The organism is Geodermatophilus sp. SYSU D01119 (assembly GCF_054049975.1).
The window spans coordinates 1-42,321 of sequence record NZ_JBJGYL010000035.1 but is presented as its reverse complement, the minus strand read 5'-3'; the positions used below and the strand labels follow the sequence as shown (position 1 = coordinate 42,321).

42 protein-coding genes and 1 tRNA gene are annotated in these 42,321 nt (G+C 76.7%); 26 read left to right on the top strand and 17 right to left on the bottom strand.

Going from position 1 to position 42,321, the window contains the following annotated elements; translation table 11 throughout:
* Positions 1–44: 44 nt before the first annotated feature.
* The 7 genes from pknB to ACI79X_RS20930 form a co-directional block, all read right to left on the bottom strand.
* Positions 45–1,976, bottom strand: a complete 1,932-nt coding sequence (gene pknB / locus ACI79X_RS20960) for a Stk1 family PASTA domain-containing Ser/Thr kinase (protein WP_457027351.1) — start codon at positions 1,974–1,976, stop codon at positions 45–47.
* Between the two features lie 136 nt (positions 1,977–2,112).
* Complete coding sequence (locus ACI79X_RS20955; RefSeq protein ID WP_457027350.1) at positions 2,113–4,026, bottom strand: protein kinase domain-containing protein; 1,914 nt, start codon at positions 4,024–4,026, stop codon at positions 2,113–2,115.
* Positions 4,026–5,474, bottom strand: a complete 1,449-nt coding sequence (locus ACI79X_RS20950) for a peptidoglycan D,D-transpeptidase FtsI family protein (RefSeq protein ID WP_457027349.1) — start codon at positions 5,472–5,474, stop codon at positions 4,026–4,028. Before ACI79X_RS20950 ends, ACI79X_RS20955 begins: the two co-directional genes overlap by 1 nt.
* Positions 5,471–6,883: an FtsW/RodA/SpoVE family cell cycle protein gene (locus tag ACI79X_RS20945; protein WP_457027348.1), complete on the bottom strand. Its 1,413-nt coding sequence runs from the start codon at positions 6,881–6,883 to the stop codon at positions 5,471–5,473. Before ACI79X_RS20945 ends, ACI79X_RS20950 begins: the two co-directional genes overlap by 4 nt.
* Positions 6,883–8,331 (bottom strand): PP2C family protein-serine/threonine phosphatase, encoded by a 1,449-nt coding sequence (locus tag ACI79X_RS20940; protein ID WP_457027347.1) that lies wholly within the window; start codon positions 8,329–8,331, stop codon positions 6,883–6,885. The genes ACI79X_RS20945 and ACI79X_RS20940 overlap by 1 nt, the downstream gene beginning before the upstream one ends.
* A gap of 85 nt (positions 8,332–8,416) precedes the next feature.
* Positions 8,417–8,875, bottom strand: a complete 459-nt coding sequence (locus ACI79X_RS20935; protein ID WP_073422095.1) for an FHA domain-containing protein FhaB/FipA — start codon at positions 8,873–8,875, stop codon at positions 8,417–8,419.
* Positions 8,876–8,918: 43 nt separating this feature from the next.
* A complete protein-coding gene (locus ACI79X_RS20930) occupies positions 8,919–9,731 on the bottom strand; it encodes an FhaA domain-containing protein (protein WP_457027346.1) in 813 nt (270 codons plus the stop codon).
* A gap of 187 nt (positions 9,732–9,918) precedes the next feature.
* Here ACI79X_RS20930 and ACI79X_RS20925 point away from each other — a divergent pair.
* From ACI79X_RS20925 to ACI79X_RS20915, 3 genes are all read left to right on the top strand, one after another.
* Positions 9,919–10,004 (top strand) — tRNA-Leu (locus ACI79X_RS20925).
* A 183-nt stretch (positions 10,005–10,187) separates the two neighbouring features.
* Positions 10,188–10,718 (top strand): SigE family RNA polymerase sigma factor, encoded by a 531-nt coding sequence (locus ACI79X_RS20920; protein WP_457027345.1) that lies wholly within the window; start codon positions 10,188–10,190, stop codon positions 10,716–10,718.
* Entirely contained in the window at positions 10,715–11,764 is a 1,050-nt protein-coding gene (locus ACI79X_RS20915) for a hypothetical protein (protein ID WP_457027344.1), read from the top strand. Before ACI79X_RS20920 ends, ACI79X_RS20915 begins: the two co-directional genes overlap by 4 nt.
* 17 nt (positions 11,765–11,781) lie before the next feature.
* Here the strand turns inward: ACI79X_RS20915 and ACI79X_RS20910 are convergent, their stop codons facing one another.
* Together ACI79X_RS20910 and ACI79X_RS20905 are read right to left on the bottom strand one after the other, a co-directional pair.
* Positions 11,782–12,177 (bottom strand): nuclear transport factor 2 family protein, encoded by a 396-nt coding sequence (locus ACI79X_RS20910; protein WP_457027343.1) that lies wholly within the window; start codon positions 12,175–12,177, stop codon positions 11,782–11,784.
* A gap of 73 nt (positions 12,178–12,250) precedes the next feature.
* The gene (locus ACI79X_RS20905; RefSeq protein ID WP_457027342.1) at positions 12,251–12,715 is read right to left on the bottom strand and encodes a DUF1707 SHOCT-like domain-containing protein; all 465 of its coding nucleotides are present in this window, start codon (positions 12,713–12,715) and stop codon (positions 12,251–12,253) included.
* Positions 12,716–12,844: 129 nt separating this feature from the next.
* On the opposite strand from ACI79X_RS20905, the gene ACI79X_RS20900 reads away from it, so the two are divergent.
* Positions 12,845–13,330, top strand: a complete 486-nt coding sequence (locus tag ACI79X_RS20900) for a GNAT family N-acetyltransferase (RefSeq protein ID WP_457027341.1) — start codon at positions 12,845–12,847, stop codon at positions 13,328–13,330.
* A gap of 13 nt (positions 13,331–13,343) precedes the next feature.
* Here the strand turns inward: ACI79X_RS20900 and ACI79X_RS20895 are convergent, their stop codons facing one another.
* Positions 13,344–13,865, bottom strand: coding sequence for a hypothetical protein (locus ACI79X_RS20895; RefSeq protein WP_457027340.1), 522 nt, complete (start codon positions 13,863–13,865; stop codon positions 13,344–13,346).
* Complete coding sequence (locus ACI79X_RS20890; RefSeq protein ID WP_457027339.1) at positions 13,862–14,128, bottom strand: helix-turn-helix transcriptional regulator; 267 nt, start codon at positions 14,126–14,128, stop codon at positions 13,862–13,864. Before ACI79X_RS20890 ends, ACI79X_RS20895 begins: the two co-directional genes overlap by 4 nt.
* 128 nt (positions 14,129–14,256) lie before the next feature.
* Between ACI79X_RS20890 and ACI79X_RS20885 the strand changes: the two genes are divergently transcribed.
* Positions 14,257–14,826: an RNA polymerase sigma factor gene (locus ACI79X_RS20885; RefSeq protein ID WP_457027353.1), complete on the top strand. Its 570-nt coding sequence runs from the start codon at positions 14,257–14,259 to the stop codon at positions 14,824–14,826.
* Positions 14,816–15,973: a hypothetical protein gene (locus tag ACI79X_RS20880; protein ID WP_457027338.1), complete on the top strand. Its 1,158-nt coding sequence runs from the start codon at positions 14,816–14,818 to the stop codon at positions 15,971–15,973. The genes ACI79X_RS20885 and ACI79X_RS20880 overlap by 11 nt, the downstream gene beginning before the upstream one ends.
* Before the next feature lie 26 nt (positions 15,974–15,999).
* Here ACI79X_RS20880 and ACI79X_RS20875 read toward each other — a convergent pair whose 3' ends face one another.
* Positions 16,000–17,289 (bottom strand): DUF222 domain-containing protein, encoded by a 1,290-nt coding sequence (locus ACI79X_RS20875; RefSeq protein WP_457027337.1) that lies wholly within the window; start codon positions 17,287–17,289, stop codon positions 16,000–16,002.
* 282 nt (positions 17,290–17,571) lie between these two features.
* Between ACI79X_RS20875 and ACI79X_RS20870 the strand changes: the two genes are divergently transcribed.
* The 6 genes from ACI79X_RS20870 to ACI79X_RS20845 are packed head-to-tail and all read left to right on the top strand — an operon-like array spanning position 17,572 to position 22,838.
* Positions 17,572–18,492: an aldose 1-epimerase family protein gene (locus ACI79X_RS20870; RefSeq protein ID WP_457027336.1), complete on the top strand. Its 921-nt coding sequence runs from the start codon at positions 17,572–17,574 to the stop codon at positions 18,490–18,492.
* A 1-nt stretch (position 18,493) separates the two neighbouring features.
* Complete coding sequence (locus ACI79X_RS20865; RefSeq protein WP_457027335.1) at positions 18,494–19,198, top strand: MOSC domain-containing protein; 705 nt, start codon at positions 18,494–18,496, stop codon at positions 19,196–19,198.
* 2 nt (positions 19,199–19,200) lie between these two features.
* Positions 19,201–19,425 (top strand): RNA-binding S4 domain-containing protein, encoded by a 225-nt coding sequence (locus ACI79X_RS20860; protein WP_457027352.1) that lies wholly within the window; start codon positions 19,201–19,203, stop codon positions 19,423–19,425.
* A complete protein-coding gene (locus ACI79X_RS20855) occupies positions 19,422–20,864 on the top strand; it encodes an RNB domain-containing ribonuclease (protein WP_457027334.1) in 1,443 nt (480 codons plus the stop codon). The genes ACI79X_RS20860 and ACI79X_RS20855 overlap by 4 nt, the downstream gene beginning before the upstream one ends.
* Positions 20,861–22,054 carry a pyridoxal phosphate-dependent aminotransferase gene (locus ACI79X_RS20850; RefSeq protein WP_457027333.1) on the top strand — a complete coding sequence of 398 codons (1,194 nt, stop codon included), beginning with the start codon at positions 20,861–20,863 and terminating at the stop codon, positions 22,052–22,054. The genes ACI79X_RS20855 and ACI79X_RS20850 overlap by 4 nt, the downstream gene beginning before the upstream one ends.
* A gap of 22 nt (positions 22,055–22,076) precedes the next feature.
* Positions 22,077–22,838: a nitrilase-related carbon-nitrogen hydrolase gene (locus ACI79X_RS20845; RefSeq protein ID WP_457027332.1), complete on the top strand. Its 762-nt coding sequence runs from the start codon at positions 22,077–22,079 to the stop codon at positions 22,836–22,838.
* On the opposite strand, the gene ACI79X_RS20840 is transcribed toward ACI79X_RS20845, so the two are convergent.
* Positions 22,835–24,070 (bottom strand): DUF2382 domain-containing protein, encoded by a 1,236-nt coding sequence (locus tag ACI79X_RS20840; protein WP_457027331.1) that lies wholly within the window; start codon positions 24,068–24,070, stop codon positions 22,835–22,837. The genes ACI79X_RS20845 and ACI79X_RS20840 overlap by 4 nt on opposite strands.
* 125 nt (positions 24,071–24,195) lie before the next feature.
* On the opposite strand from ACI79X_RS20840, the gene ACI79X_RS20835 reads away from it, so the two are divergent.
* The 3 genes from ACI79X_RS20835 (at position 24,196) to ACI79X_RS20825 (ending at position 27,998) form a co-directional block, all read left to right on the top strand.
* Positions 24,196–25,821, top strand: a complete 1,626-nt coding sequence (locus ACI79X_RS20835) for a CYTH and CHAD domain-containing protein (protein WP_457027330.1) — start codon at positions 24,196–24,198, stop codon at positions 25,819–25,821.
* Positions 25,822–26,092: 271 nt separating this feature from the next.
* On the top strand, positions 26,093–27,175 hold the full coding sequence (locus tag ACI79X_RS20830) for a metallophosphoesterase (RefSeq protein WP_457027329.1): 1,083 nt from the start codon (positions 26,093–26,095) through the stop codon (positions 27,173–27,175).
* A gap of 82 nt (positions 27,176–27,257) precedes the next feature.
* Positions 27,258–27,998 (top strand): GntR family transcriptional regulator, encoded by a 741-nt coding sequence (locus ACI79X_RS20825; protein WP_457027328.1) that lies wholly within the window; start codon positions 27,258–27,260, stop codon positions 27,996–27,998.
* On the opposite strand, the gene ACI79X_RS20820 is transcribed toward ACI79X_RS20825, so the two are convergent.
* Positions 27,985–29,118 (bottom strand): phosphotransferase, encoded by a 1,134-nt coding sequence (locus ACI79X_RS20820; protein WP_457027327.1) that lies wholly within the window; start codon positions 29,116–29,118, stop codon positions 27,985–27,987. The two genes, ACI79X_RS20825 and ACI79X_RS20820, sit on opposite strands and share 14 nt — an antisense overlap.
* A 130-nt stretch (positions 29,119–29,248) precedes the next feature.
* On the opposite strand from ACI79X_RS20820, the gene ACI79X_RS20815 reads away from it, so the two are divergent.
* The 3 genes from ACI79X_RS20815 (at position 29,249) to ACI79X_RS20805 (ending at position 30,572) form a co-directional block, all read left to right on the top strand.
* Entirely contained in the window at positions 29,249–29,689 is a 441-nt protein-coding gene (locus ACI79X_RS20815; protein WP_457027326.1) for a MarR family winged helix-turn-helix transcriptional regulator, read from the top strand.
* Between the two features lie 19 nt (positions 29,690–29,708).
* Entirely contained in the window at positions 29,709–30,206 is a 498-nt protein-coding gene (locus tag ACI79X_RS20810) for an SRPBCC family protein (RefSeq protein WP_457027325.1), read from the top strand.
* 96 nt (positions 30,207–30,302) lie between these two features.
* Positions 30,303–30,572 carry a GlsB/YeaQ/YmgE family stress response membrane protein gene (locus ACI79X_RS20805; protein ID WP_457027324.1) on the top strand — a complete coding sequence of 90 codons (270 nt, stop codon included), beginning with the start codon at positions 30,303–30,305 and terminating at the stop codon, positions 30,570–30,572.
* A 26-nt stretch (positions 30,573–30,598) separates the two neighbouring features.
* Here the strand turns inward: ACI79X_RS20805 and ACI79X_RS20800 are convergent, their stop codons facing one another.
* The gene (locus tag ACI79X_RS20800) at positions 30,599–31,237 is read right to left on the bottom strand and encodes an MBL fold metallo-hydrolase (protein WP_457027323.1); all 639 of its coding nucleotides are present in this window, start codon (positions 31,235–31,237) and stop codon (positions 30,599–30,601) included.
* A gap of 84 nt (positions 31,238–31,321) precedes the next feature.
* On the opposite strand from ACI79X_RS20800, the gene ACI79X_RS20795 reads away from it, so the two are divergent.
* On the top strand, positions 31,322–31,582 hold the full coding sequence (locus tag ACI79X_RS20795) for a hypothetical protein (protein ID WP_457027322.1): 261 nt from the start codon (positions 31,322–31,324) through the stop codon (positions 31,580–31,582).
* 6 nt (positions 31,583–31,588) lie between these two features.
* On the opposite strand, the gene ACI79X_RS20790 is transcribed toward ACI79X_RS20795, so the two are convergent.
* Positions 31,589–32,380, bottom strand: a complete 792-nt coding sequence (locus ACI79X_RS20790; RefSeq protein WP_457027321.1) for an enoyl-CoA hydratase/isomerase family protein — start codon at positions 32,378–32,380, stop codon at positions 31,589–31,591.
* Positions 32,381–32,521: 141 nt separating this feature from the next.
* Here ACI79X_RS20790 and efeU point away from each other — a divergent pair, with 141 nt between their 5' ends.
* The 5 genes from efeU (at position 32,522) to ACI79X_RS20765 (ending at position 39,536) form a co-directional block, all read left to right on the top strand.
* Positions 32,522–33,439 carry an iron uptake transporter permease EfeU gene (efeU, locus tag ACI79X_RS20785; protein ID WP_457027320.1) on the top strand — a complete coding sequence of 306 codons (918 nt, stop codon included), beginning with the start codon at positions 32,522–32,524 and terminating at the stop codon, positions 33,437–33,439.
* Positions 33,426–34,580 carry an iron uptake system protein EfeO gene (gene efeO, locus ACI79X_RS20780; RefSeq protein ID WP_457027319.1) on the top strand — a complete coding sequence of 385 codons (1,155 nt, stop codon included), beginning with the start codon at positions 33,426–33,428 and terminating at the stop codon, positions 34,578–34,580. Before efeU ends, efeO begins: the two co-directional genes overlap by 14 nt.
* 82 nt (positions 34,581–34,662) lie before the next feature.
* Positions 34,663–35,985 (top strand): iron uptake transporter deferrochelatase/peroxidase subunit, encoded by a 1,323-nt coding sequence (gene efeB / locus ACI79X_RS20775; protein WP_457027318.1) that lies wholly within the window; start codon positions 34,663–34,665, stop codon positions 35,983–35,985.
* A gap of 221 nt (positions 35,986–36,206) precedes the next feature.
* Positions 36,207–37,940 carry a serine/threonine protein kinase gene (locus ACI79X_RS20770; protein WP_457027317.1) on the top strand — a complete coding sequence of 578 codons (1,734 nt, stop codon included), beginning with the start codon at positions 36,207–36,209 and terminating at the stop codon, positions 37,938–37,940.
* Positions 37,941–37,955: 15 nt separating this feature from the next.
* The gene (locus ACI79X_RS20765) at positions 37,956–39,536 is read left to right on the top strand and encodes a serine/threonine-protein kinase (RefSeq protein WP_457027316.1); all 1,581 of its coding nucleotides are present in this window, start codon (positions 37,956–37,958) and stop codon (positions 39,534–39,536) included.
* 33 nt (positions 39,537–39,569) lie between these two features.
* Here the strand turns inward: ACI79X_RS20765 and ACI79X_RS20760 are convergent, their stop codons facing one another.
* Positions 39,570–40,343, bottom strand: a complete 774-nt coding sequence (locus ACI79X_RS20760; RefSeq protein WP_457027315.1) for a hypothetical protein — start codon at positions 40,341–40,343, stop codon at positions 39,570–39,572.
* A 152-nt stretch (positions 40,344–40,495) separates the two neighbouring features.
* On the opposite strand from ACI79X_RS20760, the gene ACI79X_RS20755 reads away from it, so the two are divergent.
* Together ACI79X_RS20755 and ACI79X_RS20750 are read left to right on the top strand one after the other, a co-directional pair.
* The gene (locus ACI79X_RS20755) at positions 40,496–41,779 is read left to right on the top strand and encodes a competence/damage-inducible protein A (RefSeq protein ID WP_457027314.1); all 1,284 of its coding nucleotides are present in this window, start codon (positions 40,496–40,498) and stop codon (positions 41,777–41,779) included.
* 17 nt (positions 41,780–41,796) lie between these two features.
* Positions 41,797–42,192: an SRPBCC family protein gene (locus ACI79X_RS20750; protein ID WP_457027313.1), complete on the top strand. Its 396-nt coding sequence runs from the start codon at positions 41,797–41,799 to the stop codon at positions 42,190–42,192.
* Positions 42,193–42,321 lie beyond the last annotated feature (129 nt).

Here is a 42,321-nt window from a genome sequence, read left to right as displayed (position 1 = left end):
GGCCCCTCCCGGATCGGGAGGGGCCCTTCTGTGTTCGCGGCGGGTCAGCCGCCCGGCGGCGTACCGGACGGCGTGGCGGTCGTCTGCTGGACGACCAGCAGCGTGATGTCGCCGTCGGCCTCCACCGTCTGGCCCGGCTGCGGGTCGCTGCCGACCACCGTGCCGGCCGCCTGGCCGGGGTCGCCCTCGGTCGGGAGGACGGCGATGCTGCCGGTGAAGCCGGCGGCAGCCAGCGCCTGGCGGGCGGCGGCCTCCGTCTGGCCGATGATCGACTGCGGGACGGTGATCTCCGCCGGTCCCCCGCTGGAGACCTGCAGGGTGATCTGCGTGTCCGCGCGCGCCTGCTGACCGGCGGCCGGGCTCGTGGCGACCACGGTGCCGGCCGGCTGGTCGGACTCGACCTCCTCGGTGGCGAGGTTGGTGAAGCCCTCGCCGGTGAGCGTCTGCCGCGCCGCGTCCTGCGTCTGGCCCGCCACCGCGGGGATCTCCGCGTCGCCGTCGGAGAGCGACAGCGTCACCGTGGTGTCGGGCGCGACCGAGGTGCCCTCCGCCGGGTCGACGGCGACGACGGTGCCCTCCTCCGCGAGGGAGTCGGTCTGCTCGGTGTCCACGTTGCCGGTGAAGCCGGCGCCCTCGAGCGCGGTGCGGGCGCGGTCCTCGTCGAGGTCGACGACCTGCGGCACGGTGACGGTGTCGGGGGCCACGCCGACGGTCAGGGCGACCTCGCTGCCCTCCTCGACCTGCGCGCCGCTGGCGGGGTCGGTGTCGAGCACCGTGCCCACCTGGGCGTCGTCCGCGACCTCCTGCGGCGTCACGTCGGCGGCGACGGTCAGGCCCGCCGCCTCGATCGCGGCCCGGGCGTCGGCCTCCGGCTGCCCGACCAGCCCGGCGGGCACGGTGACCTGGGTGGCCGCCGGCGGCGCCTCCTCGTCCCCGGAGTTGACCAGCAGGGCGATGCCGACGACGGCGCCCACGAGCACCAGCGCGCCGACGACGGCGGCGATGACCCGGTTGCGCTTGCGCCGGCGGGCGGCCTCGTCGTCGTCCCAGCCGTCGTCTCCGCCGTAGGAGCCGGGGGTCGCGCCGAGGATGGTGGTGCGCTCGTCGTCGCCCATGACCGGCGTCGCCTCGACCCGCTGCCCGGCCAGGGCCCGGAGCAGGTCGTTGCGCATCTCGGCGGCCGACTGGTACCGGTTGGCCGGGTTCTTGCTCAGCGACTTGAGCACGATCGCGTCGAGCTCCGGCGGCACGGCCGGGTTCACCGACGACGGCAGCTTCGGGTCCTCGCGGACGTGCTGGTAGGCCACCGACACCGGCGAGTCACCCGTGAACGGCGGCGCCCCGGTGACCAGCTCGTAGAGCAGGCAGCCGACCGAGTAGACGTCGGAGCGGGCGTCGACGGCCTCGCCGCGGGCCTGCTCGGGGGAGAGGTACTGCGCGGTGCCGATGACCGCGGCGGTGGAGGTCATCGTGGCCGCGGAGTCCGAGACCGCGCGGGCGATGCCGAAGTCCATGACCTTGACCGAGCCGTCGGGCGTGAGCATCACGTTCCCGGGCTTCACGTCGCGGTGCACGATGCCGTTGCGGTGGCTGAAGTCCAGGGCGGCGCAGATGTCGGCCGACAGGCTCATCGCGCGGTCCGGGGACAGGACGCCCTCACGGCGGAGCACGTCGCGCAGGGTCTCGCCCTCGACGTACTCCATGACGATGTAGGGCGTGGCACCCGTGCTGGTGCGGTCCTCGCCGGTGTCGTAGACGGCGACGATCGCCGGGTGGTTCAGCGACGCGGCGGCCTGCGCCTCGCGGCGGAACCGGACCTGGAAGGACGGGTCGCGCGCGAGGTCGCTGCGCAGCACCTTGACGGCGACCTCGCGGCCGAGCCGCAGGTCACGGCCGCGGTGGACCTCCGCCATGCCGCCGCGTCCCAGCACCCCGCCGATCTCGTAGCGCTCGCCGAGAACCTGGGGCGTGGTCATCGGAGGTCCTCTCGGGCGGTGCGGGAACGCGGCGCGGGCGGGCCCGGCGGCAGCGGGACCCGGACGGCGGACCCGGTCCCGGCGGGGAGCCTAACGGGCCGCAGGCGACGAACCGGGACGGTGAGTGAGCGCGCCGTCACGCCGACGCACCGTCGGCCACGGCAGCCCCCGCAGCCGCAGGGGCGGACGGGCCGGCGCCCTCCGCAGTCCCGGTTCCACCGCCACCGGCGCCGGTCCCGCCGGTGTCCGACCCGTCCGCCGGGGGGTCGGTGACCGGCGGTGGAGCGGAGGAACCGGGCGCCTGCGTGGTCGTCGGGGCGCTGGTCGTGGTGCCCGTGTTCGACGGGGAGGAGCTGGTGGTCGTCGGAGCGGAGGTCGTCGTCGGGGGACTGGTCGTCGTGGTGCCGCCCTGACCGCCCCCGCCGCCGTTGCCGCCGGTGGGCTCGGCGTCGTCGCCGCCGGGCTCCTCGGTCTCCTCCGCCGGCGGGCTGTAGTCGGACTCGGCGACCGACAGCGTCACGGTGGTGCCGCGCGGCACCGGGATGCCGGACGGGTCGACGCCGGCCACCTCGCCGGCGTTGAGCTCGATCCCGGCGGCGGCCAGCACCTCGTCGGTCGCGTCGACGCGGGTGACCTCGAGCCCGGCCTCGAGCAGCTCGGCCTCGACGTCGTCGGCGTCCTCGCCGAGGTACTGCGCGGCCGCGGGGATCGTGACCAGGTCCTGGGTCGGGCTGGCCGACCCGCTGCTCGGCGCGCTGCTGCTCGTGGAGCCCGCGCTGCTGTCGCCCGGGTCCTCGCCGTTGCCGGAGAACAGGAAGAAGGCGCCGGCGATCAGCGCGGCCACCAGCACCAGCCCCGCGAGGGCCAGCGCCCAGCGCCGGTTGCCGCCGCCGCGCCGCGGCTGCGGGTCGCGCCAGTCGCCGGTGTCGTCGCCGTCGACCGGCGGGCCCTGCAGCGGCGGCATGGTGCGCGGGTTGCCCGCGGCGTGCCGGCCGCCGGTGCGCGGGCCGGCCGAGCGGGGGACCGACGTGCGCGGGCCGGCGGCCGCCGCGGCCGCCGCCCCTGCCGCAGCTCCGGCCGCTGCTCCGGCCGCCGCCCCGGTCACCGGGCCGCCGAGCACGCGGGTGCCGTCGCCGTCGACCTCGGGGATGACCTCGGTGGCCGCGGCCGCGAGGCCGGTGGGCACCGCGCCCGTGCCGGGGGCGGCGCCGTGCCGGCCCGCGGCGGCGACGGCGCGGATCGCCGCGGCGAACGCGGCGCCGTCGGTGAACCGGTCGTCGGGGTGCTTGGCCAGCGCGCGCTCGATGAGCTGCCGCACGGCCAGCGGGATCTCGGCCGGCAGCGGCGGGGGCTGCCGGTTGATGTGGGCGAGGGCGATGGCGACCTGCGAGGTGCCGTCGAAGGGCCGCCCGCCGGTGAGGCACTCGTAGCCGACGACGCCGAGGGAGTAGACGTCGGAGGCCGACGTGACCTCCATGCCCTGCGCCTGCTCCGGCGACAGGTACTGCGCGGTGCCGACGACCATCCCGGTGCGGGTGAGCGGCGTGGCGTCGCGGGTACGGGCGATGCCGAAGTCGGTCAGCTTCACGACGCCGTCGGGCCGGACGATGAGGTTGCCCGGCTTGATGTCGCGGTGCACGACCCCGGCGGCGTGCGCGGCGGAGAGCCCGTCGGCGGCCTGGCCGAGCACGTGCAGCGTCCAGTCGACGGGGAGCCGGCCCTCCTCGTGGAGGATCGTCACCAGCGGCTTGCCCTCGACCAGCTCCATGATCAGGAAGGCCAGCTGGGAGCCGCGGTCGTCGGTGCTCTCGCCGTAGTCGTAGACCGAGGCGATGTTCGGGTGGGCCAGCGCCGCGGTGTGCCGCGCCTCGTTGCGGAAGCGGGCGACGAAACTCGGGTCGCCGGTGAACTCGCTGCGCAGCACCTTGGCCGCCACCACGCGGTCGAGCACGCGGTCGCGCGCCCGCCACACCTCGCCCATGCCACCGGTGGCGATGGGCTCGGTGATCTCGTAGCGGCCGGCCAGGATGGTGCCGGTGGACAGGGCCATCAGCCCCCCTGACCCTCGAGGTAGGCCTGCATCACGTCGCCGGCGATCGGCGCCGAGACGTCGCCGCCGGTACCCCCGCCGTTGGCCACGAACACCGCCACGGCGATGCGCGGGTCGTCGGCCGGGGCGAAGCCGATGAACCAGTTGTGGTCGGGCACGCCCTCGGCGACCTGCGCCGTCCCGGTCTTGCCGGCGACGGCGGTCCCGGGGATGCGGGCGGCGCGGCCGCTGCCGTTGGCCACGACGCTCTCCATCATCTCGGTCAACTGGCCGGCCACCTCCGGGGTCACCGGCTCGGAGAGCTCCTCCGGGTCGGCCTGGTCGATGACCGTGAGGTCGGGGGCGCGCACCTGGTCGACCAGGTACGGCGTCATGAGCGTGCCGTCGTTGGCGACCGCCGCGGCCACCATCGCCGCCTGCAGCGGGGTCATGCGGACGTCGCGCTGGCCGATCGAGCTCTGGCCGAGCGCCGCCTCGCTCTCGATGTCGCCGACGCTGCTGCCGGCCACGGGCAGCGGGATCTCCAGGCCCTCGCCGTCCATGCCGAACGCCTCGGCCATCTCCCGCACGCGGTCCTCGCCGAGGTCGATGCCGAGCTGGGCGAAGGCCGTGTTGCAGGAGATCGTCAGCGCGTCGATGAGCGACTGCTCCTGGCTGCTGCTGCACGAGGAGCCGCCGAAGTTCTCCAGCGTCGTCGAGGTGCCGGGCAGGGTGAGCAGGTCGGGTGCCGGGACGACGGTGTCGGGCGTGTACTCGCCGGTCGACAGCGCTGCGGCCGACACGATCACCTTGAAGACCGAGCCGGGCGGGTAGTTGTCCTGGGTCGCGCGGTTCAGCCGCGGGTCCTGCTCCTGCGCGTCGAGCTCCGCGGCGTAGGCGCGGATGGCGTCGGGGTCGTGGCTGGACAGCTGCGCCGGGTCGTAGGTGGGCGTGCTGGCCATACCGAGCACCGCGCCGGTCGACGGGTCGAGCGCGACGACGGCGCCGGTGACGCCCTCCAACCCCGCCATCGCGGCCTCCTGCACGCCGGCGTCGAGGGTCAGCACGACGTCGCCGCCGGCCGGGTCCCGCCCGGTGAACAGGTCGGCGATGCGTCGGGTGAACAGCCGGGCGTCGGAGCCGGCGAGCACGTCGTTGACCGCGCGCTCCATCTGGGCGCTGTTGTAGAGCAGCGAGTAGTAGCCGGTGACCGCCGCGTACACGGGGCCCTGCGGGTACTGGCGCAGGTACTTCAGGGTGTCCTGGGTGGGCACCGACAGGGCCACCTCGGTGCCGTCGACGACGATCGAGCCGCGCTCGCGCGAGTACTCCTCGGTGAGCACCCGGGTGTTGCCCGAGTCCTCGCGCAGCTCGTCGGAGCGCACGACCTGGATGTAGTTGACGTTGACGATCAGCAGCGTGAAGAGCACCAGCACGCTGATCGCCACGCGGCGCAGGGGCGCGTTCACCGGGACACCACCTCGGTGGGCGCCTCGCCGATCGCCGTCTTCGGGGGCACCGGCGGGGCGGCCGGGCGGCGGGCGGCGTCGCTGATGCGGACCAGGATCGCGACCAGGCCGAAGTTGGCCACCAGCGACGACCCGCCGTAGGCGACGAACGGCGTCGTCAGGCCGGTCAGCGGCAGCAGGCCGGTGACCCCTCCGAGGACGACGAACAGCTGCCACGCGACGGCGAAGGCCAGGCCGCCGGCGAGCAGCTTGCCGAAGGCGTCGCGCACGACCAGCGACGTGCGCAGGCCGCGCTCGACGAGGACCAGGTAGATGACGATGACGGCGACCAGGCCGAACAGGCCCAGCTCCTCGCCCAGCGCCGACGCGATGAAGTCGCTCTTGGCCACCGGGACCTGGTCGGGGCGGCCGCCGCCCAGCCCGGCGCCGAACAGCCCGCCGGTGCCCAGGCCGAACAGCGACTGGACGAGCTGGTAGCCGCCCTCGTCGCGGTAGGCGAAGGGGTCCAGCCAGGTGTCCACGCGGACCTGCACGTGCCCGAACACCTGGTAGGCGAGGAAGGCGCCGCCGGCGAACAGGCCCAGGCCGATGAGCAGCCAGCTCGCCCGCTCGGTGGCGACGTAGAGCATCACCACGAAGATGCCGAACAGCAGCAGCGAGCTGCCCAGGTCGCGCTCGAAGACCAGCACGAGGATCGACACGACCCACACCGCGAGCACCGGGCCGAGGTCGCGGGCCCGCGGGATCTCCAGGCCGGCGACCCGGCGGCTGGCCAGCGCGAGCACGTCGCGCTTGTCGACGAGGTAGGCGGCGAAGAACACGATCAGGCAGATCTTGGCGAACTCGCCGGGCTGGATGCTGAAGCCGGCCACCCGGATCCAGATCTTGGCGCCGTAGACCTCGGAGATCGACGCGGGCAGGACGGCGGGCAGCGCGAGCAGCACCAGGCCGACCAGGCCGAGCGTGTAGGCGAAGCGGGACAGCAGCCGGTGGTCGCGCAGCACCACGACGACGGCGACGAACAGCGCCACGCCGATGGTCGCCCACAGCAGCTGCACGGGGGCGTCCTCGCGGGTCGTCTCGCCGTCCTGCAGCCCGGCGAGGTCGAGGCGGTGGATCATCGTCAGGCCGAGACCGGTGAGCACCGCGACGGCGGGCAGCAGCAGCGGGTCGGCGTAGGGCGCGAAGCGGCGCACGACCAGGTGCACGACGACCCACAGGGCGGCGAACCAGCCGCCGAAGGTGGCCAGCTCCGCGCGCAGCGAGCCGGTGATCGTGATGTCGACGATGCTCTGCGCGGCGAGCGTGATGAGGACGGCGAAGCCCAGCAGCGCCAACTCCGTGTTGCGCCGCTTCGGGGGGACCGTGCCCGGGGCCGCGGCCCGGGGATCGGTGGTGGGCCCGGCCATCACTCCGCCTCCCGGCAGTCCACTCCCGGCTCGGGCCCCGCCGTCGAGGAGCCCGCCGTCGAGGAGCCGGCCGTCGAGGAGCCGGCCGTCGGGGAGCTCGCCGACGACGGGCTGCTGGGCGCGGGGGTGTCGGTCGCGCCGCCCGGGACGGTCGCGCCGTCGGGAGGCTGCGCGGTGGGGACGACGTCGGACGGGGAGGCGGACGCGCCGGCGGAGGGTCGGTCGTCGTCGGCCGGGCACTCGGGGAGCGCGGCCTGGCGGAGGTCGTCGACGATCCGCTGGGCGTCGTCGGCGCCGCTGGCCTCGATGCCCTGCCGGACGCTGTTCTGCTGGTAGGAGGACAGGTCCTCGAGCTGGATGCCGGTGACGTCGTCGACGCGGAAGAGGTCGAGACCCAGCAGCTCGGTGTTGAAGCCGCGGTAGACCGCGACGTGGTCGGTGCCGTCGGCGGCCGCGACCCCGACGAACCAGTGGGTGAGCACCCACAACCAGGTGGCGATGCCCGCGCCGACGAGGAGCAGCACCGTGCCCCCAGCGACGAACAACCGCCGCCGGGAGCGGCGGCGGTCGGGTGGGGCGGAGGCGGACGCGGACGTCGGTGCAGGTGGGGGTGCCGGTGGCGGGTCGGCGAGCGCGGCGCGCCCGGCCGCCGAGCGGGGGTCGACGGCGCGCTGGCCGCGGTTGTCGCCCGCGGCGCCGTCGACGACCGGCTCCATGGACGTGCCGGTGCCGGAGTCCTCCACGACGTCGGCGACGATCACGGTGATGTTGTCGGGACCGCCGCTGCGCAGCGCCAGCTCGACGAGCCGGTCGGCGGTCGACTGCGGGTCGGGGTCCTTGAGCGCCTCGGCGAGGGTCTCCTCGCTCACCACGCCGGACAGGCCGTCGGAGCACAGCAGGTAGCGGTCGCCGGCGCGCGCCTCGCGCATCGACAGGTCGGGGTCGACGTCCTGGCCGTTGAGGGCCCGCAGCAGCAGCGAGCGCTGCGGGTGGTGGTTGGCCTCCTCGGGCGTGATCCGCCCGTCGTCGATGAGGGTCTGCACGAACGTGTCGTCGTGGGTGATCTGCGTGAACACCCCGTCACGCAGCAGGTAGGCGCGGGAGTCGCCCACGTGGCACAGCGCCAGCCGGCCGCCGGCGAACAGGACGGCGGTGAGCGTGGTGCCCATGCCCTCCAGCTGTGGCGACTCGCGGATGACCTCGCGCAGGTGCTCGCTGCCGTCGAAGACCGCCTCGCGCAGCGCCTGCAGCATGTCGCCGCTGGGCGCGTCCTCGTCGAGGTGCTCGAGCGCGGCGATCACGACCTTGCTGGCGACGTCGCCGGCGGCGTGGCCGCCCATCCCGTCGGCGACGGCGAGCAGCCGGGGCCCGGCGTACACCGAGTCCTGGTTGTTGCCGCGGACGAGGCCGCGGTCGGAGCGGGCGGCGTAGCGCAGCGCGAGACTCATCGGGACCTGCTCACGTCTGCTCTGCCGCTCCCCGTGGTCGTGTGCGTGCTGCCCATCAGCATGGTGCCCGACAGGATGGTGCCCATCAGCGCAGCTCCAGGGCGGTCTGGCCGATGCGGATCGGCTGGCCGGGAGCCACGAGCAGCGGACCCTGCACCCGCTGCTGGTCGAGGTAGGTGCCGTTGGTCGACCCCAGGTCCTCGACGTACCACTGTCCACCCCGGTTCGTCAGCCGCGCGTGCCGGCTGCTGGCGAAGTCGTCGGTGAGCACGAGCGTGGAGTCGTCGGCGCGGCCGATGAGGATCGGCTGCTCGCCCAGGGTGATCTTGGTGCCGCTGAGCGGGCCGGCGGTGACGACGAGCGTGCGGGGCCCGCGGCCGCGGCGGCGCCCGGCGGCCGCCGCCCGCGGCGGGACCGAGGCGACCCGGCCGGTGCGCCCGCCGAACAGGTCGGCCCGCACCACGCGGAACGCGGCGAAGATGAACAGCCAGAGCAGCAGCAGGAACCCGAAGCGGAAGACCTGCAGGACGATCTCGGCGGTCACGACCGGCCCCCGGTGCTCCGCCTGGTCGAGCGCACGGCGTCGCTCACGCGCCGTCCTGCCGGTAGACCAGGACCGAGTGGCCGATGCGGATGACGTCGCCGTCGGCGAGCGCCTGCCGGCTGATCCGGCGGCCGTTGACCAGGGTGCCGTTGGTGGAGCCGAGGTCCTCGGCGTAGGCGGTGCCCTCGTCCAGGACGACGTCGACGTGCTTGCGGCTGACCCCCGTGTCGGGCAGCCGGATGTCGGCGTCGGTGCCGCGGCCGATGACGTTGCGGCCGGTGGTCAGCTCGTGCCGGGTGCCGGGCCCGTCGACGACGAGCACGTGCGTGACGCCGGGCCGGGAGCCCGCGCGGCCGACGACGGAGGGGTGCTGGCGGCCGGTGTCGGTGGGCACCCGCCCGCCCAGCGGCGGCAGCGGCGGGACCGCGCCCGAGCCCATCGGCGGGGCCGGCTGCGCGGCCTCGGCCCGGGTGCCCGGACGGGCCGGGTCGGCGACGTGCGAGCTCACCTCGAACACGCCGGTGGGCAGGTCGTCGTCGCGCTCGAGCCGGACCTGCACGGCGCCGAAGGTCTGCCAGCCCTCGTCGTCGATGTGCTCGGCCACCATGTCGGCGAGCTGCGCGGCCAGCTGGTCGGACCACTCGGCGAGGTTCTCGTAGTCGGTGGGGCCCAGCCGCACGTCGTAGACGTTGGGCGCGAGGACCCGGCCCTCGCCCAGCACGGAGCGCTGCTCGTCGGCCTCCCGCTGCAGCGCCTTGGCGATCTCGGCGGGGTGCACCTTGCCCTTGAACAGGCGCGCGAAGGTGACGCCCACGATGCCCTCGAGTCGTCGCTCGAAGCGCTGCAGCACGCCCACAGTCGCTCCTCCACGCTCGCTCGGATGGGTGGTCCTCGGTTGATCGTAGCCGGGCGGTCGGCCACCGACCGGCCAGGAACGCGCAGCGTCACAGCGCGCCGCGCGCCCGGGCCACGGCACGCCGCGCACCCGGCCCGGACCCCTCCGCCGTCGGTCGGCGGGCGGCTGCTACTGTCCTTCCTCGCCAGGGCAAGTGGCGGAATGGCAGACGCGCACGGTTCAGGTCCGTGTGTCCGTGAGGACGTGGGGGTTCAACTCCCCCCTTGCCCACCAGACGAGAAGGCCCCCGGGACTCCCCGGGGGCCTTCTCGCGTCCCGGGCTCCCCGCGCCCGGGGGGTCACCCGGCCGGCGTGACCGGATCGTGACCGCCCGCCGTCGCGGATCCGGGGCCCCCGCCGGGTCACCTGGTCAGGAGCACGGCCGGGGCACGGCCGGGGCGCGGCGGACGGGGGAGCATGGGCGCGGACCGGGACGACTTCACGGCGTTCGTCGTCGCCCACGAGGCGGCGCTGCTGCGCACCGCCTACCTGCTCACCGGCGACCGCGGCCACGCCGAGGACCTCGTGCAGACGGCGCTGGCGCGGGCACACCGGCACTGGCGCCGGGTCCAGCGGGCCGACGTCCCGATCGCCTACGTGCGCCGGCTGCTGCTCAACTGCCACCTGAGCTGGCGGCGCCGCCTGATGAACGGCGAGCAGGTCCTCGAGACGCTGCCCGAGGCCGCCGTCGGCGACTGGCAGGACGCGCACGCGCTCGGCGACGAGCTGCGCCGCGCGCTGGACACCCTGTCGCCCCGGGCGCGGGCGGTGCTCGTCCTGCGCTTCTACGAGGACCTCGGCGAGACCGAGACCGCGCGCGTCCTCGGCTGCTCGACCAGCACCGTCCGCACCCACACCGCGCGGGGCCTGGCGGCCGTCCGCCGGGCGCTCGACGCCCCGCCCGCCCGGCCCGAGCCCGCCCCCCTGACCGACGGGAGCACGTCGTGACCGACCTCGACGTCCGCGACGCCCTGCACCGGCTGGCCGCCCAGGCCGGCCCGCCGCGGGGACAGGACACCGCCGACGCCGCGATCGGCCTGGCCCGCCGTCAGCGCCGGGTGCGGGCGGCGTGGGCCGGCGGCGCGCTCGCCGTCGCCCTGCTGGCCGGCGCCGTCCCCGCCGTGCTGCCCGACGCCGGCCCGGCGGCCGGCCAGGCCGCCACGGACCGGACGACCCAGGCCGCCCCCGGGCTGTTCGACGTGCCGACGCGCGGCTCCCTCGCCGGCGACGAGGCGTTCGTCGCCGGGGTGGCCGCCCTCGAGTGGTCGGCGCCGGTGGGACTGAACGGCACCGAGCTGCGCCCGCCGGCGGACTCCCGGCGCGTGCTCTTCGCCGGCGACCTGCCCGGCGGCCGCCGCTGGGCGCTGGTCATGGGCGCGGACGGCGGCCAGCGCGTGTACGCGTGGTTCGGCGGCCCGGCCGGCGCCGCGCCGGGCGAGCTGACGCTCCTGGCGCAGCCGCAGCGGGGGAGCCTGGCGCAGCCGGTGGTGCTGCTCGAGGCGACCGGCGAGCAGGCGCTCCTCGTGGTCATCGGCCTGCCGGGGGACAGCGCGCGGTACTCGCCGGGCACCGTGCGCTTCGACGACGTCACCGTCGGCCGGGTGTGGACCGACCTGCGGGGGGACGACGGCGTGCTGGTGACCGAGGTCGACCGGCCGGTCTACGTCGGCGCGGAGACGGTCGAGGTCGTCCGGGACGGGGAGGTCGTGACCACGGCCCGGGGCGTCCCCCGGACCGAGACGTCGGGCGGGGCCGAGCAGTGGGCCTTCGCCCAGCCGGTGGACGAGCGGCTGTACGGCGACCCGGCCGCCCAGAAGCGGTTCGTCACCTGCCTGCCCGAGGACTTCCGGGTGACGTTCGGGCCCGACGGCTCCACGACCTTCACCTACCCCCCGATCGAGGGCGAGCGCAGCGACGTCGAGCTCATGGGGATCTACGCCGGCTGGGACGCCATCCTCGCCGACTGCGCGGCGCGCGCGGTCGGCGAGGGCTGAGCGTCCCCCGGCCCCGCTCAGGCGGTGCCGGCGGTCTCCTGCAGGAAGGCGGCCGAGTCGTAGTAGGTGCGCACGCCGGTGAGCAGGCCGTCGTCGGAGCCGTCGCCCTCGATGACGGTGACGCCGCGGTAGGTGAAGGGGCGGCCGCTGCGCAGGGTGCCGCGCGACTCCCACTCCAGCGCCGCCGTCCGCTCCCCGACGGTGCTCGAGGTGAACGTCGTCTCCAGCTCGCCGAAGACGTTACGGTAGTCCTCCCAGAAGCGGCGGGCGCCGTCGGGTCCCTGGGCCTCGTGGTCGGAGTTGAGCTTGATCAGCGTGGCGTCCTCGCCGGTGAGGTCGACCATCGGCTGGGGGTCGGACTCGGCGTCGAGGTGGTGCAGGGCTGCGGTGAAGCGCTCGGTGAGCGTGTGCACGGGGTCCTCCCGGGACGGCGACTGCGGTCGCGGGAGGGCCTACCCGGCCGGTCGCGGACGCACCCGCACCGGATCAGGCGGGCAGCTGCCGGTCGCCGCGCGACCGGCGCTCGCCGAGGGTGCGGGCCAGCAGGACGAAGCCCCACGGGCCGACGACCCAGACCGGCCAGGGGTAGAGCAGCTCGCCGCTGCCCAGCATCGAGACGAGCCAGATGCCGGTGACGAGGACCCCGGTGACCAGCCAGCTGGTCCAGGCGGCGCGCAGGTCGTCGCCCCACGCGCCGTGCCAGGCGCCGCCGTACACGGCCCGGGCCACGGGCGACGGGCCGGCGGCCGCGCCGGTCGCGGACGGGGCGGCCGGCCGGGGGAGGTCGGTGGTCAGCTCGGCGAGCTCGCCGTAGGTGCGGGCGCCGTGCGCCCGGGCGCTGCGGTCCTCGTACTCGGCGAGGGTGAGCCGGCCGTCGGCCAGGGACTCGTCGAGGCGGGTGACGACGGCGGCGCGGTCGGCGTCGGCGGCGAGCTGGTGCGGCTCGGGCATCTCGGGCTCCTCATCGGCGGGGTGCTCCGAGTCTTTCCCGCTGCGGGGCCCGCCACCATTGACAGACGTCACCCATCGCCGGTGCGTCCTGCACGGTCGGGCGGCGGTGCGTCCGGCCAGGATGGCGGCGTGACGACCACCGACGCCGGGGCGACGCTGTCGCCCGCCGCCTGGGACGACGACGAGGTGCAGCGGCTGACAGCCGCCCAGCAGGCCGAGCTCCGGGAGCGCTACGACGGCGACCTGGAGCCCGGGACGAAGCCCACGGCGGCCGACGTCGCCGTCGTGCTGCTGGCCCGCGACGCCGCCGGGACCGCGATCGGCTGCGGCGCGCTGCGGCCCCTCGGCGACGGGGCCGCGGAGGTCAAGCGGATGTACGTCGTCCCGGACGCCCGCGGGCGGGGCGTCTCCAAGGCACTGCTCGCCGGGCTGGAGGCGGCGGCCGCCGAGCGCGGGTGGACGACGCTGCGGCTGGAGACCGGCCCGCGCCAGCCGGAGGCGATCCGGCTGTACGAGGGCGCGGGCTACCGGCCGATCCCCGCGTTCGGCGCCTACGTGGACGACCCGGACGCCGGCTGCTCGCTGTACTACGAGCGGGTGCTCGGCCGCCCGTGAGCCGCGCCGCCGGTCAGGCGGCGAGCGCCTCGTCGGCCTCGGCGTCCTCCTCGTCGGGCAGCGTCCAGGCCAGGTGCCAGTAGGGCAGCAGGCCGGAGGTGAGCCACAGCAGGAAGCCCAGGCAGAGCGCCAGCGCGGTGTGCCCGGTGCCGGCGGCGAGGGCGATGCCGCCCGCCCAGGCGGCGAACGACAGCGCCCACGTCGGCCAGCCGACGCGCGCGTGTGAGTGCTCACGCATGCCCTGCTGGTGCTCGTCGAGCGACTGCCGCCCACGGTCGAAGACCCCGCGGATGCCGAGGTTGAGCAGCGAGTGCAGCGGGATGAACAGCAGCATCCCGGCCGTCCAGGCGACGAAGTAGGCGGTGGTCCACCCCGCGCCGGTGAGGGCGGCGGCCAGCGTCGTCGCCACGAGGGTGGCCAGCAGTGCCGCCTCGGCGAGCACCGCGCGGTGGCGGGCGGTGCGGGCGCGGGTCCAGGCGTAGCGGTCGTCCTCGAACGCGCGGGCCATGTACGTCTGCTCGGACGGGGTGGTCATGGCGTCCTCCGGGTGAGCTCGGAACCGATCGGGGGCAGCGGGTCGAGGGAGAAGACCGCCTCGACCGGGAGGTCGAAGAAGCGGGCGATCCGCAGGGCCAGGGCCAGCGACGGGCTGTACTCGCCGCGCTCGAGGTAGCCGATGGTCTGCGGGTGGACGCCCACGCCGTCGGCCAGCTCCTTGCGGCTGACGCGGCGCTCCGCCCGGAGCACCGCGATGCGGTCGTGGACGCGGTCGGCGTCCGTGCGTGGCCGACGACCCATGCCTCCATTCGTAGCATTACTGCTACGGGATGAGCAAGGGATCCGACGGATCGGGACCCCGCCGTCGAGCGGCCCAGGTGCGGCCGTAACGCTCCGGCCCAAGCCGGACATGGAGGGGTGTGATCGCGATGCACGGGCCGCCGCCCGCGACGGACGACCCTCCCGCGACGGCCGACGAGCGGCTGGAGGCGGCCTACCGGGCGTGCGGCACCGCGGTGCTCGGCTACGCGCTGCGGCGGGCGGCCACGCGGGAGGACGCCTACGACGTCGTCGCCGAGACCTTCGCGACGGCGTGGCGCCGCCGGGCGGACCTGCCGGCGGACCCGGAGGAGGTGCGGCCGTGGCTGTTCGGCGTCGCCCGGCTCTGCCTGGCCAACGCCGCGCGCAGCAGCCGGCGGGCCGGCCGGCTGGGGGAGCGGCTGGCCGGCGCGCTCGCCGACGCCGACGTCCCCGACCCCGCCGAGTCGCACGAGAGCGGGGTGCTGCGGCGCTCGGTGCGCGCCGCGCTCGACCGGCTCTCCCCGGAGGACCGGGAGCTCGTGACGCTGGTCGCCTGGGAGGGCCTGACCCCGGCCCAGGCGGCCGCCGCCCTCGGGATCGCGCCCGGCACCGCGCGGGTGCGGCTGCACCGGGCACGCGCCCGCCTCCGCGTCCTGCTCGACCCCACCGACCCCGAGGAGGCCGGCGGTGCTCGCTGACCGCGACCTGGACGTCCTGCTCGACGGCGCCGCCGGCGTGCGCGACGCCGACCTGCCGCCCCTGCCCGAGGAGTTGCTGGCCGCGGTCACGGCCGACGCCGGCCTGTCGCTGGTCGTCGCGGAGCCCGCGTCGGTGGTGGCCGCCCGGCAGCTCGTGGCCGACGCGCACGAGGCCCGCACCGCGCCGCGCCGGCGCCCGCGCCGGAGGACGGTCGTCCGGGTGGCCACCGCGCTGGTGGCGCTGGCCGCGGCCTGGGCGACGGCCGTCGTCGTCGGCTCGCCGCCGGAGCCCGGGGCGCCGGCCGTGCCCTCGGCGGGCGCGCCCGTCGCTCCCGGCACGCTGGCGCTGGTGGCGGCGGAGGCGGTCACCTTCCCGGTGACCGTCGAGGCGCCGCCGGAGGGCCTGGCACCGTTCTACAGCCGGCGCGGCGGCATGCCGCAGTACGGCGACGAGCCGCCCTGGTACGTGGCGGCCTACCTGCCCGTCGACCCGGGGACCGGCGCGCCCGGGCCCTCCGGCGCGGGCCAGGTGGTGCTCACCCTCTACCCGGAGGACCCCCGCTCGTCCGAGGGGTACGGCTTCTGGCCCGAGGGGGAGCCGACCGGGACGGCGGCCGTCGGCGGCGCCGAGGCCGCGGTCTGGCGGGAGGACGGCGTCGTCAGCCTGCTCTGGGAGCGTGCCGACGGGCGCTGGGTCTGGCTGACGGGGGAGGGCGCCCGGTTCGACGTCGCCGCGCTGGTGGCGGTGGGGGAGTCGGTGGTCGACCGCCCGCAGCCGGTGGGCCTGCAGTTCGGGCTGGCGCCGGCCGGCTGGTCGGTGGGCGGTTACGAGGAGAGCCGCAGCCTCGACCTGGTGAGCGACGCCGACCCCCTGCTGGCGCTGCGACTGAGCGCGGTGGGCTCGCAGTACACCGGGACGATCGACGAGCTCCTCGAGGGGATGCCGACGGCCGCGCCGACCGAGCCGGTGACCGTGCAGGGCCGCGACGGCCGGCTGGCGCTGCTGGCCGGCGACGCGGGCCAGCAGTCGTTCTGGACCCTGGTCGGGCAGCTCCCGGACGGCCGGTTCTTCCGCCTGCTCGCGCCGCAGGCGCTGACCCGCGACCAGGTGCTGCAGATCGGCGAGCAGGTGACCGCCGCGCCCTGACGGCGCGCAGCCCGGCACGGCCGGGCTCAGGCGGAGACGAGCGGCGGCGACCGCAACGCCGCGGGTGTGCGGATCTCGGTGCCGTCGGGCCGCCAGGTGTGCCATCGGCCGTCGGGCAGGCGTTGCACGCGGAAGCCGTGATGGACCTTGGTGTGGTGCCGTTCGCACAGCAGCGCCGAGTTGTGCAGTGATGTCTCGCCGCCGTCGAGCCAGTGGACGAGGTGGTGGACGTCGCACCACCAGGTGGGGGCGCGGCAGCCGGCGAAGACGCAGCCGCCGTCGCGGATCTCGGCGGCGCGGCGGAGGTGCCGGTCGGCCAGCCGCTGCGCCCTGCCGAGGTCGAGCGGGACGCCCTCGGGGTCGAGGACGACGCGGGTGATGGCACCGTCGCAGGCGAGCCAGCGGGCGGTGGCGGCGGGGACGACGGTGCCCGACCCGAGGGTGGCGGAGCCCCGCCACGGTGGGAGCGAGGACGCCCTGCTCGACCCGGCGTTGCCGTCCGGGGTGACCTCGGCATCGGTCTGGCTCTCGGGATCGGCGCCGGCCGGGACGTGGTCGCGTGGACAGTCGGGGTCGTGCAGGTCCTCGGCGTCGACCTTCACCACGACCTGCGGCTTGACCCCGCGCAGCTGAGGGGTGGCGCCGGTGGCCAGCGCGGTGTCGGCCAGTTGCACGGCGCCGTCGGCCAGGCGTTGGGCGCGGGTGCGCTCGTCGCCGGCGGGCCGGTCGGCCTGCACGTGCGCCTCCACCGCGGTGGCGAACCGCTCGGCGCCGACCGGGTCGAGCTGCAGGTGGAAGGTGACGGTGCCGTCGGCGTGGCGGACCACGCTCATCCGCCGCCCCTCGGTGGGGTCGGGTTCGGGCCCGTCGGGGTCCAGCGCGGTGCAGTAACGCCGGACGACGACCACCAGGGCGTCGTGGTCCTGCTCGATCGCCACGGCGGTGAGGACGGCGTCGATCTCGCCCAGGTCCACACCGTGCGCCGCGGCGGCGGCCCGCCGGGCCGGGGTGGTCACCTCGGCGGCGACGGCCACCTGGGCGGCGGTGACCAGCCCGGCGTCGTGCGCCTCGGCGAGGGCCGGCAGGTGCTCCAGCGCGCGGCCGTTGCGCACCAGCCGCGCCGCCTCGCGCCCGGGCAGCCGGCAGTGCCCGCACAGCCAGGACGCCATGCTCTTGAGCCCGTCGCGCTCGGCGGCCTGGGACAGCTCCGCGGCCCGCACCGCGCGGGCCAGCCGGGCGTCGATCCGGTTGCGCTCGGCGACCAGCGCGGCGACGTCGTCGAGGACGTCGCCACTCCCGATCCCGCTCGAACGCATGTACGGAGTCTAGCCCGCCGGACGACCCACTGCAGGACGAATCCCCAGGTCAACGCCTCGTCCACAGATCCGCAGCGTCCCTCGACACCGCCGGGTAGGGAGGGGTGGTGAGCACCCGGGACACCGTCCGCGCCGTCCTCGACCGGTACGGCACGACGTGGCTGGAGCGCGTCGACGCACTCGTCCGCGGCCGCTACACCCGCTAGGCCGGGGTGGCGACCCGCCGGGCCGGGGCGGCGACCCGCTGGGCCGGGCGGGGCCGGGTGTGGTGGGCTGCCGGGCATGAGCGTCCCGCTGATGACCGCGTGGCCCGCGATCGAGCCGGCGGAGGTGGAGCTGGTCAGCGGCGACGCCCGCCTCGCCGTCGACCTGCGCGGCGGCGGCCTGCGCGCGCTGACCGTCGGGGACCGGGCCGTCCTCGACGGCTACCCCGCCGGCACGGTCCCCGCCGGGCGGCGCGGCGGCGTGCTCCTGCCCTGGCCCAACAGGCTGCGCGACGGGCAGTGGACGTGGGAGGGGCAGCAGCTCCAGCTCGACGTCGCCGGCCCCGGCAAGCCGGCCGCGCACGGGCTGGTCACCTGGCTGCGGTGGGAGGTGCTCGCCCGGCAATCCGACGCCGTCACGGTGGGCACCGTCGTCGAGGCCCGCCCCGGCTACCCCTTCCGCCTGGCCGCCGCCGTCGACCACGTCCTCGCCCCCGACCGGCTCACCGTCACCGTCCGCGTCCGCAACGCCGGCGACCGCCCCGCGCCGTTCGGCACCGGGATGCACCCCTACCTCGCCGTCGGCGCCACGGCCGACGGCGGCATCGCCGACGCCGAGCTGACCGTCCCCGCCCGCACCGCGCTCGACCTCGACGGCGGCCTGCCCACCGGCACCCGCCGGCCCTTCGACGGCGACATCGGCCGGATCGGCGACCGCGCCCTCGACGACGCCGTCACCGACCTCGTCCGCGACGACGACGGCTGGGCCCGCGTGCGCCTGCGCGGCCCGGCCGGGGCGCTCGAGCTCGCCGTCGACGGGTCGTGGCCGTGGCTGCAGGTCTACAGCGGCGACACGCTGCCCGAGGGCCAGCGCCGCCGCAGCCTCGCCGTCGAGCCGATGACCTGCCCGCCGAACGCGCTCGCCGACTCCGCGGACCTCGTCGTCCTCGGGCCGGGGGAGTCCTGGTCGGGCACCTGGACCCTCGCCTGGGAGGCCTGACGTGCGGGTGCTGGAGCTGTGGCGCTACCCGGTGAAGTCGCTGCAGGGGGAGCGGCTCGACGCCGTCGACGTCGGGACGCAGGGCCTGGCCGGTGACCGGCAGTGGGCGCTGTTCGACCGCTCGACCGGCTACGGGCTGACCGCACGCCGCGTTCCCGACCTGCTCTTCGCCGCCGCCCGCCTGCGCGCTGACGGCGGCGTCGAGGTGGTGCTGCCCGACGGCACGGTGACCACCGACGACGACGTCCTCTCCGACTGGCTCGGCCGGCCGGTGACGCTGCGCGCGGCCGACGTCGAGCGCGGGCCCCGGCACTACGAGGCCCCGGACGACGACGAGGACGTGTGGGACGCGTTCGAGGGGGCGTCGGGCGCGTTCCACGACAGCTCCCGCATCCGGGTCTCGCTGGTCTCCTCCGGCACGCTCGGCACCTGGGACCGCCGCCGGTTCCGCGCGAACGTGCTGCTCGACGGCGCGGGCGAGGACGACCTCGTGGGCGGCACCGTGCGGCTCGGCGGCGCCGTCCTCGACGTGCTGAAGCCGGTCGCCCGCTGCGTGATGGTCACCCGCCCCCAGCCCGGCGGCATCGCCCGCGACAGCGGCGTCCTCAAGACCATCCACCGCGAGCGCGGCGGCACCCTGGCCGTCGGCGCGCTGGTGCCGGTGCCCGGCCGGGTGGCGGTCGGCGACGCGCTCACCCCCGCGTGAGGATGGGGGACGTGCGCACGATCGAGCTCCGTCCCGGTGAGGACTCCATCCGCCTCGGCCAGCTGCTCAAGCTCGTCGACGCCGTCCCCACCGGCGCCCAGGTGAAGGACGTGCTGGTCACCGGCACGGTCCGGGTGAACGGCGAGCCCGAGGACCGGCGCGGCCGGCAGGTCCGGCGGGGCGACGTCGTGAGCATCGAGGGCGCCGAGGACGTCCGGGTCGCGTGAGCCCCGACGCGCGTTCCACGTGGAACGCGGTCGTGCCGCGCTGGCCGGCCGCCGTCCCCGGGCCCGACTTCGCCGCGATCCGCGCCGAGTTCGACGTCCCGGAGGACTTCCCGCCCGCGGTGCTCGCCGAGGCCGAGCGCCTCGCCGCCGACCCGGCGCTGCCCGGCGAGGACGCCACCGGCCTGGAGCTGGTCACCCTCGACCCGCCGGGCAGCCGTGACCTCGACCAGGCCGTACACCTCGCGCGGGAGGGCGGCGGCTACGTGGTCAGCTACGCGATCGCCGACGTCGGCGCCGTCGTCGCGCCGGGGAGCGCGCTCGACGCCGAGGCCCGCCGCCGCGGCCAGACCCTTTACGCGCCCGACCGGCGCACGCCGCTGCACCCGCCGGTGCTCAGCGAGGGTGCGGCCAGCCTGCTACCCGGCGAGGACCGCGCCGCCGCGCTGTGGACCATCCGGCTCGACGCCGACGGCGACGTGCGGTCGGTCGACCTGCGCCGCGCCCGCGTCCGCAGCCGCGCCCAGCTCGCCTATCCCGACGTCCAGGCGCAGGCCGACGCGGGCACGCTGACGGGAGCGCTGGAGCTGCTGCCCGAGCTCGGCCGGCTGCTGCGGGCGCGCGCCGCCGACCGCGGCGCGATCGAGCTGGGCTCCCCCGACCAGGAGGTCGTGCGCACCGACGGCGGCGGCTGGACGCTCGTCGCCCGCGCGCCGCTGCCGGTCGAGGGATGGAACGCGGAGATCTCGCTGCTCACCGGCCGCGTCGCCGCCCGGCTCATGCTCGACGGCGGCGTCGGCGTCCTGCGCACGCTGCCGCAGGCCCGCCCCGAGGACGTCGAGCGGATGCGCCGCCTCGCACCCGCGCTCGGCGTCGACTGGCCCGCGGGCGCCGGCCCCGGCGCGGTGCTGGCCGGCCTCGACCTCGCCGACCCGCGGCACCTCGCCTTCCTCGAGGAGGCCACCGCCCTGCTGCGCGGCGCCGCCTACACGCCGTTCGACGGCGACCCGCCCGCCGACCCCGGGCACGCCGGCGTCGCCGCGCCGTACGCCCACGTCACCGCGCCGCTGCGCCGGCTCGTGGACCGCTTCGGCACCGAGGTCTGCCTGGCGCTGGCCGCCGGGCGCGAGCCCGACCCGGCGGTCCGCGCGGCGCTGCCGGAGCTGCCGGCGCTCATGACCGCCTCCGACCGGCGCACCCGGGCGGTCGAGCGGGCCGTCGTCGACGCGACCGAGGCCTGGCTGCTCGCCGGCCGCGAGGGGGAGGAGTTCGACGCCGTGGTGGTGGACGCCGACGACGACCGGGGCACCGTGGTGCTCGCCGACCCGGTGATCCGGGCACGCTGCGCCGGCGCGGGCCTCACGGCCGGCGCCCGGGTGCGGGTGCGGCTGGCCGAGGCCGACGTCGCCCGCCGGACCGTGCGCTTCGCGGTGGCGGCATGACCGCCCCGTACCTGGCCGGGCGCCTGCAGGGCTTCGGGACGACGGTCTTCGCCGAGATGAGCGCGCTGGCCGTGACCACCGGCTCGATCAACCTCGGCCAGGGCTTCCCCGACACCCCGGGCCCGGCGGAGGTCCTCGACGTCGCCCGCTCGGCGATCGGCACCGCCCACGACCAGTACCCGCCCGGGCCCGGCACCCCGGAGCTGCGGGCGGCGATCGCCGCGCACGTCGCGCGCTTCCGCGGGCTGGCCTACGACCCCGACACCGAGGTGCTGGTCACCGCCGGCGCCACCGAGGCGCTCACCGCCGCGATGCTCGCGCTGGTCGAGCCCGGCGACGAGGTCGTGGTGTTCGAGCCGGTCTACGACAGCTACGCCGCGGCGGTCGCCATGGCCGGCGGGGTGCTGCGCCCGGTGCCGCTGACCCCGCCGCGGGCCAACGCCGACGGCGCGGTCTGGACCTTCGACCCCGCCGACCTGCGCGCCGCCGTCACCCCGCGGGCGAAGCTCCTGCTGCTCAACACCCCGCACAACCCCACCGGCAAGGTCTTCCGCCGCGAGGAGCTCGACGCCGTCGCCGAGGTCGTCCTCACCGCCGGCCTGCTGCTGGTCACCGACGAGGTCTACGAGCACCTCGTCTTCGACGGCGCGGAGCACGTCTCGCCGGCGACGCTGCCGGGCCTGCACGAGCGGACGCTGGTGGTCGGCAGCGGCGGCAAGACGTTCAGCACCACCGGCTGGAAGGTGGGCTGGACCTGCGGCCCGGCACCGCTGGTGGCCGCCGTCCGCACCGCGAAGCAGTTCCTCACCTACGTCAACGCCGGGCCCCTCCAGCCGGCGATCGCCGCGGGGCTCGCCCTGCCCGACGCGTACTTCACCGGGATCGCCCGCGACCTGCAGCGCCGCCGCGACGTCCTGGTCGACGGCCTGCGCGCCGCGGGCCTGCCGACGATCAGCCCGGAGGCCACCTACTTCGCCACCGTCGACGTCCGGGGGATCGCCGACGGCGACGACGGCCTGGCCTTCTGCCGGGAGCTGCCGCACCGGGCGGGGGTGGTCGCCGTGCCGGCGGGCGTCTTCTGGACGGCGGAGCACGCGGGCCTCGGCCGGCACCTCGTCCGGTTCGCCTTCTGCAAGCGCGACGAGGTGCTCACCGAGGCCGTCGACCGCTTGGCCAGGATGTCCCCATGAGATCCGGCCGGGGAGGCGCAGCGTGAGGTTCGGCGTGGTCCAGCACGACATCGTCTGGGAGGACCGGGAGGCCAACTACGCCCGGCTCGCCCCCCAGGTGGCCCGGGCGGCCGCCGCCGGCGCGGAGTTCGTGCTGCTCAGCGAGACGTTCTCCACCGGCTTCTCCATGACGCCGGGCATCGGCGAGCCCGAGGACGGCCCGTCGGCGTCCTTCCTCCGCGCGCAGGCGGCCGAGCACGGCGTCTGGGTGGCCGGCAGCTGCCCGGAGATCGCCCCGGGCGGCGACCTGCCGTTCAACTCCCTCGTCCTGGCCGGGCCGGACGGGCAGGTGCACCGCTACCGCAAGCTGCACCCGTTCACCCACGGCGGGGAGGCCGAGCGGTTCCGCGCCGGGGAGGCGCCGGTGACGGTGGAGGTCGGCGGCCTGCGGGTCACGCCGTTCATCTGCTACGACCTGCGCTTCGCCGACGTCTTCTGGGCCGCCGCCGAGCAGACCGACGTCTACCTGGTGACCGCGAACTGGCCCTCGCCGCGCCGGCACCACTGGACGACGCTGCTGCGCGCCCGCGCCATCGAGAACCAGGCGTACGTGGTGGCCTGCAACCGCGTGGGCACCGGCGGCGACGGCCTCGAGCACGCCGGCGACAGCCAGGTGGTCAGCCCGATGGGCGACCTCCTGGCCACCGCCGCGGGTGGGGAGACGCTGGTGCTCGCCGACGTCGACGCCGCCGAGGTCGCCGCCACCCGCCAGCGGTTCGCCTTCCTCGCAGACCGCCGCGGCTAGCGCGGCGGGGCCTGACCGGCCGGCGGGACCGGGCTGATCTGCTGTGTCCGGTCGGCCGGCGGGACGGCGTCGATCTGCTGCGTCTGCTCGGCCGGCGCGGTCCCGGCCTGCACCGTCCCCGCCTGTGCCGTCCCCGCCTGTGCCGTGCCCGCCTGTGCCGTGCCCGCCTGCCGCGTCGGGGTCTCGTCGACCACGATCTGCTCGCGCCGCACCTGCTCGGTGATCCGCTCGTGGCCCTGCACGAGCTCGGTGCGCAGCCGCACCCGCTCGACCGGCACGACCTCCACGCTCACGACCGGCCGCTCGGCGTGCAGCACGATCTCCTCGGGCACACCGGCGGCACCGGCGAGGCCGCCCCCGACCCCGCCGCCGACCCCGCCGCCCGGGACGGGCCCGGCCGGCCCGCCGCCGGAGCCGGCACCGCCCGGGACACCGGTCCCCGCCGGCACGAGCGACTCGCCGGGGCCCGGGTCGGGCGCGTCGAACGGGACCTCCTCGACGCGGATCTCCTCGCGCCGGATCGGCACCGTCACCTGCACCTCCTCGGTGACCACGTACTTCACGACGCGTACGCGGGTGGCGGCGACCTGCTCAGTGCCCACCCGCACCTGCTCCTCGCTGCGCGTCATGGCGCCGTCGGAGGGCAGCGGCGGCGCGGCCTGCTCGGTGGTGGTGCGGACGTCGGACGCCGGCGGCGGAACCGGGCGCGTGCCGGGGTCGGTCGCCGGCCCCGGGGTGAGGCCCGTGGTCCCGGCGGCCCCCGCGGCAGCGGCGGCCCCCGCGGTCCCGGCGGTCGTCGTGCCGGTCGTCGTGCCGGTCGTCGTGTCGGTCGTCGTGTCGGTCGTCGTGTCGGTCGTCGGGCCCGCCGCCGTCCCGGTCGGTGCGCCGGTGCCCACGCCGGCCTCCGTGCCCGTCCCGGTGCCCGTTCCGATCCCGTAGTGGCGGCGCAGCTCCTCCTCCTCCTCCGGGCTCAGGTGGTCCCCGTGGACGGCGGGCGCGTGACGCACCGCCTCCTTGCCCACCGGGACCTGCAGCATCCCGTCGGAGAAGGTGGCCTCGGTGGCCGGCACGACCGAGTGGCGGGTGCCAAACAGGCCCGTGCTCACGGCCACCCAGGTCGGCGCGCCGGTGCGGTCGTCGACGAAGAAGCTCTCGACGGTGCCGATCTTCTCGCCGTCGGGTCCGTGGGCCGTGCTCCCGATCGCCGCCGACAGGTCTCGCTCGCTCAACACGGTGCTCGCCTCCTCCGCACGCCTGCTCTGGCGTCCTCGGGCGGGGGAGTGCCCGGTGCCGTGTGTCCCGACACGCGGGTGACGCCTACGGTCGGTGCGGGAGAAGACCACCTGAGGAGGACGACGTGGGCAGCGGGAAGCTCGAGGTCGAGCGGAAGTTCGAGGCGGGGCCGGACGTCGTCCTGCCCGACCTCACCGGCGTCGGCCACGGCGTCGTCACCGTGGGTGACCCGGTGACGCACGACCTGGACGCCACCTACTACGACAGCCCGGACCTGCGGCTGCTGCGCGCGCGGATCACCCTGCGCCGGCGCACCGGCGGCACCGACGCCGGCTGGCACCTCAAGCTGCCGACCGCCGTCGCCGGGTCGCGCCGCGAGGTGCACGCGCCGCTGGGCACCCGCCGCACCGTCGTGCCGCGCGCGGTGACCGAGCCGGTGACCGCGGTCCTCCGCGGCGTGCGTCCCGAGCCGGTGGCGATGCTGCAGACGACGCGCCAGGTCACCGAGCTGCTCGACGGCGAGGGCCGGGTGCTCGCCGAGGTCGCCGCCGACACCGTCACCGGCACCGCGATGGCGCCCGACCCCGGGTCGCCCGCCGAGGTCACCACGTGGCGCGAGATCGAGGTCGAGCTCGTCGACGGCGACCCGGAGCTGCTCGACGCCGTCGGCGAGGTCCTGGTCGCCGCGGGCATCCGGCCGTCGGACTCGCCGTCGAAGCTCTCCCGGGTCCTGTCGGGCAGGCTGCCCGCGGCCCTGCCGGCCGTCGCGCCCGCGCCGGAGGCCCCCCAGGGCAAGGGCAGGAAGGGGAAGAAGGGCGGGAAGAAGGGCAAGGGGAAGGACGACGCCGCACCCACCGCCGGCGACGTCGTCCTCGCCGCCCTGCGGGCCCAGGTCGAGGCGCTGCAGGTCGCCGACATCGGCGTCCGCACCGGCGACCCCGAGGGCGTGCACGACCTGCGGGTGGCCTGCCGGCGGCTGCGCAGCATCCTCGCCGCCTTCCGCGACGTCCTCGACCGCACCGCCACCGACCCCGTCCGCGACGAGCTGCAGTGGATCGGCAGCGCGCTGTCCGGCGCCCGCGACGGCGAGGTGGCCCTGGAGCACCTGCGCGCCGTCGTCGCCGCCCAGCCGGTCGAGCTGGTCCGCGGCCCGGTCTCCGCCCGGCTGCGCTCCACCGAGGTGGCCGACGTCGAGCGCGGCCGCAAGGCCGCCATCCGCGCGCTGTCGGACAAGCGGCACCTCGCCCTGCTCGACGCCCTCGACGGCCTGCTCGCCGACCCGCCGCTGGCCGAGGCCGCCGGGGAGCCGGCCCGGGCCGTCCTCGCCGACGCGGTCAAGCGCGCCGGCAAGCGGCTCACCGCCCGCATCGACGAGGCCCGCGACCGCGAGGCCGTGGACCCGGGTGCCCACGAGGAGGAGACCGAGCACGCCCTGCACGAGGCGCGCAAGGCCGCCAAGCGGGTCCGCTACACCGCCGAGGTCGCCGCCCCGGTGCTCGGCGCGCCGGCCGAGGCACTGGTGGCCTGCATGAAGCAGGTGCAGGACGTCCTCGGCGAGGCCCAGGACACCGTGGTCACGCGGATGTGGTGCCTGCGGCTGGCCGCCGCCGCCGTCGGCGCGGGGGAGGACACCTTCACCTACGGCCGGCTGCACGGCCTGGAGGAGGCCCGCGCCGAGCACGCCGACCGGGCGTTCTGGGCGCTGGAGCCGACGCTGCGCGACGCCGTCCGCGCCGCCGCGCGGGCCTGAGCACGACCGTCCGGCCGGCCCGCGCGGGAACGCCGCGGGCCGGCCGGACGTCTCCCTGGCCGGGCGCCCCCGCCCCGCCGTCCGCCGCGAAGCGAGGTCCGTCCTGTCCCTGATCGCCCTCCTCGGCTTCGGCACGGTCGTCCTCGTCGCGCTCGCCCTCCTGCACGGCTACCTGTGGTGGCGGCTGGTCCGCAGCACCACCCGGCCGGGCCGGGCACGCCGGGCGCTCACCTGGGTCACGGTCCTGCTCGCCCTCCTGCCGGCGGCCGCCGTGCTGACCCGCCGCGACCTGTCGCTGTCGGCGCAGGCACCGCTGGCCTGGGTCGGCTTCACGTGGCTGGGCGTCGCCTTCTACGCCTTCCTCGCGCTCCTGGCGCTGGAGCCGGTGCGCTGGCTGCTGGACCGGCGGACGAGGCAGGCCGTGGCTCCGGAACCGGCCCGGGAGCCGGCGACCGTGCCCGCTGTCCCCGCGCCGCCTCGGGCGGCCGCGGAGCCGCAGGCCGGACCTCCCGATCCCTCACGGCGCCTCTTCATCGCCCGCTCGCTGGCGGTGACCGCCGGCGCGGTGGCCCTGGGCACGGCCGGCACCGGTGCCTACTCCGCGAACTCCGCGCCGGTCGTGCGGCGGGTGCCGGTGACGCTGCCGCGGCTGGACACCGCCCTCGACGGGCTGCGCGTCGTCACCTTCTCCGACGGGCACCTGTCGGCCACCTACGGCGGGCGGCGCTTCGAGCGGCTGGTGGAGATCGTCAACCAGCAGCGGCCCGACGTCGTGGCGATCGTCGGCGACCTGGTCGACGGCGAGCTCGACGAGCTGCGCGAGGACGTCGCCCCGCTGGCCGACCTGGTGAGCGAGCAGGGCGTCTTCTTCGTCACCGGCAACCACGAGTACTTCGTCGACACCACCGCCTGGCTGCGGCACCTCCCCACCCTCGGAGTCGAGGTGCTGCGCAACGAGCGGGTGCCGATCAGCCGCGGCGGCGCGTCGTTCGACCTGGCCGGCATCGACGACCGCACGGCCGCGGGCTCCGGCGTCCCCGGGCACGGCGCCGACCTCGACGCCGCCCTCGACGGCCGCGACGACGCGACGCCGGTGGTCCTGCTGGCCCACCAGCCGGTGCAGGTGGAGCAGGCGCGGGCGGCGGGTGTCGACCTGCAGCTGTCCGGGCACACCCACGGCGGGCAGCTGTGGCCCTTCGACTACGCGATCCGACTCGACCAGCCCGCCGTCGAGGGGCTGTCCCGGCACGGGGACACCCAGCTCTACGTCACCGCCGGCGCCGGCTACTGGGGGCCGCCGATGCGGGTCGGCGCCCGCCCCGAGGTCACCGTCGTCGAGCTGCGGGCCCCCTGAGCGGCCCGGATCTCACCCGGGCGGGAGACGTCTCATACGACATGACGTCCGCAGACGTCTTCCTCCGCATACCCTGGCGGTCGTGACGGCAGCGGCGGCGGGACCGAAGTACCTCTCGGTCCGGGAGCACCTCCGGCGCCGGGTCGCGGCGATGCCGGAGGGGGCGCTGCTGCCCCCGGAGCCGTCGCTGTGCGCCGAGTACGGGGTCAGCCGGATCACCCTGCGCCGCGCGGTCGACGGGCTGGTGGCCGACGGGCACCTGGTGCGCGAGCAGGGCCGCGGCACCTACGTCACCCGCCCGGCCATCCGGCACGAGTACCGCGAGAGCTTCGTGCACCGGATCGCCGGCTGGAGCTCGCTCATGGCCGAGCAGGGCGCGCAGGTGGGCACCACGGTCCTGCAGCAGCGGGTCGTCCCCGCGCCGCGGGCGGTCGCCGCCGAGCTGGCCCTCGACGTCGCCGCGGACGTCGTCGAGCTCGAGCGGCTGCGCAGCGTCGACGGCGCCCCGAACCACGTGGCGCACAGCTTCCTGCCCGCCGACCGCTACCCGAAGGTCGCCGTCGAGGACTTCACCGAGGGCTCGCTCTACGAGTTCCTCCGCCGCGAGTACGGCGCCGACCTCGCCCACGCGCGGATCGTCGTCGACGTCGGCACCGCCGCCCCCGACGAGGCCGACCTGCTGCAGATCGCCGCCGGCTCGCCGCTGCTCGTCGTCCGCACCACCGTGCGCGACAGCGCCGGCCACCCGCTGGTGCACTCCTTCTCCCGGCTGCGCCCCGACGTGAGCCAGGTCGAGTTCGAGGTCTCGGTCACCGGCCGCTGAGCGCCGCGAGGCGGGGCTCGAGGTCGAGCACCATCCGCACGAACGCGGCCTTCTCCCGCGCGTGCGCCACCAGCTCGCCGGTCAGGGGTCCCTCCAACTCGTCCAGCGGCAGGCTCGTGAAGGGATAGCGCAGGAGCGCCGCGGCGACGACCGCTCGCTCGACCTGCCGCACCGGCGCCTCCACGCCCTCGGCCGCCAGGCCCTCCACGTAGGCGGGGACGGCGACGTCGAGGAGTCCCGGCGCCGCGTCCGGCGGCGCGGTGCACGCCTCCGCGTCCCCGAACACCAGGGGCACCACGTCGTAGCCCACGGGCGCCGGCGTCGAGGTCCCCCAGTCCAGCAGCGCGAGGACGCCCGGCTCCTGCTCGGCACGCAGCACGTTGGCGGGCGTGGCGTCCCCGTGGGCGGGCAGCTCGGGCGCGCCCGCGACCTCGTCCCACAGAGCGGGGACCCGGCCGGCGAGGCGGGCGAGGTCGTCCCTCAGCGCGGCGACCGCGGGCTGGCGCATCGCGGGGTGCGACCAGGTCCCCTCGGTGGCCAGCAGCGGCAGGGCGCGTCTGCCCAGGCGGTTGGCCACGAAGTTCGCGAGGAACGAGCCGCAGGGGATCTCGATGCGCGGTTCGACCCGCCGGCGCACGGCCAGCCGGCCGAGGGCCGTCGCCGCCCGCCGGACGTCGTCGACGCTCCAGGGGCGGTCGACGGCGCGCACGTCCTCCAGCCAGAGGGTCCTCCGGTCGCCGGGGCCGCTGGTCACGTGGACCAGGTCGGGCATCCGCAGGCCCGGGGGCATGTGGTCGCGGACGGGGCCGGTGTAGACGTCGGCCTCCACCCGCCACGGGATCTGGCTGTCGATGAACTCCCGTGCCGGCGGCGGCACCTCCGGCGGCAGGCCCTCCCGGGCGCGCTGGAGCTCCTTGACCACCAGGCGCAGGACGAGGGGCTCGCCGCCGTCCCGGGCCGTGACCGCCACCCGGGTGAGCGCACGGGTCGTGGGCGCCGAGTAGCGGTGGGCGACCGGGACGCAGGCGACGTCGTCGACGGTCAGGCCCGGCCGGCCGGTCCAGCGGCGCAGGCCCGGCAGTAGGTCCTCCAGGGTGGTCCCGCCCGGCAGCGCGGTCACCGGGGACGCCGGGGGCCGGGGCGGCGGGGGCGCACGGGCCGGAACAGGGCCAGCCAGGGGGAGGTCGTCATCGCGGGCTCCGTGGGAGGATGGTCAAGCCGCTTGTCTGACTCGGAGATGGTGAAGCACCTTGACGGAATCCGTCAACGGGGACGGCGACCCGCTCGTGGTCGTGCTGCTCGAGCACGCCATGCACCGCATCCGCGCCGAGCTCTACGCGCTCAGCGACGCGTCGTTCCCCGGCCTGCGCACCCGGCACTACCGGCTGCTGTCCATGCTCCCGCCCGGCGGCGAGCGGCTCAGCCGGATGGCCGCCGCCAGCGGGCTGACCAAGCAGGCGCTCGCCCAGGCCCTCGAGCCGCTGCAGGCCGGCGGGTACGTCGAGGTCGTCCCCGACCCCTCGGACGGCCGCGCCCGGCTGGTCCGGCTCACCGAGCGCGGCCGGACGGTCAACGGCACCGTCCGCGCCCACCTCGCCGCGGTGGAGCGCGAGTGGGCCGGCCGGGTGGGGGAGGAGCGCTACGCCGTCGCCCGCGCCGTGCTCGCCGACCTCACGCCGGGGCCCGCGTGAACGCGGCTACCGTCGGGGTGTGACCACGGCGAGCGGGACCCGCGAGGTGGCCGCGCCGCGCAGCCACGTGTGGCGGGCGCTGGCCGTGCTCGAGCCCTACTGCGCCGTGTGCGACGTCTCCTACGTCCTCGACGGGGCGGGCTCCGGCGGCGCCACCGGCCGTGCGTCCGGCCGTGCGTCCGGACGCGGCACCCGGTTCGTCTGCGTGCCCGGCCGGCTCGCCGGTGACCAGCGCCCGCGCGAGGGCGCGCCGCGCGGCGAGATCGTCGAGTGGGAGCCCGAGCGGGTGGTGACCACCCGGCTCGACCTCACGCCCGAGACGTGGACGACGCGGATCGAGCTGGCCGACGGCGACGACGGCGGCACCCGGGTGACCGTCACGCTGACGCACGAGCCCCGGCGGGTGCGGCTGGCCGACCGGTTCACCCGCTCGGCCCTGCAGCGGATGGTGCAGCAGACCGTCGACGGCGAGCTGGACAAGCTGCCGGCCCACGTGGAACAGGCCGCCATCGGGTGAACCGGCCGCCCCGTGTGTGTGCGGGGTGATCTTGCGGGTAGTGATCTCCCCGGTCAGGACGCCGTCCGGCGTCCGCAGGACACAAGGGAGACAGACGTGCAGATCCTCGGTCTGATCGTGGTGGGCCTGATCATCGGCGCGCTCGCGCGCCTCATCAAGCCCGGGCGTCAGCGGCTGAGCATCGTCGCCACGCTGCTGCTCGGCGTCGTCGGCGCCCTCATCGGCGGCGTCGTCGCGAGCCTGCTCGGCACCGGCGACATCTTCGAGCTCAACGTCATCGGCTTCATCGTCGCGGTCGTCGCGGCCGTGCTGCTCATCGGCGTCGCCGAGAGCCTGTCCGGCGGCCGCAACCGCGCCGTCCGCTGACCGCGGCCGGGGGAGCCGGCGGGCGCCTAGAGCCCGACCGACTCCCCCGGCGCCAGCCGGGCGTAGGGCGTGGGCGTGCCGGGGCCCCGCTCGCCGAGCAGCCCGGCCACCACGCCGAGCCCGGTGTCGTTGAGCAGGCCGTCGTGCACGGCCCAGGCCCGCTCCGCCCCGACCGCGCGGACGTAGTCGACCACCTCCGCCGTCTTCGACCAGGGCGCGTGCAGCGGCAGCAGCAGCGCCGGCACCGGGACGTCGGGCACGGTGAACGCATCGCCGGGGTGGAACACCCGGCCGGCCACCAGGAAGCCCACGTTGCGCACCCGCGGGAGCTCCGGGTGGATCACCGCGTGCCACTCGCCGTGCACCTGCACGTCGAAGCCCGCCACGGTCACCGCGTCGCCGTGGCCCACCGCGTGCACCCGCCCGCCGAGACCCTCCAGCTGCCCGGCGACGGACGGGTTCGTCCACACCTCCAGCGCCGGGTCCGCGTCGAGCGCCGCGCGCAGCCGGTCGGGCACGAAGTGGTCGGGGTGCTCGTGCGTCACCAGGACCGCCGTCGCGCCCTCGAGCGCCGCCGGGTCGGTGAAGGCGCCCGGGTCGACGACGAGCCGGCGGCCGTCGTCCTCCAGCACCACGCAGGCGTGCCCGTGCTTCGTCAGCTGCATGCCGGCATCCTGCACCTCACCCCGAGGGGGGAGGGGAGTGCGCCCCGGCTGACGCGCGGCGGCGGGACTGCCGACCTCTCCGGCATGGCCCCCACCACCGCCCGCACCGCCGCCGGCACCGCCCCCACGCCGTTCGCCGCCACCACCTACGCCGCCGCGCGCAGCCGGGCGCACGGCCCGACGGCGGCCCTCTGGCACGCCGTCGAGCTGCACCGGCCCGCGGCGGAGGTCGACGGCGCCTGCGAGCTCAGCCTGTGCGGCACCCTCGCCCGCGTGGCCGTGGACGAGCCGTGGCCGCCCACGACCAGCGACGTCTGCGGCGCCTGCGCGACCCTCGCGCGCTGAGGCCGCTCAGCTCCCGGTGAACCGGGGTGCGCGCTTGGCCAGGAAGGCCTCGACCGCCTCCGCGTGGTCCGCCGTCGACCCCAGCGCCGTCTGCAGCCGCGCCTCGTGCGCCAGCGTCTGCTCCAGCGAGTCGGTGGGCGCCGTGGCCAGCACCGTCTTCACCGCGCGGTAGGCCGCCGTCGGACCCGCGGCCAGGCGCTCGGCCAGCGCCCGCGCCTGCGCGGCGACCTCGCCGGGCTCGACCACCCGGTGCACCAGGCCCCACTGCTGCGCGGTCTCGGCCGTGAACGGGTCGGGCAGGAGCAGCAGCTCGGTGGCCCGCCCCACGCCGACCGTGTGCACCAGCCGGGCCGCGAGTGCCGAGTCGCTGCCCAGGCCCACGCCGGTGAACGCGGTGGTGAACTTCGCGCCGGCGGCCGCGACCCGCAGGTCCCCGGCCATCGCCAGGCCCAGGCCCGCCCCGGCGCACGCGCCGTTGATGCCGACGACGACCGGCACGCGCAGCGCCGACAGCGCCAGCACCAGCGGGTTGTACTCGTCCTCGACCACCCGCAGCGACGTCGCGGCGTCCCCGCGCAGGGACTCGACGTGCTCGGCGAGGTCCTGGCCGACGGAGAACGCGCGCCCCGTGCCGGTGAGCAGCACTGCCCGCACCGACGCGTCGCCGGCGATCCCGCGCACCACCTCGAGCAGCTCGCGGCGCAGCGCGCGGGAGATGCCCGACTGCTGCAGCGTCACCGTGGCGACGCCGCCGGCGTCCTCCCGGGTCACGGTCGTGGTGGCGGTCGTCTCTGACATGGCGGTCACCCTGCCACGCCCGCCGCCGGCCGCGGGGGCCTCCCGCGGACGCGGCCTCGATCGGTCGTGCGCGATGAGTAAGGTGTGCCTGCCCTCAGTCCGGTGACGGGGGCCACCCCACTCCCGACAGATCGGTCAGCCATGGGCCAGGCGTTCCTCGCCAGCTACCTCATCGGTCTCCGCGAGGGCCTCGAGGCCACCCTCGTCGTCAGCATCCTCGTCGCCTACCTGGTCAAGAGCGGCCGGCGCCGCCAGCTCGTGCCGCTGTGGGCCGGCGTGGCCGCCGCGCTCGCCCTGTCGGTGCTGTCCGGCGCGCTGCTCACCTACACCTCGACGACGCTGCTGGCCGACTACCGCTCCCGCGAGCTGTTCGAGGCGATCACCTCGGTGCTGGCCGTGGCGCTGGTGACCTGGATGGTCTTCTGGATGCGCCGCACCGCCCGGAAGCTCAAGGGCGAGCTCACCGGCCAGCTGGAGCACGCGCTCGGGATGGGCACGCTCGCCGTCGCCGGCGTCGCCTTCCTCTCCGTCGTCCGCGAGGGACTGGAGACGACGCTGCTCTTCTACGCGGCCGCCCAGGGCGCGCGCACGTCGGCGACGCCGCTGCTGGCGATCAGCGCGGGCGTGCTCACCGCCGTCGTCATCGGGGTCGGGCTCTACGCCGGGGCGATCCGGATCGACCTGTCGCGGTTCTTCACCGTCAGCGGCGTCCTGCTCGTGTTCGTCGCGGCCGGGATCCTCAAGTACGGCGTCCACGACTTCCAGGAGGCGGGCGTCCTGCCGGGCCTCGACGTGCTCGCCTTCGACATCTCCGGCGTCCTCGACCCGAACAGCTGGTACGGCGCCACGATCGCCGGGATCTCCAACATCACCGCGGCGCCCACCGTGCTCGAGACGGTCGCCTACGTCGCCTACCTCGTGCCGGTGCTCGTCGCCTTCCTCTGGCCGGCCCGCACCCCCGCCCCCACGCCGGCCCCGTCGCCCGCCCGTCCCTCCGGCGCCGTCCCGGCCCGGACCCCCTCCTCGCAGCCGGAGACCACCTCGCATGTCCGTTCGTGACCGCCGCCTCCCCCTCCTGACCGCCGGCCTGCTGGCCGCGCTCACCACCGCCGCCTGCGGCGGTGCAGACGCCGGTGCGGGCGGCGCGTCCGGCGGCGGGGAGGCCGCCGACACCGTGGCCGTCGCCGCCTCCGACGACGCCTGCGAGGTCGCCAGCAGCCAGCTCGCGGCCGGGACGCACAGCTTCGCGGTGACCAACTCCGGCAACCAGGTCACCGAGTTCTACGTCTACGCCGAGGGCGACCGCGTCATGGGCGAGGTGGAGAACATCGCGCCCGGCCTGACCCGCGAGCTGCTCGTCGAGCTGCCCGCCGGCGACTACCAGACCGCCTGCAAGCCCGGCATGGTCGGCGACGGCATCCGCGACGACCTCACCGTCACCGGCGAGGCGCAGTCGCTGTCGGAGGACGAGACCCTCGCCCGGGCGAGCGCGGACTACCAGCGCTACGTGCAGAGCCAGACCGGCGCGCTGCTCGAGCGGACGACGGCGTTCGTCGACGCCGTGAAGGCCGGCGACGTCGAGGGCGCCAAGGCGCTCTACCCGGTCGCGCGCACCTACTGGGAGCGGATCGAGCCGGTGGCCGAGGTCTTCGGCGACCTCGACCCGCTCATCGACGGCCGCGAGGGCGACCAGGCCGAGGGCGAGGACTTCACCGGCTACCACCGCATCGAGCAGGCGCTGTGGGTCGGCGGCACGACCGAGGGCATGACGCCCTACGCCGACCAGCTGCTCGCCGACGTGCAGGAGATCGTCGACCTCGCCAACGAGACGACGCTCGAGCCGCTGCAGCTGGCCAACGGCGCCAAGGCGCTGCTCGACGAGATCGCCACCGGCAAGATCACCGGCGAGGAGGACCGCTACTCGCACACCGACCTGTGGGACTTCGCGGCCAACCTCGAGGGGTCGGAGGCCGCCGTCCAGGCGCTGCGGCCGTTCCTCGAGGAGGCCGATCCCGACCTGGTCGCCGAGATCGACGAGCGGTTCGCCGCCACCGAGGCCGAGCTCGAGCAGTACCGCACCGAGGGCGGCTGGACGCTGCACGACCAGCTCACCCAGGAGCAGCTGCAGGGGCTGTCGGACAGCATCACCGCCCTGTCGGAGTCGGTGAGCCAGGTGGCGGCGGTCGTCGCCGACCGGTGAGCCGGGCGACAGCGGTCCCGGGAGTGGGCGGAGCTCCCGGGACGTTGGCCCTGAGGACCCGATCCCCCAGCGCGAGAGAGCCATGACCGAGCCGAGCCCCGACCGGGCGGCCGCGGACCAGCGGCCGGCCGGACTGTCCCGACGTCGTCTCCTGGGTGCCCTCGGCGCCGGCACGGCGGGGGCGCTCGCCGCCGGCGCGGCCGGCGGCGTCATCGGCCGGGCCACCGCCGACGACGCCCCGGCGGCCGCCGGACCCGCGCCCACCGACGCGGTGCCCTTCCACGGCGAGCACCAGGCGGGGATCGTCACGCCGGCGCAGGACCGGCTGCACTTCGTCGCGCTCGACGTCACCACCGACGACCGCGAGGAGCTCGCCCAGCTGCTGCGGGACTGGACCGCCGCCGCCCGCCGGATGACCGCCGGGCAGGACGCCGGCTCGGAGGGCGCCGTCGGCGGCTCGGAGTGGGCGCCGCCCGACGACACCGGCGAGGCGATCGGCCTCCCCGCGTCCGGGCTCACCCTCACGGTCGGCTTCGGCCCGACGCTGTTCACCACCGCCGACGGTCGCGACCGCTTCGGCCTGGCCGCCCGCCGCCCGGCGCCGCTGGTCGAGCTGCCGGCGTTCCCCGGTGACCAGATCGACCCGGCCATCAGCGGCGGTGACCTGTGCATCCAGGCCTGCGCCAACGACCCGCAGGTGGCCGTGCACGCCGTGCGCAACCTGGTCCGGATCGGTGCGGGCGTGGTGAGCGTGCGCTGGTCGCAGCTGGGGTTCGGCCGGACGTCGTCGACCAGCACCGGCCAGGCCACCCCGCGCAACCTGTTCGGCTTCAAGGACGGCACCGACAACCTCAAGGCGGAGAACGGCAGCACGCTCGACCGGTTCGTCTGGGTCGGGGACGACGTCGAGGGGACGACCGCCGACTGGCTGCGCGGCGGCTCCTACCTGGTCACCCGGCGCATCCGCATGCTCATCGAGCCCTGGGACAGCTCGCCGCTGCGCGAGCAGGAGCTGACCGTCGGCCGGGCGAAGGGCAGCGGGGCGCCGCTCGGGCAGCGCGCCGAGTTCGACCCGGTCGACTTCACGAAGCAGGTCGACGGCGAGTTCGCGATCCCCGAGACCAGCCACGTCTTCCTCGCCCACCCGGCCAACTCCGGGACGGCGATCCTGCGGCGCGGCTACAGCTTCGTCGACGGCACCGACGGCCTCGGCCGCCTCGACGCGGGCCTGTTCTTCATCGCGTTCCAGAAGGACCCGGAGACCGGGTTCGTGCGGGTGCAGCGCAACCTGCGGCTCGACGCGATGAACGAGTACATCCGGCACACCTCCTCGGCCGTCTTCGCCTGCCCGCCGGGCGTGCGCGACGACGCCGACTGGTGGGGCCGGGCCCTCCTCGAGGGCTGACCCGCCCGGACCCGCCCGGACCCACCGGTCACCGGCGCGTCGCCCGCGCGTCGCCCCCGTGTCGGCGCGTCGATGCCGACATGTGACCGGTGGGACTCCCCGGACGGGTGGGACGACTGGGAAGATGTGTGGCTCCGGACGGCGCGGGCACCTCGACGGGGGGTGCGGCGTCCCGGGGGGACGGCGCCGGCCCGACGACCGGCAGGGATGGGAGAGCTCCCGTGGTGGAACCGGGTCGCCGGATGCTCGGTGACCGCTACGAGCTCGCCCAGCTCATCGCCGCCGGCGGCATGGGCCAGGTCTGGCGCGCCACCGACCTCCTGCTGCACCGCGAGGTCGCGGTCAAGGTGCTGCGCAGCGAGTACACCGGCGACCCGACGTTCCTCGCCCGCTTCCGCGCCGAGGCCCAGCACGCCGCGGCGCTGAGCCACCCGAACATCGCCGCCGTCTACGACTACGGCGAGACCACCTCCGGCGACACCGGCGAGACGCTGGCCTACCTGGTGATGGAGCTGGTCGAGGGCCAGCCGCTGTCGGCGCTGCTGCGCCAGGAGGGCCCGCTCGACACCTCCACCACGCTGTCGGTGCTCTCGCAGACCGCCGCCGCGCTGGCCGAGGCCCACCGCGCCGGGCTGGTGCACCGCGACGTCAAGCCCGGCAACATCCTCGTCCGGCCCGACGGCAGCGTGAAGATCACCGACTTCGGCATCGCCTGGTCGGCCGGCAGCGTGCCGCTCACCCGCACCGGCCAGGTCATCGGCACGCCGCAGTACCTCTCGCCCGAGCAGGCCGAGGGGCACCACGCCACCCCCGCGAGCGACGTCTACGCGCTGGGCCTGGTCGGCTACGAGTGCCTCGCCGGCCACCCCGCCTTCGACGGCGACAACGCCGTCACCATCGCCCTCAAGCAGCTGCGCTCGGACCCCGAGCCGCTGCCGGACACCCTGCCGGTCGGCGTCCGCACGCTCATCCGCCGGGCGCTGGCCAAGGACCCGTCGCTGCGGATGCCCGACGGCGCGGCGTTCGTCGCCGCCGTCGAGGACGCCCGCGCCGGGCGGCTGCCCGCCTTCGAGCCGCCGGTCCCGGCCGGCCCGCCGACCGTCACCGGGGGCTGGGCTGCCGCCGCCCCGGCCGACCCCGGCGTCCCCACCCAGGCCGTCGCCGCGGCCGACCTCCCCGCCGGCGTCCCCGCCGGGGCCGGCGTCCCCGCCGGGGCCGGCGTCCCTGCCGGGGCCGCGCCGCGCCGCAGCCCGCCCCCGGCACCGCGCCGGCGGGTGGCCGCGGTGCTGGTGCCCCTGCTCGCGCTGCTGCTCGGCGCCGGAGGCGCGGCCGCCGTGGTCACGGCGCTGACCGACACCGGCGCGCCGCCCGTCGTCGTGGCGCAGACCCGCGACGAGCAGGAGGGCGTGGTCGTCGAGGCCGGGGACTACGTCGGCCGGCCGATCGAGGACGTCGCCACCCAGCTGTCCGCGCTCGGGCTGTCGGTGGAGCGTCGCGAGCAGGTCACCGGCCGCACCGTGCCCGGCCTGGTCCTGGACGTCTCGCCCAGTGGCGTCACCCTCGAGCCGGGCGACGACGTCGTCGTCACCTACGCCGTCGCGCCCTCCGGGGGCGGTCCCCGCCCGTCCGACGACGGGGACGACGACGGCGGCATCTCGCCGGTCACCGGCGCCGGGCCCTCGGCCCCGCCGGCGGGGACCACGACGCCGCCCCCCGGCACCGCCGGCGGCAGCTCCGCGCCCGCGACGACCACACCGCCCACGGGCGGGGAGCCGACGGGCGAGGAGCCCACGGAGACCGGGACCCCCGACCCGACGGGCACCACCACGCCGACGGGACCGAGCACGACCACGACGACGCCGGGCGGCGGCTCGTCGACCACCACGAGTGGGGGACCCGCGTCGTCCACCGCGAGCGGCTCCTCCACCGCTGCGGGAGGATCGCCGCAGACCTGAGACCAGGGGGGACCCGTGACCGGGAGCGTGGTCAGGCGCGTCGTCGGGGGCCGCTACGAGCTGCTCGGGCTGATCGCCACCGGCGGCATGGGCCAGGTCTGGCACGGCCGCGACACCCTGCTCGACCGGCCGGTCGCGGTGAAGCTCCTGCGCGGCGAGTACAGCGGCGACGCCACGATCCGGAGCCGCTTCCGCACCGAGGCCCAGCTCGCCGGCCGGCTCGCGCACCGCAACATCGCCGCGCTGTTCGACTACGGCGAGGAGGTGTCCGATGCGGGCGAGGTCTGCGCGCACCTGGTGATGGAGCTGGTCGACGGCGAGTCGCTGTCGGCCCTGCTGGCCCGCGAGGGACGGCTGCCGGCCGGGCGGGTGCTCGACCTGGTGGGCCAGACCGCCGCGGGCCTCGGCGCCGCGCACGCCGCCGGGGTGGTGCACCGCGACGTCAAGCCGGGCAACCTGCTGGTCGGGCGCGACGGCGTCGTGCGGATCACCGACTTCGGCGTCGCCTGGTCGGCGGGCAGCGCGCCGCTCACCGGCACCGGCCAGGTGGTCGGCACCGCGCACTACCTCGCGCCCGAGCAGGCCGCCGGCGGCAAGGCGGGCCCGGCCAGCGACGTCTACGCCCTCGGCATGGTGGCCTGGGAGTGCCTGGCCGGGCACCGCGCCTTCGAGGGCGACAACCCGGTGCAGATCGCGCTGCGGCAGCTCCGCGAGGACCCGGCGCCGCTGCCCGCCGACGTGCCGGGGCCGGTGCGCGACCTCGTGGCGCGGATGCTGGCCAAGGACCCCGCCGGCCGGCCCGCCGACGGCGCGGAACTGGCCGCGGTGGTGGAGACCGTGCGCGCCGGGCGCCCGCTGCCGCCGGCCCCGCCGCCCGGGACCGCGCCGCTGCTCCTGCCGCTTAGCCCGGTCGCGCCGTCGTCCCCGCCCCCGCCGCGGCGCCGGGCGGTGCGGGCGCTCGCGGTGGCCGGCACGCTCGCCGCGGGCGCCGTCCTCGGGATCGGCGCCCTGCAGCTCACCGGCACGGGCACCGGCACACCGCCGGCCGCCGTCGCGGACGCCGCACCGACGGGGGTCGACGTCCGCCGCGACGCGCTCGCCGGCCGGCCCGCCGACGAGGTCGAGGACGAGCTGGTCGCCGCCGGGCTGCGGGTCACCCGGGTGGGCCAGGACGACGCCGCGACGGCGCCCGGGACGGTGCTGGCGGTGACGCCGGTGGGCGCGCTCGCGGCGGGCGACCTGGTGACGCTGACCGTGGCGGTCGCGCCGCCCGCGCCGTCGCCCGCGCCGTCGTCCGCGCCGTCGTCCGCGCCGTCGCCCGCGCCGACGTCCGTGCCCGCGCCGGCGCCGTCGCCGGTGACGGTGACCGTCCCGGTGCCGGTGGAGGTGCCCGTCCCGGTGCCGGCGCCCGGCTGGGAGGCCCCGCCGGTCGCCGAGCAGCCGCAGCCGCCGGCGGAGGCCCCGGCAGCCCCCGAGGCCCCCGCGACGCCCGAGGGGCCGGGTAACGGCCCCGGGAACGGTCAGGGCAACGGCAACGGCAACGGCAACGCGGGCGGGAACGGCGGCGGGAACGGCAACGGCCGCGGCCGGGGGTGACCCGGCCGCGGCCGCGAGGAGGAGCTCAGGCGCTCAGCGCGCCCGGCGGTGCGGCGCCAGCCAGACACCGACGGCGAGGGCGCCGAGGGCGGCGGTGAGCAGGAAGCCGCGGTCGGAGTCGACCCGGGGCAGGGCGATGAGCACCCAGAACACCGCCAGCCCGGCCAGACCGCCGAGCGCCACCCTGTCCGCGACGGCGGGGGAGAGGCGGCCGCCGGGCAGCAGGCTCGCGGCCAGGCCGACCACGCCGGCCAGCGCGGCGAGCGTCGCGAAGCCCGACCACAGCGGCAGGTCCGCCCAGAGCACCTGACCGCCCAGGCGCAGCGCCAGGCCGAGCTCGAGCAGCACGAGGCCGAGCAGGCCGAGCCCGGCGGTGACCAGGACGGCGCGGTCGCGCGGGGTGCGCGGGGCCTTCGGCGCCTTCGGGGCCTTCGGGGCCTCGGGGGCCGCCAGCGTCTCCTGAACCGGCGCGGGGGCCGCGGCCGGCGGCGGGGGCGGCGGCGTGCCGAAGAAGGAGTCCAGCGGCCCGGTGGGCTGTGGGCCGTCGGCAGCGACCGGCGGGACGACGGCGGTCGGCGCGTCCCCGGGCAGGACGTGCGCCACCGGCTGCGGCGCGGTCGTCGGGTAGGCCGGCGGGGGCAGCGGCACGGAGGACGGCACGGGCGGGGCGGCGTGGGCCGGGGCGTGGGCGGGGGCCGGTGCGGCGTCGGGGGCACCCGCGGCGGTCGCGCCGTGCGGGGCGTCGGCCTCCGTCGGGACGGCGATCTCCTGCGTGCGCGGGCCGGCCGGCGGCGTCGAGGCGGTCACGGTCGTTCCTTCCTGCGGGGGCGGGGCGGTCGGCGGTGGACCGGGTCGGGCGCTCCCCGCACGCTAACCGCGGCGGAGGGCGGGAGCGCGCAGGTGCGGCGGCGGGTCCGGCCGTCGCGCCCCGGGTCCGCGTCACACCTAGGGTCGGTCGGGTGGGCACGCGCGCGGGCATCGTCGTCACCGGCACCGAGGTCCTCACCGGCCGGGTCGCCGACCGCAACGGGCCGTGGCTCGCCGAGCAGCTGCGGCGGTCGGGCGTCGACGTCGGCACCGTCCTGGTCGTCGGCGACCGGCCCGACGACATGCGCGGCGCGCTGTCCTACCTCGCCTCCTCCGGCGTCGACCTCGTCGTCACCTCCGGCGGGCTCGGGCCGACCGCCGACGACCTGACCGCCGCCGTCGTCGGCGAGGTGCAGGGCCGCCCGCTCGACGTGGACCCGGCGCTCGAGCAGCGGGTGGGCGCGATCGTGGAGAGGCTGATGGCCCGCCGCGGCTGGCGCGCCGACCCCGGGGCGACGGCGGCCGGCGTCCGCAAGCAGGCGATGGTGCCGGCCGGGGCCACGGTGCTCGAGCCGGTGGGCACCGCGCCCGGCCTGGTCGTCCCGCCGGCCGACGGCCGCGGCGGCCCGGTCGTCGTCGTGCTGCCGGGGCCGCCGTCGGAGCTGCAGGGCATGTGGCCCGCGGCGCTGGACGCCGCGCCGGTGCGCGCGGCGCTGGCCGGGGCGGGCGAGCTGCGGCAGGAGACGGTGCGGCTGTGGGGCACCCTCGAGGCGCAGCTCGCGGCCACCCTGCGCGAGCACGACGACGAGCTCGCCGGCCTGGAGATCACCACCTGCCTGCGCGAGGGGGAGCTGGAGATCGTCACCCGGTACGCCCCGGAGGCGCAGCCCGCCTACGACCGGCTGGCCGCGGTGCTCGCCGAGGAGTACGCGGCGACGCTGTTCTCCACCGGGCCGACGCTCGACGACCTGGTCGCCGACGCGCTGCGCGACCAGGGGCTGACGATCGCCACCGCCGAGTCCTGCACCGGCGGGCTGCTGGTCGCACGGCTGATCGAGCGGGCGGGGTCGTCGGCCTGGGTGCTCGGCGGGATCACCTCGTACGCCAACTCGGCGAAGGAGCACCTGGTCGGGGTGCCGGCCGAGATGCTGGCGGAGTTCGGGGCGGTGAGCCCGCAGGTGGCGCTGGCGCTGGCCGAGGGCGCGCGGGAGCGCTTCGGGGCCGACGTCGGCGTCGGCATCACCGGCATCGCGGGGCCCGGCGGCGGCTCGCCGGAGAAGCCGGTGGGCACCGTGCACCTGTGCGCCGTCGGCCCGTCGGGGCAGCAGGCGCGGTCGGTGCGGCTGCCCGGCTCCCGGACGGCGGTGCGCGAGCGCTCGGTGGTGCTGGCCCTGCACCTGCTGCGGCAGCTGCTGCTCGGTGGCCCGCCCGCCTGACGTCCGGGAGGACCTCCGTGACCACGCTGACCCTGCACGCGAGCGGGCCGGTGGCCCCGGCCGAGGCCTGGGAGCGCTACGCCGAGCCGGCCCGCTGGCCCACCTGGGCGCCGCAGATCCTCGGCGTCCAGGTGCCCGAGCCGCGGCTGCGGGCCGGGCTCGCGGGTCGGGTGCGCGGGCCGCTCGGGCTGACGCTGCCGTTCGTCGTCGAGGCGGTGGACGAGGCGGCGCGGCGGTGGGCGTGGACGGTGTCGGCCGGGCCGGTGCGGCTGCACCTCCTGCACTGGGTGTCCGACGGTCCCGACGGCGGCAGCACCACCGGCCTGCGGGTCACCGGCCCGGCGCCCGTGGTGGTCGGCTACGCGCCGCTGGCCCGGCTCGCCATCGGCCGCCTGGTCCGCCCGCTGTCCTGACCGCCCCGGCCGCGCCGGGGGGGGGGGGGGGGGGGGGGGGGGGGGGGGGGGCGGGGGGGGGGGGGGGGGGGGGGGGGGGGGGGGGGGGGGGGTGGGGTGGGGGTTTTTGTTGCACTAACACACTATATC

What these genes read in the sequence shown, in the direction of transcription:
- pknB (WP_457027351.1), bottom strand. Translation starts at nt 1,976, where the DNA reads ATGACCACGCCCCAGGTTCTCGGCGAGCGCTACGAGATCGGCGGGGTG.
- ACI79X_RS20955 (WP_457027350.1), bottom strand. Translation starts at nt 4,026, where the DNA reads ATGGCCCTGTCCACCGGCACCATCCTGGCCGGCCGCTACGAGATCACC.
- ACI79X_RS20945 (WP_457027348.1), bottom strand. Translation starts at nt 6,883, where the DNA reads ATGGCCGGGCCCACCACCGATCCCCGGGCCGCGGCCCCGGGCACGGTC.
- ACI79X_RS20940 (WP_457027347.1), bottom strand. Translation starts at nt 8,331, where the DNA reads ATGAGTCTCGCGCTGCGCTACGCCGCCCGCTCCGACCGCGGCCTCGTC.
- ACI79X_RS20920 (WP_457027345.1), top strand. Translation starts at nt 10,188, where the DNA reads ATGGGCGCGGACCGGGACGACTTCACGGCGTTCGTCGTCGCCCACGAG.
- ACI79X_RS20905 (WP_457027342.1), bottom strand. Translation starts at nt 12,715, where the DNA reads ATGCCCGAGCCGCACCAGCTCGCCGCCGACGCCGACCGCGCCGCCGTC.
- ACI79X_RS20895 (WP_457027340.1), bottom strand. Translation starts at nt 13,865, where the DNA reads ATGACCACCCCGTCCGAGCAGACGTACATGGCCCGCGCGTTCGAGGAC.
- ACI79X_RS20890 (WP_457027339.1), bottom strand. Translation starts at nt 14,128, where the DNA reads ATGGGTCGTCGGCCACGCACGGACGCCGACCGCGTCCACGACCGCATC.
- ACI79X_RS20885 (WP_457027353.1), top strand. Translation starts at nt 14,257, where the DNA reads ATGCACGGGCCGCCGCCCGCGACGGACGACCCTCCCGCGACGGCCGAC.
- ACI79X_RS20875 (WP_457027337.1), bottom strand. Translation starts at nt 17,289, where the DNA reads ATGCGTTCGAGCGGGATCGGGAGTGGCGACGTCCTCGACGACGTCGCC.
- ACI79X_RS20870 (WP_457027336.1), top strand. Translation starts at nt 17,572, where the DNA reads ATGAGCGTCCCGCTGATGACCGCGTGGCCCGCGATCGAGCCGGCGGAG.
- ACI79X_RS20860 (WP_457027352.1), top strand. Translation starts at nt 19,201, where the DNA reads ATGGGGGACGTGCGCACGATCGAGCTCCGTCCCGGTGAGGACTCCATC.
- ACI79X_RS20850 (WP_457027333.1), top strand. Translation starts at nt 20,861, where the DNA reads ATGACCGCCCCGTACCTGGCCGGGCGCCTGCAGGGCTTCGGGACGACG.
- ACI79X_RS20800 (WP_457027323.1), bottom strand. Translation starts at nt 31,237, where the DNA reads ATGCAGCTGACGAAGCACGGGCACGCCTGCGTGGTGCTGGAGGACGAC.
- ACI79X_RS20795 (WP_457027322.1), top strand. Translation starts at nt 31,322, where the DNA reads ATGGCCCCCACCACCGCCCGCACCGCCGCCGGCACCGCCCCCACGCCG.
- ACI79X_RS20790 (WP_457027321.1), bottom strand. Translation starts at nt 32,380, where the DNA reads ATGTCAGAGACGACCGCCACCACGACCGTGACCCGGGAGGACGCCGGC.
- efeU (WP_457027320.1), top strand. Translation starts at nt 32,522, where the DNA reads ATGGGCCAGGCGTTCCTCGCCAGCTACCTCATCGGTCTCCGCGAGGGC.
- efeO (WP_457027319.1), top strand. Translation starts at nt 33,426, where the DNA reads ATGTCCGTTCGTGACCGCCGCCTCCCCCTCCTGACCGCCGGCCTGCTG.
- efeB (WP_457027318.1), top strand. Translation starts at nt 34,663, where the DNA reads ATGACCGAGCCGAGCCCCGACCGGGCGGCCGCGGACCAGCGGCCGGCC.